Here is a 57671-nt window from a genome sequence, read left to right as displayed (position 1 = left end):
TTTAAAGGCTCTTTTGAATTTATTAAAAATTCTTCACTCTTATCTATATGCATAAGTTCTTCTGATGTTAATTTTATATACATATTTTCAATATTACTAGCCTTAACAATTAATTCGCTGTCTTCTATTAAAAATATAGTTGAATATTTAACTCCAAATATTCCAAGTATCATATCATTAATCATTGATATCAAATTATCACTGCTAAAAAAGGTATTTATGTAATTACTCACTTCTATTATATTAGATAAGGAATCTATATTTTTTTCTAACTTAATATTTTTTTGATTTAATTCTTGTATGTGTTTCTCTGAAAACATTTGATAGTTCTCATATTCTATTTTTAAAGCATTATAAATATTTTCATAATTCTGCATTTATCCCCACCATCCTCAAACAATAACCTAATTATGACTATATGATAATTTATTTACTATGACTTCATATTCAATACAATTATACTATAATTAATCAAACAATTAAATGAACTTATTTTAATGTATATATGTTTCCTATTATACTGATTTTATTAAGAGCAAAATTATAAAGTAAAATTGTATTTTATGAATTTCATTTTTGAATTTAGGATAAACTAATAGTACAAATTTAATTATACGAGGAGATAGGAAAATGAGATTTATACAATGGCTTTTAAGTATATTTATATTTTTATTTATTTGTGTATTGTTTATACAATTTAGTAATACAGCATTGAATGTCGTGCTACTAATATCTCTAATAATTTTTATTATAAAGATTTTAATTCAAAAGTACACTAAGCATTATTAATACAATAATTTACAAATCAAGAATCCTAAAAAGCACTTTTTACTTTTTTAGGATTCATCTAATTATACTTTTATAAATCTTATCTATATCATTGAAATTATCTTCTAAGCTATAATTTTCTTCTACAAATTGCCTTGCATCAACTCCCATTGTGGTTCTTAACTTTTTATCCTTAACTAAAACTTCTATCTTTTCCGCTAAATCTTCCACTGAATTTTTTTTAGCAACTAAACTAGTTACATTAGGTTTAGTCGATTCCATAAGACCACCTACATCTGTTACGACCACTGGTGTTCCACAAGCCTCTGCTTCAACTGCTGCAACTCCGAAACTTTCACTATCAAGTGTTGAAGGAAAAACTGCTAAATCAAAATATTGGAATTCCTTTATTACATCTTTTGGCTTTACAAAACCTAAAAAATTAACATCTTTATCTATTGAAAGTTTCTTAACTAGTTCCTTTAAGTAATACTCTTGACTTCCTCTTCCACCAATTCTAAGTTTAAGTTTTAAATCTTTATTTCTTTCTTTAACTTCTTTGAATGCTTCAATCAGATATTTTATTCCATATTTTTCTTCTAAAGTTTTAATTGTTCCTATAACAATCTCTTCCTTTTCAATTTTATTAGGAACAAATTTATTAATATCAACACCAAAAGGAGTTACTTGTATATTTTTATTTGTATATTTTTGAGTTTCTATTTTCATCACATTACTTGTTGATAAAATATAATCTGCTCTTCTTAAATTATATTTTATTATTAATTTATGTATAAGGGATTTAATTGGAAAATCATAAATATCACTACCCCATACAGAAATTATATATGGATGATAATTTGCTATAGCGCCTAATAATCCATAACTACTAGCATAATGTGCATGAAGTATATCAGGGTTAATCTCTTTAATTAAAGATTTAACTCTCTTTATCTTTTTTAGATATTCTAATTTGCTCTTATCAGAAGTTTTCTTAATAACATTATCTTTCACATCTAAAGAATGAACTGTAACACCTTCATATTCTCCTTCTCCAAGGGATATAACATGAATATCATATCCTTTATGCACAAAAAAATTTAACCATTTATGAGTATGAGCACTATTAATATCTGCTAAATAACATATTTTCATAAAATTTAGACCTCCATAATCTAATTGTATAACAAACTCTGCAAAATATATATTATGCTTAAATTAACTTAATCATAGCTATTTGTTATTCACAGATTTTAGGCACATGATATAAAATAACAAACCAAAGATGTGCTATATGTTTTGTCTTAAGACAAGCGACTAGTCTGTTATTTTTTGAATGTACCTTAAGTATTATAATTTTCTAAAGAATAAAGAAATAATATCTATTTTTACTTAAATACTAAACATTTTCCCAAGGCTTAGTATTTAAGTAATCTATAAATTCTCCTCTTAATTCTTCTTTCTTTAAAGCAAATTCTATAGTTGCTTGTAGAAATCCAAGTTTATCACCTACATCATATCTCTTACCTTCAAAATTATATGCATACATGGCTTCTTTGCTAATTAGAGTTTTTAATGCATCTGTTAATTGAATTTCCCCACCTTTTCCTGGCTTAGTATTTTCTAATATATTAAATATTTCTGGTGTTATAATATATCTTCCAAGTATTGCCACATTACTTGGTGCTTCTTCTACAGAAGGCTTCTCAACTAAATCCTTAACTTTATAAACTTTATCTTTTATATAAATTCCATCTACTATTCCATATTTAGAAATGTTCTCTTTCTCAATAGTTTGAACTCCTAAAATAGTAGTTTTATATTCACTATAACAATCTATTAATTGTTTTAAGCAAGGAACTTCACTATCAACTACATCATCACCTAATAAAACTGCAAATGGTTCATTTCCGACAAAAGTTTTTGCACAATGAATAGCATGACCTAAGCCTCTTGGTTCTTTTTGTCTTATATAATGTATATCAACCATATCAGAAATATCTCTTACTAATTCAAGCAACTCTGCTTTTCCTGATTTTTCTAATTCTAATTCCAATTCAATTGATTTATCAAAATGATCTTCTATAGATTTTTTATTTCTACCTGTAATAATCAAAATTTCTTCAATTCCAGAAGCAATTGCTTCTTCAACGATATATTGAATTGTTGGTTTATCAACTATTGGAAGCATTTCCTTTGGTTGAGCTTTAGTTGCTGGTAAAAATCTTGTTCCAAGACCGGCTGCTGGTATAATAGCCTTTTTTACTTTCATTTCATCTCTTCCTCTCATTTCAAAGGTTTTAATTCTCTTTATTATATTAATGGTAACATATTTTAAATGCCTAAACAATTACATTAAAAAGCAGAAACACTCGATTTGATATAAATATTCCCATATATTTCTCCCCATAATAAATATAATACTCAAAAAAAGCTAATACCATATAAATACAGTAGTTTTAAACCAAGTGAATGGTAAATAAAATCTCTCTCGAAACTAAATTTTATTCATCTTATTCTCAATATAATTTAACAGTCATATGTTTCCGTTCCTTTATATTACACAAATATAAAATAAATAGAAGGCAGGAAATTATTCAATTTCCTGCCAGAACATGAGTATCAATATCTTTCCACAACCTACTATTTTCTATGTTTCTTTCTACCTTCAAAATTTTTTTCCATATCTGTTGTTTTAAAATCATTAAATGGGAATTGTACTGGACTTCCTGTTTTTCTTGATTTATATGCTGCAAGAATTATTGACATTGCCTTCTTGCCTTCTACCCCGGATACTAATGGATCTCTATCTTCATTTATAGCATCAATTACATCTTTAAATAAAGGTGTATGCCCTTCCCCATATACATTATCAATCTTAACATTCACTTCACTCTTAGTAGCATCTTCATCCTCACCGTCAAATCTCCATGTTTCAAGTTCATTAACTGCAAGACCACCAATAGATACTGCCCCTTTTTCTCCAAATATGCTTAATGTTTCCTCTAAATTTTTAGGATAAACACAAGCTGAACCTTCAACAATTCCAATAGAACCATTTTTAAATCTTATTATTACAGCTCCAAAGTCTTCTGCTTCAATATCTCTTAAATATGTGTCACATTCAGCATATACTCTCTCGATTTCTCCACCCATCATCCATTGCAATAAATCAATATTATGTATGCATTGGTTCATGAGTGTACCACCATCTAGTGCCCAAGTTCCTCTCCATGGAGCTTGGTCATAGTAGCCCATATTTCTATTCCATAGTATTCTTGCTGTACCATTAAGCAATCTTCCAAATTTGTTTTCTTCAACAGCTTCTCTTAATTTTTGTATTGGCTTATTAAATCTATTTTGATGGCAAACGCTAAGCTTAACTTTGTTATCTTTTGCTACTTTAATCATTTCATTTGCATCATCTATAGACATAGCCATAGGCTTTTCTACAAGAGCACTTGCTCCTTTATTCATAGAATAGATAGCGATTTCTGTGTGATATCCACTTTCTGTAGCTATAGTAACAACATCTATATCTTCTTTTTCTAACATTTTCTTATAATCTGAATATGCATGAACAGATTCTGGATTTACTCCAGTTTTTTCTATGTACTCATCTCTCTTTGCTTCAGCTTTTTCTAAAATCACATCACATGTTGCAACTAATTCTGCTTCATCATTATTTTTAGCTAAAGCTTCAACATGCTTATAAGAAATTCTTCCACAACCAATAATAGCAAATTTTAATTTTTTCATTTCAATTACCCCTTTTTTTCAGTTAACAATTAACAGTTAACTGTAATGGTACAATTTCCTTTAGAAATTGAATTATTATTATTATTATTATTATATATAGAAATGCCCTGGCTAATTATTTCAAATCTCATAGGGCTTTGTTCCTTAATTATTAACTGAATTAAAGACATTTTATTATTGTCTTAAGTATTATATAAATATCAACAAATACATTATTATTATTTATATATTCTAAGTTTAATGCTAGCTTATCTGGCATAATTGTATTTATGTAAAACTCATCTGGATTTGCTGCTCCTCCAAGCAAATCATTTTCATCTCTGTATCTAATAGATGCTAAATCAGTTATTCCTGGTTTAACTTCTAATACCTTTCTTTGTTCTTCATTATAATACTTCACATATCTAGGTACCTCTGGTCTTGGTCCAACTAAACTCATATCCCCTTTAAATACATTTATTAATTGTGGTAATTCATCTAATTTATATTTCCTTAAAAATGCACCTATTTTAGTGATTCTATTATCATTTCCCACAGTAATTTGCCTTCCTAATTTTTCAGCATCTACAACCATAGTTCTAAATTTAAGAATCTCAAATTCCTTGTTTTTTTCACCAACTCTTATTTGCTTAAAAAATATTGGCCCATCAGATCCTGTTTTTATTTTAATTGCAATTGCAAGCAAAACCGGACTTAAGACTATAAGCCCTAAAGTAGAGCATATGAAATCAAATATTCTTTTAACTATTTTATTAAATTTATTCATGTATCTACTCCCAATAAAATTATTTCAAAGCGTATTATATTATATTACCTATTTTACAACATTTTAATCAGTTTAGCTTATATTAACATATTTCTTCATAAATTTTTAAGTTATTTTAAGGCATTCAAAAATTTTTCTGCCAACTTATGGTAAGTATGATTTGCTAATACATAATCATTTCCATTTTGGCCCATTTTATTTTTTTCTTCTTCACTTAAATTCTTAATCTTCATAACTGCATTAACTACAGCATCTGAATTTTCTGCTGGCACTGTAATACCACACTTTGAATCTTTTACTGGATCATTTGAAGCTTCCACTGCATATATTACAGGTCTTGCTGCCATCATATAATCAAACAATTTATTTGGACTTACTCCATAATTGAATAAGTTTTGCTTTTTTAAGCCTATATAGCAAATATCTAATAATTGTAGTGCATTATCCATATTATCCTTTAAAACTGGATCTAAAAACTCTACATTAGTTATATTATTTGTTTTTGCATATTCAATTAATTGATCTTTTACATTTCCATTTCCAACTAATATATATTTTATATTTTTATCAGTTGTTCTTTTAGCAGCATCAAGCATTGTATCTAACACATTTGCTGGCGAATGATTTCCTGTATATCCAACTAAAAAATAACCTTGTTCCTTTAGTTCTTGTAATCTCTCAATAGTTTTTTCTACTGGCGGAATTTTCTTTTTACCAACGATTATTCCATTTGAAACATGCACATAATTATCAGTTTTAAATCCTCTATCTTCCATGTGCTTATCTGCATTTGGTAAAATTGAAATAATCTTATCACAATTTTTAAAAGCAAAATCCTCTGCTCTTTGAAGTATAACTATAGCAGGGTTATTCTTTGAATATCCCCCTATTTCCATTGGAGTTAATGGCCATAAATCGTGTATTTCAAAGAAAAGCTTGGCTTTAGATCTCTTTGCAATTCTATGTGCAGGATATATATCTAAAGGATAAGTTGAAGATGCTATAACTGCATTTGGCTTATATTTATCTGCAATCCTCTTATAATTCATCCTTAATTTATACATAAATATAGATATATTTTTAATTCTTCCAACACCATTTCCATGATACTCCGGAGTTTTTACCCATACATATGTAATTCCATCTATTATTTCTTCTTGAAAATCTTCTTGCACTTTTGGATTCTTCTTTCTTAAATGAGAAAAATCAGCAGCAAGTATAGTTACATCATGCCCCATGTTAACCCATTCTCTAGCCATATAATAAGGTCTAAATTCCATCCCATGGTAATCAGACCCCGCATAGTGATTTATAAGTAAGATATTCATCTTAATTTGCTCCTTCTTTACATTATAATGCTAATTAACTTCATAAATTATAACATAAGTGAGATTCAAAATCTACGATTTTGCAATGTGAACTTACTTAGCGAATGAATGTGAATCGAGTTTCCTTGTTTAGTTTTATTAATACCTATAATATGCTAAAATGATATTATATTTATATTGAAATAACTTTTTGAAATTTAAGGAGGAATAGTACATGAAAGTACTAACTGTTATAGGTGCTAGACCGCAGTTTATAAAAGCTGCAACAGTGTCAAATAAAATCAGAAGAAATGAAAATAGTGAAATTTTAGTACATACTGGACAACATTATGATAATAATATGTCTGATATATTCTTTGAAGAGCTTGGTATTCCAAAACCTGATTATAATTTAAGTATTGGTTCGTCAAATCATGGTCACCAAACTGGTAGCATGTTAATAGCTCTTGAAGAAATATATTTAAAGGAAAAGCCAGATATGGTTTTAGTTTATGGTGATACAAATTCAACCCTTGCTGGAAGTCTTTGTGCTAGTAAATTGCTAATACCTGTGGCCCATGTAGAAGCTGGACTTAGAAGTTTTAATAAGGTTATGCCTGAAGAACAAAATAGAATACTTACAGATCATATTTCAGATTTGCTTTTTGCACCAACATTAACAGCAGTAAATAATCTAAAAAATGAAAATATAACAAAAGGTGTTCATAATACTGGTGATGTAATGTACGATGCAATAAATCTTTTTAAAAAAAGAGCTAAGGAGATTTCAACAATAACTGAAAAACTTGATTTAGCTCCAGATAGCTATATACTTTCAACAATACATCGTGCTGAAAACACAGATAACATCGAAAGATTAACTTCAATAATAAGTGCTTTAAGTAATTGCGGTAAAAAAATAATACTTCCACTTCACCCAAGAACAAAGAAGTTTATTCAAGAATATAATTTGCATGTTGGCGAAAATATTGAAATTATAGATCCTGTAGGGTATTTAGACATGATTTCCTTACAAGAAAATGCAAAAAAAATAGTAACAGATAGTGGTGGAGTTCAAAAAGAAGCCTATTTCTTAAAGAAGCCATGTATAACTATGAGAGATGAAACTGAATGGGTTGAAACTGTAGAAAATGGTTGGAACGTAATAGTTGGAAGTGATTCTAATAAAATTTTAGATGCTTTAGAAAATTTTAATCCTACTGGTACTCCTGCCTCTGTTTTTGGAAATGGAGATACTTCTTCAATAATTACAGATATTATAGAAAAATATTTAACAGAAAACGTAAGATAATTATAATTAATAAAGACAAATTGGGATGCTTGTACACTCAATTCGTCTTTATTAATTATAATAAATTCATTATAACACTATGCTTAAATCTATTTTAATTTATTGATTCATTTCATAATAAATACTATAGTTAATATTGTTTTATAAATACATACGCTATAGAATTATAAATGACTAAGACATAAAAAAATATTATATATCTTTCCACATATTACTGGAGCGTAAAATAAAAATATACATAGACACATACCATCCTTCGCACTCTTTTTATATGTGTATATTTTTAACAACCAGTGTAATCGTAATTTCATAGTCATTGTTACAATCAAACTATACCATTTTATATTCTTTTATTGAAGAAGTTTTTCTACCTCCATCATTTTCTTTCTTATACACTTGAATACATGATACTGAAAATCCAATAAGAATCCAATATGAAAATACATAAGTTATGGAACTTGGACCAAAACTTGCTGGTTCAAAAGCCATTAGCCCTGCAACTGCTGCAAAACACATAATACTTTTTTTCCTTATACCTATGATTAAATTTCCAATAATCAAATATAAATAGTAGATTCCATATAATGCTATACCTAGCAATCCAAAATCCCCTAAGATTTCAATTGGATATGCATGAGGACTATATACTGAACCTGTATTTCCATTGTTTTTTATAAGCTGCTCCACATTACCTACACCATAACCTTGAAAATGCTTATCTGTCACAACTCCATTATATACAACTTTTATAATTTCCATCCTATGCAACGTAGATCCTTCCTCTGTAACTTCACCTTCTGTAATTTCTCCTAATGACTGTAATTTACCAGATAAACTAGTCTGTAGTGGTTCTCCCTCTACCGGCTTTATTCTTAAAATTAGACTGCTATAATTATAAGCTAAAACAAAACCCAATATTAATACTAACGGAAAAATCATTTGCCTAATCCCTAATTTTCTTATACTGAATACTGAATAAATAATAAATATTGAAAATCCAAATAAGAATGCAAAAAAACCAGTTCTTGAAGTAGTCATTATCACCAATGAAAAGCCTATAATACAAATTACTGTAAACCAAATCTTTGCTACTATATTTTCAAACTTATAAATCGCAAATAGGCAAATTGGTGCCATTATTGCTAAAGTTGCTGTTAAATTATTTGTATTAAATGAAAAAGCTATTGGTCTAGCCTCTATAGTATTAATCTGCCATTGCGGTAAACTATCTCTAAAGGAATCGTAATAATGCTTTATTGGTAATTGTTGCCCTAAAAGTACTTCTACCAAACCAACAAAAATTATCATTGAAATTAGAAATAATAATATATTTATAGTCTTTTTAATTTTTTCTTTATTCACATTATAAATCATCATATCGACAATAAATGCAAACATCATTAAATAAATAGCAATATATTTAATTGCTAAAGTTCTATTCAATGCCCATGCTATACTAACGCACATATAAATAAACCAAATTAAATATATTGATAAAATCTTTCTATCTAAATTCATTAAAACGTTTCTATCTTTAAATACCTTATATAATGACATAAGTGTAAATGCAACTAAAACTATATGAAACATATATATGTTTTGTATTCCTGGAACATATAGTGCATAATCATAGAATGCAGATACTAAAAGCACAGCATAGAGTAGATTATAAACATCCTTATCTTTCATTATAAATGTCGCTACTAATAGCGTTATTATGTACATGCCCATTATTAAGTAACTTCCATTTGCTATTCCCAAAAATCCTGTAATAGCAAATATAATTGCTATTACAATATTTCTACTCATGTCTTCTCTAGTCATAACTACTCCTTATCTGCATTATCTGCAGCTACTTCATCTTTATTTTTATAATGATATGTTGGCACAATTTTTTGCATTTGACGCTTAATTTCTGCTATATCATTTAAATCTAATAAACTCTGTAATTGCTCAAGTTTTTGTTTTAAAGTATCCATATTTTCAAACATTGGTTTGCCTACATATATTTTTTTGTGAACAGTATCTTCTAAACCTTCTTCACTCATTAAAAGTTCTTCGTATAATTTTTCACCGGGCCTAAGTCCTGTAAACACAATTTTAATATCTCTATTAGGTTCAAGACCTGAAAGCTTAATTAAATCACATGCTAAATCATAAATCTTAACTGGTTTTCCCATATCTAAGACAAATATTTCTCCACCTTTAGCAAATGCTCCTGCTTGAAGTACTAATTGAGCAGCTTCTGGAATTAACATAAAGTATCTAATAATTTTTTTATGAGTTACAGTTACAGGTCCTCCATTAGCAATTTGTCTTTTAAATAATGGTATTACTGAACCATTACTTCCAAGTACATTACCAAATCTAACTGCAACAAATTCAGTTTTACATTGCTTATCCATAGCTTGTATAATCATTTCACATAATCTCTTTGTTGCTCCCATAATGTTAGTTGGATTAACAGCTTTATCTGTTGAAATCATAACAAATCTTTCTATATTAAATTCGCTTGCTTCTAAAGCTAAATTCAATGTTCCAAACACATTATTTTTTATAGCTTCTTTAGGACTATCTTCCATTAAAGGCACATGTTTATGAGCTGCAGCATGAAATACAACATCTATTTTATATTTGGCAAATACTTCATGTAATCTCTTCCTATCTCTAACTGAACCTATTAATACAGTAAGGTTCATATCCGGAAAATCTTCTTTAAGCTCATTTTGAATGTCATATACATTATTCTCATAAATATCAAATATTATAAGTCTTTTAGGATTATATATAGCTATTTGTCTACAAAGTTCTGAGCCTATAGAGCCACCTCCACCAGTAACTAATATAGTTCTTCCTTCTATGTAATCTGAAATTCCTTTATTGTCCAATTGAATAGGATCTCTTCCAAGTAAGTCTTCTAAATCAACATCTTTAATCCTACTAACTGTAGCATCTCCATTTAATATCTCATACATTCCAGGAATTATTTGTAGTTTACAATTAGTGTTCTTACAAATTTCAATTATTTCAGCTTTATTTTTGGCATCAAGAGATGGAATAGCAATTAAAATCATATCAATTTCTTGTTCTCTAGCAATATAGGGTATGTCGTGTCTATTTCCTTCTATTTTAACTCCTGATATTCTTTTCCCAAGCTTATTTTTGTCATCATCTATTAGAGCTATCGGATTATACTTTAATTCTCTTCTTGCCATCATTTCATTAATAATCATAGTTCCAGCAGAACCCGCTCCAACTATCATTACCCTTCTTTGATCTGCAGAATACTTAAATGGTATGTACAAAAGTGTTCTTCTATAAACTCTATAAAGAATTCTATAACCTAGCACAAAGAAAATACTTAAAAGTATTCCTACCACTGAAACATTTAAGGGAATAGTAGAACCAAAAATTCTAGTATATCCAATGGATAATATACCTGCTAAAATATTTCCACCAACACCCAATAAAAATTCATCTGTACCAGTTAAATGCCATAAACTTTCATACATTTTAAACAAATAAAAACATATTATATAAATTAAACTTAAAGCTATGACATCATTAGTATATATCTTTGCAATTTCTGTAAATGCTGCACTTTGTGTTATATTTATGGAAAAAAGGTATGCTAAATTAACCATAAACAAATCAATTATCATAATTATTAATGTTTTCCAGTTTTTCATTCTAACTTTCCTCCAATCTGGAAAGATTTTTGCTAATTAAAAGCAAGTCAAATCTTAAAAATTATTTTCTCCGATAGCTAACATCCGTAACACTCGCTCTTCTTCAAGTTGGAGATAACAGCTGCACGTTCCTGGACGAGGTGCCCCTTGGGGGTATAGGTTCAACTAGATTCAGCTGAAGTTGAAACTCCACCTGAAAAGTTTCACTTTATATTACTAAAAACTTTTAATAAAATATTAGGGAAATACAATATCCCCTTACATTGAATTAAATACCTAATATAATTCTTATTAAATTTTTGTATCTTATAAGTTCTTAAATATTCTTTAACCTTTTCTTTATTTAAGAATTTAAAAAGATCTTCATTAAAGTTCTTATCTCTTGATAACACAGAAAAAATATGAGCTATTGCATATGGAATTTTGTATTCTACTAAAAAGTTTTCTATTTCTCCTAAATCACCATTTCTTTTTACATAATCCAATAAATCAACATATGAATAATAGCAATCAAGATGCTTTAGAGATATTACATTAGTTACTGATGACTCCCATCTAACATAAAACATCAATGTTCTATTAACAGATATAATTTTGTCCATATTAAGTAATGCTTTAACCGTGAATACAATGTCTTCAGCATATTTTCTACTACTATCAAAAAATATACTATTTTCTTTGATTATTGAAGTTTTATATAAAGCACTTCCCATTCCAATAGTAATGTCACAGCTTAATTGCTTTAAAGCAGCTTCTCTTCCGTTTATAAAATCTTCTAAAAATCCAGTTGTACTTTCAATTAACACCTTATCTTTTGAATCAACTTGAGCATAATCACAAAAAACCAAATCACAGTTACAAATTGATGCCTTTTCGTACATAAACTTAATATAATCCTTATGAATATAATCATCAGAATCTAAAAAACAAACATATTCTCCTTTTGCTTCACAAAGCCCCTTATTTCTTGCAACACTAACTCCACTATTTTCTTGGCTTATGATTCTATAATTTACATCTGAATTTATAAGTAAATTTTCAGCTATTTCAATACTTTTATCCTTAGAGCCATCATCTATAAGTAAGAATTCAAAATTCTTACAACTCTGATTTATAACTGAATTTATAGTTTTCTCAATGCATCTTTCTACATTATAAACAGGAGTAATTATAGACACACTTACCAATATTATTCACTACCTTCACTAAATTATATTGTTTTTGATTCATTATAAAACATCTGAAAAATCACTGTTCAAATTTTTACACATATTATCATTTTATTTATTATATATATTCTCTTTGAATTATACTAACATTGTTAACTATATGCAATATTTAGTATTTTTCTTAAGTAAAATTTCATAATTATATCTTTAGTCCTTTAAGTTTTTTCATTTCTTTTGCATGCCATACCCGATCTTCCTCTTTTGGCATTGTCATATAATCACCATATAATTTCGTTAAAATAGTATCATAATTTTTTGGTGCATAAAAATACTTTCCTTCAAATTCTAATTTAATCAAATCAAAATAATCTGATTTTTTATAAACATACTCACTCCAATAAGTATCAACACCATATCCCATAAACTCTGATTTTGGATCATTCCACTTAATTAGATAGTTGAAAAATCTTAATCTCCTCTTATTACGAAATATTTTTGCAATTAATATATAAAATAAGAAAGTTATTTTGTTTTTAAAACTTAAATGCTCTGGCATATCTCTAAGTCTTTTAAAACTCTTTAGAATATTGTAGCTTAATGTACGTTGTATTTTATATGTAATCTTAAGCTTTGGCAAACTATCATATGGAAATACATCTATGAATATTCCATTATGCATATTATAATTTTCTTCTGTTCCATCTTCTAAAAACAAGGTATTATTATACCTTACTTTACATGGTGTTGGGTAAACATTGTAATACTTATCAGTTTCAAAAGTTTGCAAAAACAAATGCTTTGGAAGCTCTTTTTTTGCTATTTCTAAGAATTTATTATACTCTTCTCTTGGCATTCCTATATCAACATCATCATCCCATGGGATAAATCCTTTATGTCTCACAGCTCCAATTAAAGTTCCTGCATCTAAAAAGTATTTAATGCCATGTTTTTCACATAACTCATGAACATCCTTCAAAACATCGACCATAAGCATTTGAGCATCTCTTAAGCTTAAATCCTCATACTCATCTTTATTATATGTATAATTATTATCCATATTGATTTACACCTTATCCTTAAATATTATACTAGTAAATTAGTTTTTTAAAGTAAAAATAACCCTATATATTAATGAAAGGTTATTTGGGCATGTGCCTTATTTAAATTTATTTATTTTTATAGATTTAGCATATAATTTTAATGCAAAACCAAATTCATGTACATAAAGAAGTCTTTTGACAAAACTATTGAGCCATTTATTTACATATTCTACAACTTCCACTTTTTCTTCAGTGTATAACTCTTCTAAAAATTGTTTTTTTATTAAGTTTTTATATTCTTTTTTATTATTTATATATAAATTTTTACTTAGTTCTAAAGTTTGACTATACATTAATTGAGTTTTAGTATTAGAAAAACTTTCTCCATATATTCTATACTTAAATAAATACTCTGGAATATTATGAATTTTAGTTACTTTAGCCATTCTTGTCCATAGCTCATAATCCTCAACAGCAGAATATTCTTTACTTCCATATAAATTTTGTTTAAACAATTCAGTTCTACCCATTATACTTCCATGAGCTAACGGACAATTTAATGATAAAAATAATTTAATTAAATCATTACTTGATGGATAACTTACATTACGTTGTTCGGTGCCTTCACCATCTATAACAGTATAATAAGTTCCAACTAACCCATATTCCAAGGAATTTTCCAAAAAATTCACTTCTTTTTCTAATCTGTTGGGCATAGAAATATCATCGCAATCCATTCTTGCTATATATTTACCTCTTGCAATTGATATACCTTTATTTAGTGATGCAATTAACTTTAAATTTTTCTCATTATTAATTAATCTTATACGCGAATCATTATATGATTCAATTATTTTCACACTATTATCAGTAGATCCATCATTTATTATTAAAAATTCAAAGTCAGTAAATGTCTGATTTAGTATACTTTCCATAGCCTCTTTTAGAAATTTTTCTCCATTATATACTGACATTAAAACAGTTACCATAGGTTCATTCATTTTTTATCACCTCTTATATTTTTGCATAATTATTATATAATTTACAAGCATAAATACATCTAACACTAAATGCTCCTATTAAAATAATATATAATTATTATTTTTGAATCAAACATATTTATTTTACCACTTAAGCACTGTACAAACAACATTTAGAGTAGATACTAAAACTAATGTATAAAATTTAATTTTTATGCAAATATAATGATGAAAAACAAATAACTTCGAGCTTTATCAAACCATCTACATGGAGTAAAAAAGAAATTTTATAATAACAAGAAAGACAAAAGCTGAACAAAAAGTAGTTCAACAAAAAATGTTTGCGTATAATGAATATGAACATGATTTTTATGTAGTTAACATGGAGGTTAATGCAAATGAATGAATAGATTTCTATAAAAAAAAGCCGTAGTACATCGTACTACGACCTTTGTGGCAGGGGCACTAGGATTTGAACCCAGAACCAATGGTTTTGGAGACCACTACTCTACCGTTGAGCCATACCCCTAGGACATTTAGTATTGTATCATGCAATTATAGTTTATGTCAAGAAATATAGAAATTTAATTTATTAAGCCCTAACCTCGCATCAGAAACATCAAAAAATATAATTATGTAATAAACTGTTTAAATGTGTATATAATAAAAACAGTACTTTTTTTAAATTCTTCTTGTCTAAGTATCAATGTTATCCTATAATAAAGTAAAATGCTTTGATTATCAAAATATTTTGTCATCGAATTTTCTCGTGAAAGGATATATGTAAAATGAATTTTAATTCACTTAAAATTGGAAATTTAATTGCTCCTATTCCTATTATTCAAGGAGGAATGGGGATTGGTGTTTCATCTTCTAACTTAGCTTCTGCTGTTGCAAATGCTGGTGGTATTGGTATCATTTCTGCTGCACAACCTGGTTATAATGAAGATGACTTTGAGAAAAACCCTTTAGAGGCAAATTTAAGAGCTTTAAAAAAGCATATTACTCTTGCAAAAGCTAAAGCAGCAAATGGCATAATAGGAATTAATGCTATGGTTGCAAGTACTAACTACGAGGAGCATATAAAAGTTGCAATAGAAGCTGGAGTTGATTTAATAATATCTGGTGCTGGACTTCCTACTATGTTACCTAAAATAGTAAAAGGTTCTTCTGTAAAGATTGCACCTATTGTTTCTTCTTTAAAAGCTGCAAAAGTAATATTAAAACTTTGGGATAAACATAATAATGTAGCTCCAGACCTTGTTGTAATTGAAGGTCCAAAAGCTGGTGGTCATTTAGGATTTAAATTAGAAGAATTGGAAGATGAAAATCTAGATTTTGATAAAACCGTTATAGATATAATAGCTGAAACAAAAAAATATGCTGAAAAATACAACAAGGAAATTCCAGTAGTAGTTGCTGGAGGAGTTTTTGATGGATATGATATTGCTAAATATCTCAAACTGGGTGCTAATGGTGTTCAAATGGCAACTAGATTTGTAGTAACTGAAGAATGTGATGCTTCTCAGGCATTTAAAGATGCATATTTAAATTGTTCAATTGATGATGTTCAAATAGTAAAAAGTCCTGTAGGAATGCCTGGGCGTGCTATTAGAAATCCTTTTGTTAAAAGAACTCTTACTGAAAGAGAAAAAATAACTCATTGCTACAATTGTTTAACACCTTGTAATCCTGCTAATACTCCTTACTGTATAAGTAAAGCTTTAATAAATGCAGTAAATGGCAATGTTGATGAAGGTCTTATATTCTGTGGAGAAAATGCTAGCAGACTTACAAAAATGACTACTGTCAAAGAGCTTATGGATGAATTAGTTTCAGAAATCAAGAAAGCTTAAATTTTTTATAAAAATGGACTGTTACAAAGATAACCTTTATATAAAGCAACTCTTTGTAACAGCCCATTTTACTTTTTATGAAATTGTAATATATATGATCTTACAATTAGTCAATTATATATTTTGGCAAGCTATTACTTCAACTTCACATAAAACTGCTTTAGGAAGTTCTTTTACAGCTACGCAAGAACGTGCTGGATTACTAATGAAATATTTAGCATAAATTTCATTAAACTTAGCAAAATCACTCATATTAGCAATAAAGCAAGTTGTTTTGATTACATTATTAAAATCAATGTTATTAGCTTCTAATATAGCTGAAATATTCTTCATAACTTGTGTTGCTTGCTCTTCTATATTTGTACCTATTACTTCACCTGTTGCTGGATCTAAAGGTATTTGTCCTGATGTAAATAATAAATCTCCAAATCCTACCGCTTGAGAATATGGTCCAATAGCTGCTGGAGCTTTTTCTGTCTTTGTCACTTTTAACATTTCTCATTCCTCCAAATTAAAATAAATTTTACATTAAATTATACTCTATAGTTGCAGTTTTCACTGTGGGTATCTATCTTTTATGATCCACATTCTACTTCATCTCCAATTAAAATTTTAATACCATGCTCTAATTCTGATATAATATAATTTAAACTTTCTCTTACAGATTCTGTTATTCCCGACACTAGTCTTTCACCTATTTCAAGAGTAGCCTCTGGTGTACTATCCCTTTTTGAAAATCCTGTTCCACCTGTTGTGATAATTAAATCAACAATACTATTATTACATAAATCTTTCACTTCATCACTTAAAATTTTTTGTTCATCAGTAAGAAACGAAAATCTACGTTTTTATCTTTACTCCCATATTTTGCCCTTACTTTCTTACATACCTTTTCCAAAGCCACAATTAGGATATGTACATATATTACATGATAAACATAACCCTCCGTGACCCATAACTGCTAAATCTTCACCATTCAATTTTACATTTGCCATAATTCTTGGTAAAACTAAATCAAAAATAGTACGTTTAGAGTACATTACGCATCCTGGTAATCCAACTATAGGAATATTTGCGTTATAATATGATAATAAAAACATTGCTCCAGGCAATACTGGTGCTCCATAAGATATAATTTCTGCACCTGTATTTTTTATTGCACTCGGAGTTAAATCATCGGGGTCAACACTCATTCCTCCTGTACAAATTATCATATCTGCGCCTTTGTTTAAGAATTGATTAATTGCATTTGTTATATTCTCAAGGTTATCATCAATTATTTCTTGACCCAAAATTATAACATCATATTCTGATAGTTTTTCCAAGATAACAGAACCAAATGTATCCTTAATTCGTCCATGAAAAACTTCATTTCCTGTGGTAACAATTCCAACTTTTTTATGTTTATATGTTAAAAGATTGAGTAATGGCTTGTTTCCTCCTATTATTTTAGCAACTTCCATCTTTTCTTTTTCTATAACTAACGGAATAATTCTAGTTCCTGCTAATTTATCTCCTTTTTTAACTGGAAAATTGTTATGACGAGTAGCAATCATCATTTCCCCTAAGGAATTAATCTTATTTAATCTGTCTACATCAATTTGCAAAAGACCATCAACATCTGCTATAAGTTCAATCTTTCCTTCTTTAACTTCACTTCCGCTCATATTTTCGCCCTTACAAATGTCAAAAAGAATATCCGCCGCTTCATTTTCGTGTAACATTTTCTCTGATTTTTCCCATATATATATATTATCTTTGCCTAAAGAAAGTAATACTGGGATATCTTCCTTTTTAATAATATGTCCTTTTCTAAAAGCAGCATCTTTAGTTACTCCTTTTATTATTTGCGTAATATCATGACATAAAATGTGACCAACTGCATTTGTTGTTTTTATCATTTTCATTTATATTACCTCCTTCTCTCTTGTATTTTCATTAGGTATATGAAAGAAAATAACAAATCAAAGATACCGTTTTAAATTAATAATATAATTCCTTTGATTATTTTTTATTTAATTACTATAGGTTTATGACTTTTATCAACAACTTGACCAATAACTCTTGCATATGAAGTAAATGTTTCAATTCTTGATAGAAATTCTTTAACATTTTTTTCCGAAAGTGAAAGCAGTAATCCACCTGATGTTTGTGGATCTATTAACACGTCTTGTAGCTCCTGTTTAATATTTGAAGCTAAAGTGAACTTATCTTTTAAATAATCAAGATTATTGTACATTCCTTCAGGTATAATGCCCATTTTAGCATAGTCTAGTGCTCCATCTATAATAGGTACAGAATCACTAAAAATCTCTATTGTTTTATTACTACCACTTGCCATTTCATAGCTATGCCCAATCAAACTAAAACCCGTTATATCAGTACATGCATGTACACCAAGTCCAGATGTACATTCTTTAGCATACTTATTTAATGTAGACATTATAGATGTAACTTCATTAATTTTACTTTCAGTCAACAATTCTGCTTTTGCAGCAGTATTCATTATTCCAATACCTAATGGTTTTGTAAGGACAAGTATATCTCCAGTTTTTGCATTACTATTTGAAAGGATTTCACTTGGATGTGCAAATCCACTTACACAAAGACCATATTTAGGCGTGGGATCTGCTATAGTATGTCCACCAGCAATTACTGCACCAGCTTCTTTAACTTTGTCATATCCACCAGCAAGTATATCGTGCATAATTGCTATATCTAAGCAAGAAGGAAAGCAAAGTAAATTCATAGCTATTGCAGGATTTCCACCCATTGCATAAATATCACTGAGAGCATTAGCCGCTGCAATTTGGCCAAAAGTATAAGGATCGTCTACCACTGGTGGAAAGAAGTCTACTGTTTGAATTTCTACTGTATTATCATTAATTTTATATACACAAGCATCATCATTAGTATCAAATCCCACAAGTAATTTTGGATCTTCAAACTTAGGTAAAGTACTCAAAACATTATGAAGCACATCAGGTCCTATTTTGGCAGCACAACCTGAACTTTTAGTTAAATTAGTAAGTTTTATATCTTTTGGCATATGACATATCCTCCTTAGCAATTGACAATTGGTTACAATGTGATAACCTTTGATGCTTCTTTCATGCAGTTTGTTATATCATACATGTTACTTACTTTTCCTACCTTTAACTTTTCTTCAAGTCCATAAAAGTTAAGACATGCACCACAAACTAATGTTTCAACCCCATTTTTCTCCAGCTCCTTTAAATGTTCTATTGCTTGATCATTTAATGTAGGAACTTTTACTCCATCATTCATAAATAAAATTGATTTTGGTAAATCATGTGATTCTGAAATTGTATAAAAGTACATTTTCATTAGTGATTTTCCTAGTTCTTCACTTCCTGCACCAATAATATCCTTTCCAATAAATACTGACCATGTACCTAAATCCTTTTTATTTTCTTCTAATTTTGCCAATATTTCATTACATTCTTCAGACTCCTCAGCTCCACTCACCTTATCTGAATCCTTTGAGAAATAGATTTTAAATATTCCATTACCTTCTTCTAGAGATGATATAAAATCTTGACTATTAGCTAACTTTTGAAGATTTTGCACAGCAATGTTATTATCAACTTCAACTATAAAACTATTATTTCCACCGTCTATCTCTTTCTTTGCCATTATTACAGGTATTGGACAATTCTTACCTTTTGCATCAATTCTCTTATTCATTTAGCATCCCCCCAATTTTTTATAAGGCATATGAAATAAAATTATTATCCTTTCTAAATTATTTCAACATAGAATTTAAATATAAAATTGCCTCTAAAACGCCCCCTCCAATAGATCTAGCTTTATCTGAAATTGTAAAACAATGATTTTTCTCACATCTTGGATCAATATCTCCACTTTTCATTCCTTTAAATACGTTAACATCTTTTTGAAGCATTCCACGTACTATACCATCTATTTCTGCAAAAATTGGAATCCCATTAACGTAGGCTACAATGTCGCCTTTTTCTACATAGTCTCCTATTTTAGATACAGGTAATATCTTGCCATCATTTGTAGCTCTAATTATTCTTTCTTCAGTATATCCACCAATTTCTCCAGGTACACCTGAATTAGGTATAGCGCTTCCACTGTATATTGCCTTTCCTAAATAATGCCCTCTTTGGGTTTCAATAACACAATGACAATCAACACCAGCTGTAAATCCTGGTCCAAGTGCAACAACAATTGAGGCATCATTAATATTTGTTCCTAAATTTTCTTTTGCAATTATAGCATCAACTACTACATCTGGCTTAAGGTCTTTTAAAATTTCTGCTTTTTCATCTACTATTACTGCAACATTTCCTTGTTTGATAACCTTCTTAGCTTCCTCTGTCTCTGAAACAAGGGTCGCTTTTATGCCTTCTACTTCTGCATTATTATCATATACAGCTTGTGAAAATGCTACTGTTCTTCTAACTGTAGTAGGTTCTGAGATTTCTGTCATAACTATATTAAATCCACATTTTTTTAATCTATAAGCGACCCCTGTTGCTAAATCTCCAGCACCTTTTATTAATGCAATCATTATTACTACACCTTCTCATCTAAAGTAATTGTTGGCTTTCTATTATAATTAATTTCTACATTTTTAATTGCAATTGAACATTTATTATTTCATACTAGATTCCTTTTGGATATTGAATTGGATTTATTCTTACAAAGTCAATTCTTATTTCACTTTCTTAATAGCAGATTTTAGCTTGCGGTAATACGTATTATCTAGAGGATAACTATATCTGAATATACCATCTTTTTTATAGTACGCATTTTGACATGCTGGAGCACACATACAACACACAATTTCACCAATTCCCTTAGCACCAAATGCAATACTATCAGGATTATTTTTTTCAACTAAATGGACTTCAACAGTTGGCATTTGAGATGCCTTCAAAAGACCTAAAGTTCCTAGCTTTGCTTGAGGAATCCCATCTTTTAGTGGGAAGTCTTCCGTTAAACCATATCCAAGGCCCATAGCTACCCCACCTTCTACCTGACCTGTGGCTGAAAGAGGATTGATTGCTCTGCCAATATCATGAGCTGCAACAACTTTTACTAATTTTCCAACCCTATCGATAATAACAAGTTGTGTTGCGTATCCATAAGCAATATGACTCACTGGATTAGATTTTGAAGAGCCAATTGGATCTGTTTTAAAATCAAATTCTCCAATATACTCTTTACCGTGAAGTTCTTCCAATGTATATCCTTCATCCAAATCAACCTTTAATTTCAATGATGATTTATGTGCTGCTTCTCCAGCAAATGTAGTTTGACGAGATGCAGTTGTAGTACCTGAGTCAGGTGTATATTTTGTATCAGGCTGTTCAATAATAATTTGATTTGGAGCTAGCCCTGTTGTTTCACAAATTATTTGTAACAATACCGTTTGTATACCTTGCCCAATTGCACCAGCAGAAGATCTAGCATGAACTTTCCCATTTATTATTTTTAAATTACAACGTCCTATATCAGGAACTCCTACTCCCACACCTGCATTTTTCATTGCAGAAGCAATTCCCACATAATAGTTAGGATCTGCTTCATATTTATCAAAATCTTCTTTTACTGCTTCTAAAGTTTCTGCCATTGCAGTACCACCATCTGCAATTTGTCCATTTGGCAGTGATTGTCCAAGTCGAATTGCATTACGATAGCGTATTTCCCACCCAGAAATGCCAACATTTTCTGCTAACTGATTTATTAAACATTCTACAACTGCACAAGATTGTGTTACTCCAAAGCCGCGGAATGCACCAGCTGGTGGATTATTAGTGTAATAAGCATTTCCTTCAATATCTACATTTTGATAATTATAAGGGCCTCCAGCATGAGTGCAGGCTCTTTGGAGAACAGGGCCACCAAGAGAAGCATAAGCACCCGTATCAGAAGTAATTCTAGCTTTCATTCCTTTGAAAATACCATTTTCATCACAGCCAATTTTGCAATAAATATCCATTGCATGACGTTTCGGATGATAGTTAATGCTTTCCTGACGGCTAAAAGATACTTTTACAGGTCGTTTGGTGAGATAGGCACAAAGCGCCGCTTGATGCTGCACACTCATATCTTCCTTACCACCAAACCCTCCGCCAACAACAGCACTTTGTATTCTTACTTTTTCCAGTGGAATGCCGAGATAATTACTAAGTTCATGGTATTCATCATAAATACCTTGTGCCCCTGTAATAACCATTACTCCATCTCCATATGGTAATCCAATAGCAGTTTCAGGTTCCATAAAAGCATGTTCAGTTGGTGGAAGCTTAAATGTGCCTTCTACTACAAATTTAGAATTTGCAAGTGCAATTTCTGCATCCCCTCGTTTTACTTCCTGATGATCAAATAAATTTTTTTCTGGAATTCTAAACTTTCCAAAGTACATAAAACCTTCTCCATGAACTTGGTGAGCACCTTCAGCAGCAGCAGCTTTAGTATTACAAATTGCTTCTAATTCTTCATATTCTACTTCTACAACCTTTACAGCTGCCATTGCTTCTTCTCTTGTTTCTGCTACAACCATTGCAAGAGTATCTCCGCAACACTTTGTTTCTTCTCCTACATCAATCATTCCTGGCCAGTCTTGTGCTAAGTGACCGATATATCTCTTTCCTGGAATGTCCTTCACAGTATATATAGCAACAACTCCCGGCATTTTAAGAGCTTTGCTTATATCGATAGATAGTATTTTTGCATGTGCATACTTACTAAATACATTCTTCCCATACAGCATACCATCATAACTATAATCATCTGCATACTTTGCTATTCCTAGCGTTTTAGCACGAGCATCAACTCGGCAAGTTTTCTCTCCAACCTTCCCTGTTTGCTTTAGTTCAGGCACTTCTAAGTTTTCTCTTAGCATTTTTGCTGCTAAAAGAATACCCTCTTCAATCTTGGCATATCCAGTACAACGGCAAATATTAGTACGAATCGCTTGTTTTACGTCTTCTCTCGTAGGATTTGGATTTTGATCGATTAAGCATTTACCGGATATAACCATTCCCGGAATGCAAAATCCACATTGTACAGCTCCTGCAGTGGCAAAGGCATATACTAATACGTCTCTTTCTCTTTCTGTAAATCCTTCTATAGTCTGTATCTTTTTCCCTTCTAGTTTAGAAAGCTTTTGTATACAAGCGCGAGTTGTCTTTCCATCAATAATAACAGTGCAAGTTCCACAGGCACCCTCTTTGCATCCATTTTTTACCGATGTTATTTTAAGCTCTTCACGCAGAAAATCCATCAATGCCATATCTATTTCTGATTTATAATCTTTACCATTTACATTTACTTTAAACATATAAAATTCCTCTCTAAAAACTCATATAAGATTAACAGTTATTTAAATTTACACTTTTAAATTCATTTAATTCTATATTTTTGTATTTAGAAAATATTGAATAAGCCTTAATGCTACTGTTTTTCTATAAACAGCTGTGGATCTTTGATCATCAATAGGAACTATTTCATTAGAATAAATCTTTTTTACTTCTTCTATTTGATTCTCTACATCATTTAAATTACTTCCTATTAAAATATTTTCTGCATCTTTTATCCTAACTATTTTAGGAGCTACAGATCCTATTGCAATTCTTATATCCTTTATTGTTTCATCTTTTACTTCTGCAAGCCCTACAAATGATAACTTTGATATAGCTGAAGCTTTTCTAGCTCTAATTTTTTCATAATAAACTTTATTAAACTGTACTTTGGGTATAATTATGCTCTCCAAAATTTCATATTTTTCAATAAGGGTTTTTCTTGGTCCTAATATAAACTCTTTTATATAAACTTCTCTAAAAGATTTTTCACTAGTTAACTTAAGCCTTGCATCTAGCGCATATAATATCGGTAAAGTATCTCCAGCAGGAGATGCATTGCATATATTTCCTCCAATAGTCCCTATATTTCTTATGGCTGGTGATGCTATTTGTCTTATGGCCTCTTTTAATACTTCTGGAATCTCTTTTGCTCTTAAAAGCGCTGATAAAGTGCTAGCTGCTCCTATTTCTAAATTATCAGCTGACTCTTTAATTTCTTTTAATTCTTTTAAATTTCCTATATATAATAAGTCATTATTAAACTTTGGAAGAAGTGATGCAGCATTTTTATTTCTAACCATTAGATCAGTTCCTCCTGCATAAATAATTACATCTTTTTCATTTAACATTTTTAATGCATCACCAAAGTCCTTTGGTAAGTATCCATCTACCACAATCCATCACCTCTTTTAGATGCCATAAGTATTGCATTTATTATCATATTATATCCGGTACATCTACATAAATTTCCTGAAATGCCATCCCTAACGTCATTTTCTGTTGGCTTTGGAATTTTAGATAAAAGTGCATGTGCTGCCATTATCATCCCTGGTGTACAAAATCCACATTGTACAGCTCCCGCTTCTGCGAAGCATTTTTCTAAGACATCAAATTGTTTTGTTCCTTTTAGCCCTTCAACTGTTATAATTTCTTTTCCCTCCACAGAACCAATTGTCACTAAGCATGAGTTTACTAATTCCTTATCTATAATTACGGTACAGGTACCACATTCTCCTTCACCACAGCCTTCCTTTGGACCTGTTATATCCAAATCTTCTCGTAGGAAGTCTAAAAGTCTCTTCGTAGAATTCTCTTCTGTATTTATAGTTTTATTGTTTATCTTTAATGTGATTATATTACTCATTTACTATCGCCTCCATTATCCATTCTGGAGTTACAGGTAATTTATTCACTTTTACTCCCAATGCATTTTCTATTGCATTTGCATAAGCTGGTGCAGTTCCTATTAGAGTCAGCTCTCCAGCCCCCTTAGCTCCAAATGGGCCAAGATCACATGGATTATCTACTAATTCATTTTTAATATTTACAACATCTTTAGCCGTTGGGATAATATAATCAGTTATACTATGTTGCCTAACTTTTCCATACTTATCACATTCCATACTTTCTGAGGAACCATATCCAAGGCCTTGTATAACTCCTCCTTGTATTTGCCCTTCCATTATTGTTTCATCAATTGGAATCCCAATATCAAAGATTGTATATATTCCAGTCACTTCAGTAACTGCTGTTATGGTATTAACCTCTACTTCTACAACATTTATTCCCCACGAATAACTTGGATAAGCATCACCATTAAATTTTGTTATATTCCACGGTATTAAATCTGGGTGTTTATAATTTTCTTCTATTATTTGTTCTTTTCCATCAATCCAATTTTCTTTGAGTCTTAAAGCAGCCCTTTCAAGTAATTTACCGACTACCATAATTGATCTTGAAGCTACCGTTGGTCCTGAGTCTGGAACTCTGTCTGTATCTGGATTTTCATAGACTATGTCCTGATAATCTTTGTCTAGAACCTTTGCTACAATTTTCTTAAATGTAGTTTGAAGGCCTTGTCCCATATCTGTGTTAGATACTAAAATTTCAATAATTCCATTTTCATGTTTTAAAAGCTTGACCTTTGCTTTTATAAAATCTCTTTCTCCACTTCCTGTAAATCCACAGCCATGTAAGAATATAGACATGCCTATTCCTTTTCTTATAATTCCTTGTTCACTAGAATACTTCTTATATTTGTTGCTGAAGTCACTTATTTTTTCAGCTTTTTTCAGCATTTCTTCAAGCTTTACATCATAAGTAAACCTTCCACCAGTACAAGTTTCATCTCCAGTTTTTACAAAATACTTATTTTTTAATTCCAGAGGAGTGCATCCTATTTCTTTGGCTATATGGGACATATGGGTTTCAATTCCAAATATACTTTGTGGCCCTCCAAAACCTCTAAATGCTCCAGTTGGAACAGTATTAGTTTTAACTACGCGTCCTTTCACTTTGATATTAGGTATGTTGTAAACTCCTATTGCACATAATAAAGCTCTTTGAAGGACAACACCAGATACAGTCGCATATGCTCCGCCATTTAATATAATCTCTACATCCATTCCAATTATTTTATTGCTTTCATCAAGAATAGTTTTATATTTTAATAAAGCTGGATGTCTTTTTGTGGTAAATGACATATCTTCAAGTCTATCTAAAACTAATTTTACTGTCTTTTTAGTTTTATAAGCTGCCACTGCAACCTGCGCTCCTAATAAAGAAGGGTAATCCTCTTTACCACCAAAACCTCCTCCAGTAGTAGTTTGTACAATTCTTACTTTATCTTCATTAAATCCCAAGGCTTGAACAACTGCACCTTTAACGTAATATGGGCATTGCATAGTTCCATATACTGATATCTTACCATCTTCATAAGTTCCGACTAATCCTTGAGTTTCTAAATAAGCTTGTTCTTGATATCCTGTATAAAATTCCTCTTCCAAAATCTTTGACGACTTTTTAATCGCATCTTCTAAATTTCCTTTTTCATATTCATATTTATCAAAGATCTCCGTAGAATTTCTCATATTAAAAACAGAAATACCCTCTTCATATTCAACCTTGATATCATTTAAAATATTTATAACTTCTTCAAGCTCAGGACCTAACACTAAAAGGATAGGTTCCCCTATATAATTAACTTCTTTATCTGAAAAAAACGGCATGTCATTTTGAATTATTTTTACCTTATTTAAACCTGGAACATCTTTTCCTTCAACCACATAATAGCCATCTTTTAATTCTGGAATAATAATATTTTTTATAATAGCCTTAGCCTTTTCTGAACGTAGAGTCTTAGCATATAAACTATTTTTAAATTTAAGATCTGAAATATATTTAGCGCTTCCGTCTACCTTAATTTTATGATCAGCTTTTATAACTGATTTTCTTATACTCTCCATAGTCTTTCCTCCACTTCATAAGGAGTTTAAAATCAAAGTTCTATATTGTAATTACACAAAATTTAAAAATACATTTTTTATTGCTTTCTTTGGACATTTAGATTCGCATAATCCACATCCAAAACATTTACTTTTATCCATTTCTACTTTTTCATCCTCACTACTAATTGCAAAATATGGACATATATTCTCACATAACTTACAGTTAACACACTTATCATAATCAATAGATGGATAAATAGGATTATATTTCACATTACCAGTTTCTAATTCAGTGTTTAATACTTCCTCTACAGAACTAAATCCATACTTCTTCAAAGCACTTGGAAGATCATCAACTATCTTTTTATATGAATTTTTTCCTTTAAGCATCGCAGCAGATAACATTTGAACCGCATTGGCACCAGCCAGTAAAAATTCTATTACATCCTCTGCTGTTGCTATTCCTCCTACGCCTATAATTTCACATTGTGGCACTGCTTTTTTTATTTTATTAATAAGAGCTAGTGCTATTGGTTTTATTGCAGGACCCGAAGTCCATACTTCTCCTTCTTTATTTCCTATTAAAACTTTTCTAGATGCTACATCTATTTTCATGGTTGGCCCCAGAGAATTAATTGCTACAACTCCGCTACCACCATTTTCTATAACCATTTTTGCGAATCCAACTGGATCAGGTATATGTGGACTCATTTTCATATAAACTGGCTTTTTTGTATGTTTTCTTATAGTCATTAAAGTTTCCTTTATTGTTGTTAAATCTTTACCTACATAATGAGTAGATATTTCAAAAGCATCTGCATATTTATCTAATTTTGGAATTAAGTTTTCCATATCATCTTTTGAATATCCTACGCTTACAAATAGTGGTTTATTTAGTTCTGCTTTTATTTCAGGTAAAAATTTATCTAACCATACTTCTGGATCATATTCTGACCACAATTCCGCATTCATAACAAAGTCTTGTCCACCATATATACAAGGTCTAACTACTTTTGCACCTTTGCTAGATATTGTTTTTGTAACAATTCCTCCAACTCCAAAATCAGATATTATTTTCATTTTTTCACTATCTCCAACTAAAGGGCCTGATGCTGGCATTAGTGGATTTTCTAAATTTATCCCACTTAAACTTGTATTTAATTTCATATCATTTCTCCTTACACTTTTCCCAAATTTCTTGTGCTATTTTTCTTGCTTCTTCGTATATTTTTTCTTCATCTTGCAGTATTTTATAATCTTTTAATTTAATTTTTCCGTTGCACCAAACATTTTTGGGTTTAAAATTATCCAACATTCCGTAGAAAAAATGGCCTAATAAATTATCTTCTGTTATAAGCGTAGGTGCATTATATTCTAAGGTTATAAAATCTGCTTCATATCCTGCTTCAATTTTTCCAAGTTTGCAATTTAAAATTTTACTTGCATACTCATAATTATTTTCTATAACTTTTTTAATATCATTTACAGAATATGCTATAGGATTTTTATATTTTAAATGCATTCCAAACAACAAATTAATCATATCTCTGGTCAGATTAAATCCTAATCCATCATTCCCCAAAAGACATTTTATATTTCTTTTTTCAAGCTCTAATACATCTGCAAGCCCTACTGCATTATTAAAATTAGAAGTAGGATTTAATGCCACATAAACTTTATATTTCTTTAAAATATCCATATCACTTTCACTTAAATAAATACAATGAGATAAAATTGAATTTTCCCTAAGTAAACCGTATTCTTCTAATCTTTCTATAGGGGTTTTATTATATTTTTTAATGCTTTCTATATTATCCTCATCACTTTCTCCCACATGAATGTGTATTGGCATTCCTTGACTTTTATCAGCTATTTTCTTTAAGGAATCATCACTTAATGTTAAACAAGCATGCATTCCAAATAATCCTTTTGCCATAATTGAATCGATTTTACTAAACTCTATATTTTCTTCAATACATTCATCAATTGGGAATCTCTCACTACTTTCAAAACAAAATACGCCTCTTATTCCTAAGTAGTCACATAAAGCTCTTTTTAATAAATTTAAACTACCTTTAATTTTTCTTCCGCTAGCATGATGATCTACTACAGTAGTTACTCCATTCTTTATAAATTCAATACCGCTTACAAGGCCGCTATAATAAATATCTTTTTCTTCAAGAACTCTATCTAACTTCCACCACATTTGTTCTAATAATTCCACAAAATTTTTAGGATTAAATTCAGTAATCCATCCTCTAGCAAAAGTTGAGTATATATGACTATGGCAATTTACAAATCCAGGCATTAATATTTGATTATTGCAATCATAAACTTCATCTGCTCCTTTAAAGTTTTCTATTGAACCTACTTCTATTATTTGTTTATCAAATAACACATAAGATTTTTCTTTTAATGAATCAAAATCGAATATATTAACATTGGTTAATGCCTTAATCATATTTGTAGCCTCCTTGGTAAATATTCACCTTGTCCACCTAAAAATTTCCCTTCATTAACTATAAATTTTCCTTTGGAAATAGTTGCACTTATTTTACCTTTTAAAATTTCATTATTATAAACTGAAGTATCATCCATTACTTTAGTTGTCTTATTTGAATCGAAGATTACTATATCTCCATCACTTCCTGGCATTAGTATTCCTTTTTTAGGATATAATCCATGTATCTTTGAAGGTTCTATTGTAAATTTAGAAATTATACTTTCTCCAAAAAGAGCGAACATATTTAAAAATGAATATTTTACTCCATCTATCCCCATTGGGATCTCACTTGTATACTTCTTATTTTTTAACTTTCTAGAAAACGGACAATGATCTGTGCCTATTACATCAAGTGCGTCTATATTCCTAGTCATCTTTAATCTCTCTTCTTCACTCCGCAAAGGTGGTATCATAATATATAAATATCCATCTTCTTTTTGATATAGTGAGGAGTTAAATTTAAAATAATGAGGTGCGCTTTCTAATATTATCGTTGAATGTAATTCTTTAGGATAAATCTCCTTTAATCTTTCAAGAGTGGTTCCACAATTGGTATGAACAATATATAAAAGACCATCTCTATATCTTGCCATTTCAGCTAGCTTTAAAACTTCTGTAATTTCCGAAAGTGCTGGCCTTGCCTTTTCGTGATCTTTTACTAAAACATTTTTTTCTTTTATCATGTCATTATTTTCTGCATGAATTAATATTCTTGTTTTAGTTTGTCTCGAATATTTCAATAATTCATCTATGTAATAATCCTTTGTTTGTCTATTAGTTGATGCATATGTTGTAAAAAGCTTTATCGTTGGCATCCCAAGTAGAGAACTTTTCATTAGAAGCTCTTTAACATCCCCTTCTGGACTTCCAAGTGTTACATGAAAGCCATAATCTATGACACTTTTTTTTGCAAGTTCATATCTATCATTGAAAGCTTCATCTAATTGACTAACGTCTTTAATTGGATCCAAAAAATCTATAAATGTTGTTATTCCTCCAATAGCAGCTTTCTTAGAACCATTAAAAAAATCATCTTCTGAAACATTCTCACCAAAACCTAAATTGAAGTGCACATGTGCATCTATAAAACCTGGTAAAACCATTTTCCCTTTTGCATCGTAAATTTCCTTGCATTCTAAATTTGATTTAGTTATGGTATCTATAACTCCATCTTTTATATATAAGTTACTTTCTACAAAATTTCCTTCTAAATATAATTTCCCATTTAATATTCCTAAGTCAAAGATATTACTCAACCCCATTTTATATTTCTCTTAATAAAAAATATTTCATTTATAACTTATATTCATTTATTAGAGAAATATTTCTGTATATAAAAAATTTTTTCTATACTCTGTCTTCATCTAACTAAACAAAATTTTCTAAAAATGTTTTAAAATAATATAAAAAATTGCAAAAAAGAGATCTTATTTCTATTTTTGAAATAAGACCCTCTTTGTCTATTTTAAACTCTATTAAATTTATTTACTCTTATTAAGTATTATATCTTTTTCCTTATAAAAACCAATATTTTTGTAATGATATTTTACATATATATTTGCAGATATTTCATTATTCTACCTGATCATGCTCTTTATATAGTTATAATCTTTAATAGTATCTACATCCAATAATATTCCTTCATCATTTATATTTAAATATGAGCATTGTTTTTTGCTTAAATATATCTTTAAATTAGAATCTTCTGGTTCTCTTAATATTTCGTTTATAAAATTACTACTTAATAAAATTGGATGTCCTCCTTTTTTATTAAAACTTGGTATAACTATTTCATTTTCCTCTTTTAATATTTTTTTTACCACAACCTTACTTATTAGAGGATAGTCACCGGGAGTAAGTAAAAATCTTCCTGCTGTAACATTTTGTATTCCCTTTTTTATCGAACTAAACATTCCTTTATGAAATTCTTCATTATATATTATTTGTACCTTAGAGTAACTTTGCACTAACTTTTCTATTTTTTCATGTTTATATCCACTGACTACAATTATTTTATTACATTCATCATACAATGATTCTATGCATCTTTGTATGATTGCTTTTTTATCAATCTCAAGCTCCATTTTAAAAGTGTTAGCTCTACTTGAATATCCGGCTGCTAATATAACTCCATCTACGTTCATTAAAATTCTTCTTTCTTAGGTATATAAAAAAATACATCACATCTTTGACTTGTTATTTTTTTCATATCCCTATCCCTTATTTTATAAGTATTCCGTAATTTCCAGGTATATACTCATTATTTTTTAGAATAATGCTTCCATTTACTATTACATATGATATTCCTTCTGGATATTGTTCTGGCTCTACGAATGTTCCCTTATCAATTATCTCTTCTTTATTAAAGACTACTATATCAGCTTTAAATCCAACATCAATAAGCCCTCTATATTTTATTCCCATTGTACACGCAGACTTATATGTCATTTTATATATAGCTTCTTCTAATGATAAGGCTTTAAGTTCTCTGACATATCTACCTAAACCTCTTGGAAAAGCTCCATATACTCTTGGATGTGGCTTTCCTCCAAGTAATCCATCTGTGCAAAAATTTTGTTCTTCCCTTTGCATAAATTTAATTATTAACTCTTCCGAGCCATAATAATCAATCATCCCAACAGCATTTTCTTCTTCAATTAATAAATCCAAGGCTGCCTCTATAGGATTTTTACCTCTCATCTCCCCTAATTCTTTTAAGTTCTTTCCTATTACATTTTTATTCTTATCAGTTTTTACAGAAGTGATATATATACCATCAATGCCAGCAAACTCAATAAAATTGTCCCAGTCACAATTTACCTCGTATATTTCATTTATTATCTTCTCTCTTAAATCATTGGATTTTATTCTTTCAAGCATTTTGTTAGTTCCACCACTATGAGCCCAAGGTGGAATTATTACACTAAGCATAGTACTTCCCGCTTCATAAGGGTACTGGTCAAAAGATATTTTTACGCCTTCCTTTCTTGCTTCTTCTATAAGAGCAATCATCTTATCTGCCTTATCCCAATTATTTTTTCCACATACTTTAAAATGAGAAAAATGTATTTTTACTTTGCTTTCCTTGCCTATTCTGATTATTTCTTTCATAGACTCAATAATCTCATTTGCTTCACTTCTTTGATGAACTACAAAAATGTCATCATATTCTGCAACTACCTTACATAATTCTATTAATTCCTCTGTATCGCCATAAGCACACGGAATATATATTAGTCCTGAGGATAAACCAATTGCACCGGATTCCAATTCTCTTCGTAAAATTTTTTTCATATTTTCTATGTCCTCTTTGCCAGCTTTATCAGATGAAAGTCCCATTGCTTCCATTCTAATATTTCCGTGAGGTACAAGGTAACATACATTAGATACTAAGCCCTTATTTTCAATTGCATTAAAATAATCTTTTACCGTTCTATAATCCCATGAGATTTCATTGCTGTCTCCTTCAAGTCCGCTTAAATTTTTTCTCCAATCTTTAATGAACTTACTTGGTAGTGGAGCCATAGATATACCGTCCTGTCCTAAAACTTCGGTAGTTATTCCTTGATATATTTTAGGTTTAATGTCTTGATCACTTAATATGGTCAAATCAGAATGGCTATGAGTGTCAATAAAACCAGGAGCAACAATTAAATCTGTCGCATCCAATACATAATCCATTGCTTCTTTTTTATCATTTAGATCACCAATTTCAATAATTGTATCATTATTTATAATAATGTCTCCCACATAAGCTTGTCTTTTAGTCCCATCAATTATGGTGCCATTGCTTATCATCCACTTCATTTCTTATTCCTCTAATCCTAATAATATTTCTATTATTTTATAATATCCTTCACACGCGCCTATAAGCTGTTCTATTTCAATATATTCATCTATAGTATGAGCTATGTTCTCTTTTGATGGACCAAATCCAATAGTTTTTATATTAGCTTCTCCAGCATAATGGCTTCCATTCGTGCAAAAAGAATAATTCGTTATCTTTGGATTTAAACCTATGCTGCGCAAACCTTCAAAAGTTTTTTGTACAAAAGTAGAATCTTCTTTATAGCACCAAGCCGGAAAGAATCTTTCACCTTGGATAATTTCTCCTGTATGACATTTTTCAGTTCCTTTAGCATAAGAAACTTTGTAACTTACATTAGGTGCTTCACTTTTTAACTCTTCAATTAATTTTACTATAGGTTCTAAAACACCTTCTTTAGTTTCTCCAACCAATAATCTTCTATCATAAGTTGCTCTACAGTAACTTGGAACAACTGATGCTCCTGGATATGGTGACGATTTTATATCTGTAAGCTCTAAAATTCCTTTTCCTAAAAATTCATCCTCTTCATATTTAATTTCTTGAAGTTTATTTATTATCTTTGACATACTGTAAACAGCATTGATTCCTTTTTCAGGATTAGCAGAATGAGCTGGAACTCCAAAAGTTTCAACTACAATTTCAGCACGACCACGTTGTCCTATTTTTAAGTTTAATTCCGATGCTTCTCCTATTACCACATAATCTGGCTTTATAAGCTCACTTATATTTCTTGCAGCAACTCCTTCAAAACATTCTTCATGAACAACACCTGCAATATATATTTCCCCTGAGAAACTTCTATTAGTATCTTTTGTGAAACATTCTGCTGCAATTATCATAGCTGCTAAGGAGCCTTTCATATCAGAGGTTCCTCTTCCATAAATCCTCCCCTCACATATTTCAGCTCCAAATGGATCATGGTTCCAATCTTCTAAATTCTCTACTAGTACTGTGTCTATATGTGCATCAAAAAGAACTTTATTACCAGGTTTATTTCCTTTTATCTTTCCAATTATGCTTCCATACTTGTCTACAGTAACTTCATCAAAACCTATGTCTTTCATATTTTTTTCAAGGCATTTAACTATGTTTCCTTCATTACCAGAATAACTTTGTATCTTAATAATATCTTGACAAAGTTTTATTAACTTTTCTTTTCTATTCTTATCCATAAATAATTAGCTCCTTCCTTATATCTCTCTTCCACATACATATCTTTGAATTATGTTTTTCTTATGTCCTAAATAAACTAATCTTTCCATTCTTTCTTCCATAGTTCCTTTAGCAGACTTCCAAAGACAATCATCATCTATTACTAAGGCATCAAATTCATAACCTTTTTCAAAACTTCCAACCTTACCAAAAAACTCTCCTCCACCTTTTGTTGCTAAATAAAAAACTTCTTGAAGTGTTAAAGGTCTTTCATCATCTTTAAAACATACTTTTCTTAGTTTTGACATTTGTATTGCAGATGCCATTACAGAAAACATGCTTAATTTTTCTCCACCAGCTATATCTGATCCAAGTCCTATTTTAACTTTTTTTCTAAGCAGCCTATTAATTGGTGCTATTCCACTAGATAAATTTACATTAGATGTTGGGCAATGTGCTATAATCACTTTATTTTTCTCAATTGTATTTATTTCATCCTCTGTTAAATGAACACAATGAGCCATTACTGTCTTGGTTTGTCCAAAAAGATTAAGGTTATCATATACATCTGCATAATTTTTGCTTTCTGGATGTAATTCCTTCACCAACTGGATTTCTGACAAATTTTCAGATAAATGTGATTGGACTGGTATAGAACTGTTTACTGCAATATTCCCTAATTCTTTCATTAAATAGCTTGTACAGCTTAGCACAAATCTTGGTGTAATTATAGGTTTTACTAATTTGTACTTTTTATCACAAGCCTCTATCCAATTTATGGTAGATTCGATTGATTCATTGCTGTCTTCTTTTAATGTATCCGGGCAGTTTCTATCCATATTCACTTTCCCAACATATGCTGCAATTTTCTTTTCTTCAAGAAGCTTCATTAAAATTTCTGTAGCTTCAAGATGAATTGTTGCAAAAATAACCGCCCTTGTAGTTCCTTCTTCATATAATTCATTAACAAATTCTTTATATACCTTTTCAGCATAAACCGTATCCTTAAATTTTGTCTCTTCCGAGAATGTGTATGTTTCAAGCCAAGGCAACAGCTCCTTATCATACCCAATTCCCCTTATAGCAAATTGAGAAGCATGAGTATGCAAATCTACAAATCCAGGAATTATAAGCTTGTTTCCATAATCCTCAACCTTAATGTTAGTAAATTTCTCAGGTAGTTTTTTATATGTGCCTTCTACAATACCTCCATTAACTACAATAAATCCATCTTCAACTATATTAAATGAAGTACTATCTTCAGTATATACAATGTTTCCTTTTAAAATCTTAATATTATTTCCACAACATTCCACATATCACCCCTCCTTATTTTATAGATAAACAAACTAATTATGAACTAGATTTATGCGTTGAAATAGGTACTAATCCTTTCGGTGAACTACCGCATAATTCAAGCTTGTAGGTTGTTTATCTATAGATTGGATATTTTCCATTCCAAACTATATCTCTATAGCTTTCTTTATCTGTATTTCCTTCAGTGCTGAAACAAAGGATTCTTGAATTTTCATCAAGTTTTAATTCCTCCTTCAACCATTGTAAATCTTTATTTTCCATGATTTCAGCTACAAGCCCAAGAGTAACTGCTCCGCTTTCTCCTGAGATTATTTTTTTGTCATTTCCAACTGGATTTCCCATTGTTCTCATACCTTTTGCAGTCACATAATCTGGACATGATACAAAATTATCACTATAATCTCTAAGTACTTTATATCCTATACTGCAAGGCTCACCACAAGCAAGTCCTGCCATTATTGTATCCATATCACCTGTTACAAAGTGAAGCTTTCCATCATTTTTTTCTGCTGTTCTATAAATACAATCAGCCTTGTTAGGTTCTACTATTGTTGTTATTGATCTGTTTTCTCCGTAGACACTTGCAAAGAAACCTTGAACAGCTCCAGCCAAAGCTCCAACCCCTGCTTGTAGAAAGATATGTGTTGGCATTTCTGCTTTCATTTTTTGTAGCTGTATATATGCTTCATATGCCATTGTCGTATATCCTTGCATAATCCAAGTTGGAATTTTCTCATACCCTTCCCATGCTGTATCTTGAACCATTATCCATCCATTTTTCTCAGCTAAATCATTAGAAAATCTTACAGCTTCATCATAATTCATATCCGTTATTGAAGCATCTGCGCCTTCTGCTTTTATATTATTTAATCTTTCTAATGAACTGCCCTTTGGCATATAAACTACAGATTTTTGTCTTAAACGATTAGCTGTCCATGCAACTCCACGTCCATGATTCCCATCTGTTGCAGTAATAAATGTTATATCTCCAAGTTTATTTTTGACTTCATCAGAAATCATTTTATCGAAGGGAAGATCATCTATGTTTTGTCCTAGCTTTTCTGCAATAAAATTTCCTATTGCATAACTTCCACCTAATACTTTAAAGGCATTTAATCCAAATCTGTAAGACTCATCTTTTACATATATATTATTTACTCCTATGGTATTAGCTAAGTTTTTCAGTTCTGTTAGCGGTGTAAGACTATAGTTATTAAAACTACTATGAAATTTTTGTGCTTTTTTAGCAACATCCATATTTAGAAAATCTACAGATGTTTTAATTTCTTTTTTTCTCTTATAATTAATAATCTTAAAACCTTCAACCATTATAATTTTCTCCTCTAACTTTTCTAATTAATACATTAAATTAATCATTGTTTATTTTACTTATACTTAATTTTATAGCACACTTTATACGTTTAATGTTTTAAATAGCTTATTTCTAAATATATTAGTAACAAAATACTCTTTTGTATCAATCACTTAATCTATATTTATTTTAATATGTTTATATTACTATCTTACATATATTAATTGAAGAACAAAGTGGCTGCACCGCGCTCTCTCTTAATCACATTTTTACAAGCTAACATTTGCTTAGCCATTGATATAACTGACTTTCAAAATCTAAAAATTCTATACTTCGCTAGAAATAAAAAGAACAAAAAAGTCTTACTCCATAAATTATGGAATAAGACTTCGTTGTCTAACTTAAATCACATTAATTTTTTTACTCACACCAAACTATACTCACATTATATATTCTTTGTTTTTTCTTATCAACATTTTTAAAATTAACATTAGATTGATTTCTACTGCATATAAATCAATTATAAAAAAGATTTGCAGGAGTTGATTTTTAATGGAGAGGGTATTTGAAAAAATATTTCAGGATTTAAATGGAGCTGTTAAAAAGAATGTTAATACAAAAAGTTTAGTTGCTATGTCAAAAGACAATGTTACTAAAATTAAAGATTCCATGGACTTCGATTTTGTTTTTGATAAGAACGGAGAGTACAGATATACAGCAAGTCAATATGGCTTTGGGAAAAGTGTGAATATTCGTGGAAAAATTACAGTTCCAGAAGATGGGATTTATTCTGTCAATATTAGATCTTCAGATGGTGGTGGAGGTCAATGGGATGGTGTTAAAACAAACCAAGAAGTCTCATGTGTTATAAATACAAGTTTTTGGCATGAAACAACTATTACAGTTTATATACATTCAAACAAGCCCGATTGTAATGGACATGTGGTTATAGACTACTCTGTATAAGATGTATTTCACATGACTTACTTACATCTTTAGTTTACTAAGACATATGAAAAAAATAGACTAGTATACTGACTTATTCTTTTCTGGAATATGCCTAAATACTATGGATTATAAAACTAAATTTAAAAGGCTTGTTTCAAAAACCACCTGTTTTCTACCACTTTTGAGATTTATACCCTCAAAGGGCACAATATCCACGAATTGGATTTATTATATTTCTAGACATAAAAAAAAGCCATAGTACAACGTACTACAACCTCTGTGGCAGGGGCACTAGGATTCGAACCTAGAACCAATGGTTTTGGAGACCACTACTCTACCGTTGAGCCATACCCCTAAGACAATAATGATTATATAATACATTTATAAATAAATCAACAAGTTTTTTATTTTACAAAATAAAATTAAACTTTAAAATTATAGATACCAAAAGTTACTTGTATGCTTCTGGTATCTATATTTAAGTTATGAAATATTACTTAAAGTCGTAGATTCATTTGTTTTAGCCCATTTTGATAATTCTTTTACATTGTATAAAATTAAATCATCAAAAGGCATATCGCCATAATATTTCCATAATTTTATTGTATTATATGTTGACACGTCTATTTTTGTACCTTGTTCTCCGTCCACTATTATAATAACCTTTTTAGGATCTAAATTATTTACTTTTATGAATTCAGCTATTTCATGATTATCAAGTTGAATTGTATTTAAATTTAAAGATTTAGTTAAATAATCAAAATCATTATTCAATGTTATAAATTTATAATCATTAAGTAACTTTATTTTATCCTCATATTTTTTTATATTATCATCAAATTCTTTAATTGCGTTATTATAATTTTCTTCATAGTAATCCCTATTTTGAGGATCTCTATCTTGAATAGCTGCCTTTACATTATATAATGCTATTTTATACTCTTCTATACCTTCAAAATAATAAGGGTTTTCTTTAGTATCGCCATTATGAGCATAATTTAAAAGTCTTACGCCTCTAGCCAAATTTATTATTCCTAGATTGCCTTTCTTTAATTTATGAATAAAAGAATTACTCCAAGGTTCAAATGAAGCACCTGAATATATAAATAAATCCATATTTGATATATTATTTAAAACATCTTCACTATATTTAAATTCACTAATGTCTTTTTCATTAGTAAACATATATTCCACATTATTTTTATCCTTTATGATTTTCTTAACCATATCATACTGCGGTTTATTAACTGTGATTATGTTTAAATATTTCTCTCTACTTTCAGCTCTATTATTTTCAGTATTGGCTAATAAAGGGCTTGAAAATAAACTCATACCAAAAGACAATGCGATAGTTATTATTACCATAGCAAAGGTAATCTTCTTCAAAATAAGTCACCTCCGAAATTTAACCATATATAAATCTACATTACTTTTCTTATTCGTCTGTTAATTTAAGTTTAGTTTACACTTGATTTTATTATACCAACTAATTCAAAATAAATATATACAAATTTATTACATTTTTTATGAATATTAAACTTACATTGTATAAAAGCAAATTGTCACTAAATATTTCTTATTAAATATTAGTAATAATTTGCTTTTATAAAATTTTGAGATAAAATAAAAGAATGAGAATTTATATACTTAAATTTTTATTATGTCTTTTTACCCATTAGAATTAAATTAGCGATTAAAAATTCTAAATGTAAGATTTGAATTCTCACTTATAAGGAGGAATTTCATGGAATTTGAAGTTTATAGTGTAGATGAAACTACTCAATTAGGACTAAGATTAGGTAAATTATTAAAATCCGGTGATATAATTTGTTTAACTGGCGATTTAGGTACTGGTAAAACACATATTACAAAGGGAATTGCAAAAGGTTTAGACATAAATGATAATATTACAAGTCCAACTTTTACAATTGTTAATGAATATGAAGGTGGAAGATTAAAGCTTAATCATTTTGATGTTTATAGAGTAAGTGATCCTGATGAAATTTATGCAATTGGATTTGATGATTATATATTTTCAGATGCAGTGTCTATTATAGAATGGGCAAATTATATAGAAGAAATTTTACCAAAGGATTTACTTCATATAAAAATAGAAAAAGATTTTGCAAGTGGCCAAGATTATAGAAAAATAACTTTAACTCCCTATGGAGAAAGATATGATTATGTAAAGGAGTTGAAAATATGATTGTACTTGCTGTAGATTCATCTTCAAAGGTAGCAACCGTTGCCTTAATGAAGGATGAAAAATTACTTGGAGAAATTACTTTAAATGATAAGAAAGAACACTCTGTAATATTAATGAATATTATTCAAGATTTATTGAGAGATAATAATTTAAGTGTTGATGATATTGATGGCTATGTTGTTTCTAAAGGACCTGGTTCTTTTACCGGACTTAGAATAGGTATGGCAACAATAAAAGGTCTAAGTTTCGGAAGTAGTAAGCCATATGTTAGTGTATCTAGCTTAGATGCCTTAGCACTTAGTGCATCTAATTTCGATGGAATTATATGCCCTATAATGGATGCTTTAAGAAATAGTGTGTATACATCATTATACAAAGGACATTCAACTTTTAGTAGTCGTGGTAATGAATCAGAAAGTGCTGATGTTAAACATGAATTGCCAATTACATTAGAAAAACTTTTAGACTATTCTGCATTAGATATTGATGAACTTATAGAAATAATCACAGCTAAAAAAGAAAAAGTTATATTTATAGGTGATGGAGTAGATAAGTATAAAGATTATTTAATTGAAAATTGTCCAAATTGTTATTTCCCTCCTAACCATCTTAATTTAGTTCATGCTTCTTCTTTAGGTGAAATAGGTAGTATATTGTTAAGAAATGGTGATTTTGATGATCCGAACTCTACTCCATTTTATTTAAAGAAACCACAAGCTGAAAGAGAATACGAGCAAAGGATGAAGTAAAAATGAATATAAGTATTGATTTCATGAAAGAAGAAGATATTGATCAAATTTTAGATATTAGTTCATTAAGTTTTTCTATTTGTTGGAGCAAGAACTCTTACATCCAAGAACTAACTAATCCTGTAGCTAAATATCTAGTTGCAAAAATTGATAATACAGTTGTAGGTTTTGTAGGAACATGGATTGTATTAGATGAATCCCATATAACGAACATAGCGATACATCCAAACTATAGAAAACAAGGTATTGCATCTAAGCTTGTTGAAGAATTACTTAATTATTGCAAAAGTCAAGGATGTATTGCTTATACTCTTGAAGTAAGAAGTACCAACAAAGCAGCCAAATCACTTTATGAAAAATATAATTTTAAGCAAGATGGAGTTAGAAAAGGATATTATGAAGATAATAAAGAAGATGCTATAATAATGTGGCTAAAAGAACGATAACTATAGATACCCAACATGAAACTATAATTATGCATCCCTCCTTATTTCGATGGCGTATATGCACAAGTATGGATTTTATCTTGGGTATCTAAGAATATATATGTAATCTTTTTATATTAACTCAATTTCATTATTTACAATTCAGTATATCGTATTATTAATTTACTAGATGTTATAAATACATTTTTAATACTATAACTTACATAAGAATAAAGAAAAAGCTGTTTCAAAATAATTTCTAATCATTTTGAAACAGCCTTCTATTTAATTACTATATTGCTTCTGTTTTATTTTCTGGACTACCAAAATTAGGTTCTGCCTTAAATACTGAAACTGATATTCTCTTATATAATACATATGTCAAAACTGATACCATAAGAGCCTTTATTCCATTGAAAGGCAACAATCCAACTGTAATATATTTTATTGATTCTGCTGGTGACATTTGCATTCCATAGGCTGGTAATAAGAAATAAATATTTGCTACAATACCTACTACTTCCATGCAAACTGCACCTAAAACCATTCCTACAATTGCATTTTTCTTATTTTTCTTTTTATGATATACAAGTGCCGCTGGTAATATTAGTGAAACTCCAACTAAAAAGTTTGCTGTTTCTCCAACAAAACCTGTTTGCGTTCCTTTTATTAATACTATAACTATATTTTTTATTAATTCTATAAGCACTCCTGCTAAAGGTCCAAATCCAAATGCACCTATCAATGCTGGAACATCACTTAAGTCAATCTTAAGCCATGGAAAAAGTGGTATTACTGGAAAATCAATATACATAAGTATAAGTGCTAATGCTGATAATAAAGAAATTTTAATCATTTTATTAGTATTTGTATTCATCTCTTTGCCTCCCAAAAGTTATCTACTGGTGTAGCTTATTAGTGAGTTAATCTTTTAATATATTCTTATCTTATTTTATGCATTAACATAAATAAAAAAGCCCTGATGCTAAACACATCAGGGCACATATTTCAATAAATAAGAATAAAGAAAATCTTAATTACTAATAGGTTACCTTCTTTCATCCAGACTATACTGTCGGCTTCGGAGTTACACCGAATCAGCTTTAATAAGCTCGCGGGCTATACCGCCGGTAGGGATTCACGCCCTGCCCTGAAGATATATTATATTTTATTAATTCCTATTATATATGTTTAGGATAAACTTTGCAATATATTTCCTTTAGTTTTATAACTAATAATATATAAGGAATTAAATGCGTTGTAACTGACAATATATAGATTTGCTTTATGCTCCTATAAGCTTATCATTCCTTAATATATGTTCAGTTAACCAATCATTTAAAAAGTTTAATATTTTCACTAAACTTTCATCTTGCTTTTCATCAATACTTATTAAATCTATTGCTTCAATTCTTTTGATAAATTCCCCATGTTCTATTTTTTGAGTGAAACGTCTTTTATAATTTATACTTTCCATATACTCTTCTTCTGATTTAAAATGAAAAATAGTATACTCCTTTAATTCTTCTATTATGTGTACTATTTTATCATACTTATCAATGGAAAAGTCATCTTTTAATAGCATATATGCTTTATCAGCTAACTCAAAAAGTTTCTTGTGTTGTTCATCAATATGCTCTACTCCAATTTTATATTCTTCTTTCATTTCATACATAAATAACACCTTCTTTCTAACTATAATTCAAAAATTATTCCAGTTACTTTTCATTAATATATCATATTTTTTCCATAAAGTCATCCTTTATATAATGCTTTCTTAGCTCTAAAACAAGATATTGAAAATAACTCTGATAATCAAGTAAATAATATACTTACAAATGCAAAAATACATAAATTTATATTTAAATTTGCTGGAAATTCTGATTAGAAATCTATGGCTAAGAAAAATAATCCACATAAATAATAGTTTTTTCTATATTTCTTGTGGATTATTTTATTTAAATGTATATATTTATTACTCTTAGTAAAAATTTTTGCTATAAATCTCTAACTGTATCAATGTAGCTTAGAATTCTTTCATCCATAATTAATAGAGCAAAATGTTCTATAAACCAATCATTTAAAAAGATATACTCTTCTTCTGATCTTATCCGTTGATTTAAGGTTAAATTAAGTTTTGTTTAATTGTAAAAAAACAAATAAGTTGTATACTTAAAGTAAATTATTACAAATTATATTAAGAAATGGAGATGACTTTTTAAATGGGAAAAATAAAAAAAAAAGGGGTTATCGCGGGGGCATTATTATGTTCTCTATTAATGGTGCAAGGAACATACGCTAAAGCAGCAGAGGTAGCAAATACAAATGTTACAACCGTAGCAGATTCTTTAAGGCTACAAGATGATTTTTACAATGTCATAAACAAACAATGGTTAAATACTGCAAAGATAGATACTGGAAAGACTTCAAATTCAACATTTATGGAAGCTGATAAAACATTGACAGAACAAAAGAAACAAATAATTAAAGACTTATTAGCAAATGAAAAAAGTTATTCTGAAAATAGTGATGAAAAGAAGATAATTAATTTATATAAAAATACTTTAAATATGGAAGCTAGAAATAAGCAAGGAATCGAACCAATAAAGAAAATGATTGAGGAAATAAATAATATTAAATCTACAAAAGATATTGCAAATTTAAACACTGAATCAAAAATAGGAAATCCTTTATTACAAATTGTATGTCAAGTTGACTTAAAGGATGCAAACAAGCATGCACTTTACATTGCGCCACCAACTCTAAGTTTAGGTAATTCAGATGAATATGTAAAGCCTACAGAAAATAGTAAAAAAGTAAAAGGTCTAGTAGAAACTTATTATATTAATCTTTTAACTTTAAGTGGATATACTAATGATCAAGCAAAAGCAAAAGTGGATAATCTATTTAAATTTGAAAACATGATAGCACCATCAATAACAGGTAAAGAAGAACTATCAAAAAATGATAATGCCATAGATGAGCAATATAATGTTTATACTTTAGATCAAATTGATTCTTTAGCACCAAATTTAAATATAAAAACTATTATTAAAAATGATGAAATAAATAATGTTAATAAGGTGATATTAACAGAACCAAAATGGTTGAAATCTTTAAATGACATATATACAGAGGAAAACTTACCAATAATTAAAGACTACCTCGAAATTATAAATATAGGTAGTGCTGCACTATATTTAGGAGAAGATTTTGAAAAAGCAGCAACTGCATTCAAGAATGCATATTTAGGATCACAAGGTGATATTCCTCAAGATGAAAAAGCTATTGATATGGTTAATTCTGCTTTAGGTGAACCCTTTGGTAAAATATACATTCAAAAATATTTTTCTGATAAAGTTAAAAATGATGTTACGGATATAACTAATCAAGTTATATCAACTTATAAGAATAGAATTAATAACTTAGATTGGATGAGTGCTACAACTAAAAAAAGTGCAATTGAAAAATTAGATAAACTTAATATTCAAATTGCATATCCGGATAAATGGGAAGATTATTCTAAATTACAAATTAGATCTTACGAAGAAGGCGGGTCACTTTGGGAAAACATTGATAATTTAACTAAATTCGCTCATGAAAAATCAATATGTAAGTTAAATGAACCCGTGGACAAGACAAAATTTGCATGCCCACCACAAACAATTAATGCTTTTTACAATGCAACATCAAATACCATAACAGTTCCAGCGGGAATTCTCCAAGGAGCATTTTATGATGCAAATGCTAGTAAAGAAAAGAATTTGGGAGCTATTGGAGCTATTATAGGTCATGAAGTTAGCCATGCATTTGATAATATAGGCGCTAAGTTTGATGCAGATGGAAATTTAAATAATTGGTGGACACAAGATGATTATAATAAATTCGAAGAAAAAACAAAGAAAGTAAGAGCATTTTATAATCAAGTAAAATTAGATAATGGTAAAAATGTTAATGGAGATCTTACTGTAGGCGAAAATATAGCTGATATTGGAGGCTTAGCTTGTACATTGGATATTTTAAGTAAAATGTCAAATCCAGATTATAAAGCATTCTTTGAAAGTAATGCAACTGTATGGCGTGAAATTAATACAAATGAATATGCAGATTATAGACTTCAATATGATGCACATTCACCTAATAAAGTAAGAAATAATATAGTTTTAGCACAATTTAATAAATTTGATGAAACTTATGGACTTAAACAAGGAGATAAAATGTATATTAAGCCAGAAGATCGAGTACAAATCTGGTAGGAATTTAGCTAAAAACTATCAACTAAAATCAACTGAGGGTGTTGTAAAATGGTTTTTAAATCATTTTACAACACCCTCTTTTATATTTCTGAATCTGCTAATATTAAGCAATTATAAGTTGAATTCAGAGATGTATATTTATTTTATTCACCTATAAGCTTGTCATTCCCTAATATATGTTCTGTTAACCAATCATTTAAAAAGATTTAAATGTATATATTTATTGCGCTTAATTTTAGGTAATGATAATATTTAGCTATATAGCTAAATTCAAAGATTAGGATTAAAGAAGGAACTACGATGTTTAAAAAGTGGGATATAATTATAATAGTTGTATTAATTTGTTTATCTTTCATTCCTGAACTTATTTTCGGGGTAATGATGGGTAAAAATTATAATGGAATTTACGCAGAAGTAACTTTAGACGGTAAACCCTATAAAAAAATACTCTTATCCGAGCATAGAGGTGAAGATCAGATAGATGTTAAAACAGATTATGGATATAATATAATTGAAATTAAGGATACGTCTATTGGAATCATAGATGCTGATTGCAGAGATAAAATTTGCATTAAATCTGAATTTATATCAAAACCAGGTCAAATTTCAGTTTGTCTTCCACATAAATTAATGGTTGAAATTAAGAGCAATGATAATGAAAAAAATATTGATGTTATTCCAACACACTGAGGTGACTCAAATGAATAAAACATTCCGAATAGTTTTTATAGGCCTTTTAGTCTCACAAGCTTTAGCCCTTTATACAATTGAAAGTATGATTCCAGTACCATTTATTGCGCCTGGTGCAAAGCTTGGACTAGCAAATTTAATTACTGTTATAGCTTTATACACATTAAATAGTAAAAAAGACGTCTTTTTAATAATAATACTAAGACTTCTACTATCAACTATGTTTGGTGGAAACCTCTCCACCTTTATGTATGGTGCTGCTGGAGCAATCCTTAGTTATTTTGTAATGATATGTATTAAAACACTTGGAAAGGATAAGGTCAGCATAATAGGCGTAAGTGCTTCCGGGGCCTTATTTCATAATTTAGGCCAATTAATTGTAACTTCAGCTATAGTTCATAATATAGCTATAATGCTTTATTTACCAATACTATCTATAGCAGGTATTGGTACAGGAATTTTTATTGGAATAGCTGCAAATTTTATAGTTGCTCATATGTCTAAACTGCCTTACTTTAAGGATTTAAATATAAGTGAATAAATTCAGGTAGAGTTTTATATCCAACCTGAATTTATTCTTATCTATCCGATATCTCTATGAGGTGATACATCTCTAATTTGCAAATTTAAACTGTTTATTTAAATCTATAATCCTATCTTTAAATCCCTCTGATGTATAAACCTTATAATCTGATGTGGTAATCTCACAAGATACTCCTTGCAAACTATCTATTAATTTCAAACCTTTTTCTGGTCCTAATGTAAAAACTGTTGTAGTTAAAATGTCAGATAACATGGCATTATAAGTAGTGTTACCATCTATTACTATTGTATCGCTCATAACACCATTATCTACTGGATATCCAGTTTTGGGATCTATAATATGATGATATCTTTTGTTATTTTTTATAAAACATCTCTCATAATCACCAGATGTAGATAATGATTCATTAGATAACTTGATTATTCCCATATATTCGTTAGGTTTTTCACTTCTAGGATGTTTAATACCAACAGACCACTGCTTATTATCTTTATTTTTACCAAAGGCATAAATAGAACTTGAACCTAAATTAATAAGTCCATTTTCAATATTATACTTTTTATAAATTTTCAACACCTCGTCAGCAGCAAAGCCTTTAGCAATACCCCCTAAATCTATAGCCATTCCCTCTTTTTGAAGCATAATGCTATTATCCTTTTCATTAATACTGATTTTGTCATATCCCACCAATGGTAATTTAGATTTAATTTCTTCATCAGAAGGTAATCTTTCATTATCTGTACCTATGCCCCACAAATTTATTATTGGACCTAAGGTAATATCCCATGCTCCATCACTTAATTTTGAATATTTCATGGAAGTTTCTATCATTTTAAAAATTTCAGGGTGAACTTTTACATAATTCTTTCCTGAATCATTATTGATTTTATAAACATCACTAGTACTTATGTTAGTGCTTGCCATTTCATTAATTTCATCTAACTTTTTAAAACTCTCTTCAACTGCTTCTTTTGAATTTGTACCGTAAGCACTTAATGTCACTGCTGTATCCATTACTATATTATTTTTCTCATAATATTGATTCTTGTTATTAGCACATGAACTACAAATTAAAACAATTGAAATACAAGTTATTAATGCACATATAATCTTCTTCATATGTTCACTCCAATCTCTTATTAATTACAAATAGTATCCTTTAATGTTTCATTTTAACGTATTTGTAATTGACCAGAAACTGTAATTGCTCCTGTTAGGCATTTTGCTAAACATGTTTTGTCACTGCATTTTTCAATACATATTTTTGAGTTTACTACTGCAAGATTATTTTGAATCTCAATCGCACCATAAGTACAATTTTTTGCACAAATACCACAACCTATACAAGCAGTACTACAAACCTTTCTAGCAACTGCCCCTTTATCTTTAGAATTACAATCCACTTTTACACGCGCATTTGTTGATATCATTTGTATAACCTTCTTCGGACATGATGCTTCACATGCTCCACAACCAGTACACTTTTTCATATCAACAACTGGTAATCCATCTTCCCCCATTGACATAGCACCAAAAGGACAACTATTTACACAATTTCCAAATCCAACACATCCATTTTTGCACCCTTTAGGTCCACCTTGAAGTAAAGTTGCCGCAGCACAATCATGTATTCCCTTATAATTATAACTCAAAGCTGCATTACTAATTGATCCTCTACATCTAACATGAGCTACTCTTGGTTCTACTTGTTCTGCTATTTTTTCTGTAATTTCTGCCACTGCTTTTGCAACAGCCTCTTTACCAGGTACACATAAATTGGGAGGAACTTCTGGATTTAAAACTACTGCTTCTGCATAAGCCATGCAGCCTGCATAACCACAAGCACCACACTGACCTTTAGGAAGAACATCTTCTACAATATGAATAAGTGGATTTATTTCTATTGAAAATTTTTTATTTGCATAAGCAAGAATAAAACCAAAAATTGTTCCTATTCCGCCCATTACCACAAAAACCATTATCGCAGTATACATAATTTTTATTCATCTCCTTATTAAACTTAGTCATCCGAGAAAAAATACCACATCTTATATCATTCCAGAAAATCCAAGAAACGCCAGAGACAACATACCTGCCACTATAAATGCTACCCCAGTTCCTTCTAAAGCCTCCGGTACATCTGCATATGCCAATTTTTCTCTTAAACTTGCCATAAGTACCAAGGCAAGTGCAAATCCCATACCTGATCCTATTGCAAAGACTATACTCTTAACAAATGAATAATTAGACTCTACACTTAGTAGTGGAACAGATAGTACTATACAGTTTGTTGCTATTAAAACAAGATAAATACCCCACATATTATATAGAGCAGGTACTTGTTTTTTTATGATTAACTCTAACAATTGTACAAAACTTGCTATAAGTACTACAAAAACTATTGTTGTTAAAAATGTCAAATGAAATGGCAAAAGTACAAAATGATATACTACCCATGCCAGTATTGAACTAAGTGTTATAACAGATGTAACTGCCATTCCCATCCCTAGAGATGCATTTAGACTTTTAGAAACTCCAAAGAATATACAGAGACCTAAAAATCTTGTTAAAACAAAGTTATTTACAATTACTGAACCTATAAATAAAGTAAAATATTCATTCATTATGATTCACCCCTTTCTAATTTTTTGTGCTCTTTACGTTCATTATGAAGTTTAATGGCTCCTATCATATAGCCAATTAACATAAATGCACCTGGTGGCAAAATCATAATTAAGGCTGGGTTATACCAACTACCTAGTACTGCATATCCCCAAATTGTTCCATTACCAAGAATTTCTCTTATAAGACCTATAGAAACCATTGCTATAGTAAATCCACATCCCATACCAAGCCCATCAAAGAAAGATGGAATAACCTTGTTCTTTGAAGCAAATACCTCAGCTCTTGCGAGTATTATTGCAAACACTACTATTAATGCTAAATATATTCCAAGCTCTTTATATAATGATGGGAAATATGCTTGTAATACAAGCTGTACAACTGTTACTATAGTTGCAATTGATGTTATATAAACAGGCACTCTGACCTTAGAGTTTACTAGCTTACGTGTTAATGATACTACTACATTATTAGCTGTAATAACAAATAATACTGATAAACCCATGGTTAATGAAGTTTTAACCGAAGTTGTGACAGCTAAAGCTGGACAAAGACTTAAAGATAATATAAATATTGGGTTTTCATCAAATAAACCTTTATGAAAAATTTTCCACAATTCTTTCATATTATTTACCCCCTTTAAACTCTGTTACTGCTTCTACTGCTTCTTTAACAGCCTTTGTTACAGCTTTAGATGAAATAGTTGCCCCTGTCATTGTCTGAATATCTTCTTTATTAGAAGGATCCTTTACTACTGTCAAATGTTCTGCTTGCTTTTCTTTAAATTCACCTTTAAAAGGTTCTTTCGCAGCATTATCTCCAAGACCAGGAGTCTCATTACTTGACAATATGTTATAATCAATGACCTTTCCATCTGTAGTAACAGCTACAAGCATTTTAATTGGTCCACCATATCCCCTACTTTCACTAGGCACTACATAAGCAATTACTTTACCATTTTTTTCAGCAGCAAACCATTGATCTTTTTCTGGTATTTCTTTAAAAGTTTCTGCATCTTTGACCAATTCCTTCATTGTTTGTTGTTTTAACATTTTACCTTTTTTTACTGCAATAGGTGCTGTAATAAAATATACTACTCCTATTATTAATCCGGAAACTAAGCAAGCTACTATTAAATTTATTGCCACCTTAAAAATAGATTCCTGTTTATTAATATGTGTCTCTGACATTTCATTACCCCCTTGCCCCAAATATCTTTGGTTTTACTAGACGATCTATTAATGGCGTTACAGCATTCATAAGCAAAATTGAGTAGCAGATGCCTTCTGGATATCCACCTATTAGCCTAATCAAAACAGTTATTATACCAGCGCCTACAGCAAAAATAATTTGCCCTTTTATAGTAATAGGAATAGTCACCATATCTGTTGCCATAAAGAATGCTCCGAGTATTAACCCACCAGCCATCATATGAAACAATGGGTCTCCAGTAAATAAACCTTCTGGTCCAAAAATCCAAGTGAGTAGTCCTACTGTTCCAATCATAAAAACAGGAACTTGCCAATTAATATATCCTTTGTATAAAAGATATGCTCCGCCAATGAGAAGTAATATAGTAGAAGTTTCTCCCATACTACCATTTCTTGTACCAATAAACATAGCCTTATACATTTCCATGTTACTTCCAAAAGTCTCAACTAATTTTGCATAACCTTGTTGTTTTAATATATTTAATGGAGTTGCACTACTAACAACATCTACAGATGTTGTTAATTTTGTCCAAGTAGTCATAGCAACTGGCCAAGATACCATTAAAGCTGCTCTTCCAATATGAGCAGGATTAAAAATATTAAATCCTAAACCACCCATAGAATGTTTAGCTATTGCTATTGCCATAAATGAACCAATTATCATCATATAAGGTGGTAAGCTTGGTGAAACAGACATAGCTAGTAAAAGACCAGTTAAAAATGCACTTCCATCAAATGCTGTAATCTTTTTTTTACGAAACTTTTGTACCAAATATTCAATTGCAACTGCTGAAGTTGCACCTACTATCATATTAGTTAAAGCTGGTGCGCCAAAATAGTATATAGCAAAAATAGCTGCTGGTGCCAAAGCTAAATTTACATTCCACATTATCTTTGAAATTGATTCCTCAGAGCAGATATGTGGTGAGGCTGAAACAGTAAATGTGCTTTCTTGCATTTCAATTTCCTTTACTTTAATTCCCTGTACTTTATTTTCAGAACTCATTTTATCCCTTCTCTCCCTATTTGTTTGCTGATTGCCCTAAATTCTGTGCTTTTGAATGTTTTATATATTGTACAATATTGCGTTTTGCTGGACATATATAAACACAACTTCCACATTCTATACAATTAAATAAACCATACTCATCTTTAGCTTCTTTATATCTTTGGCGTTCACCTAATATACTTAACATGCTTGGTACTAAGCCCATAGGACATGCTTTAACACATCTTCCACATCTAATGCAAGGACCTTCTTCCCCAGAATTTACAACATCTGTACTTAAAGCTAATATACCAGATACTCCTTTAATTATGGGTACATCTAATGTAAATTGAGCAAATCCCATCATTGGTCCTCCCATAATTATTTTTTCAGGAGTTTTATTGAATCCTCCACAATAATCTATTGCCTCTTTAAAGCTCGTCCCTATTCTTAATAATAAATTTTTAGGCTCCTTAATTGCATCTCCCGAAACTGTAGTAACCCTTTCTATTAATGGGATACCACTAACTACAGCATCACAAATCGCTACCGTAGTACCAACATTTTGTACTACAACACCAACATCCATAGGTAATCCTCCAGATGGAACTTCACGATTAGTAAGTACTTTTATCAGCATTTTTTCTGCACCTTGAGGATATTTTGTAGGTAAAGATATTACCTCAACAGAGGTTCCTTTAAAAGCTTCTTTCATAACTTTTACAGCTTCTGGTTTATTATCTTCTATTCCTACAATACCTTTACTAACCCCAAGCAACTTCATAACTATTTTAACACCAGTAACTATACGCTCAGTATATTCAAGCATCATTCTATAATCTGCTGTCAAATAAGGTTCACATTCTGCTGCATTTACAATAAACGTATCTATGTTCTTATCTTTATTTGGAGAAAGCTTAATATGTGTAGGAAAAGTTGCTCCTCCGAGTCCAACTATTCCTGCTCTTTTAATAATATCACGAATTTCTTCATTTCCTAATTCATCCCATTCGCGATGCAATGGAATACCCTCAATCCATTCATCTAAGCCATCATTTTTAATAACAATTGATAAACATTTAACTAACGACGTATGTGGCATTTCTGCAATATTAATAACTTGTCCAGAAATTGATGCATGTATTGGACTATGCATAAAAGCTTCACTTTTAGCTATAACTTGTCCTTTCTTAACTATATCACCAATCTTCACTATAGGCTCACAATGAGCTCCTATATGTTGGCTCACTGGAATAATTACATTAGATGGTAAGGTTGGAAATTCAATAGATTTATCAAAAGTATATCCCTTGCTGTCTTTAGGATGAATTCCTCCTAGAAAACGTTTTAACATTAACAATCACCTCTCTAGTTCATAAAAATAAATAAGTTAACCATAATAGCCGTTCTAAAACGTTTATTCACCTAAATTTGATTTAGATTTTTATTAATTATAAATAATTCCTCTTCAAATAATGAATTTTATTAATTAGAACTTCTACATAAAAAATATACTGTAATCATAATGAAATACGACGTAATTATTATAAAATACGAATAATTTCTGGCTTTGATTTTTCACTTGTAGTAGCTGATTTATCAAATAATTTCACAAATATTATAGATAATAAAAAAGTAATTATTCCACCTGTTATTTGAAAAATATGTATATCAGCTCCAATATAGTTTCCTATTCCCCCTCCCAACAATACACCAATAAATATGGCTATTAATGGAAAAATAAACACAACAAAGGCACCTCTTAAAACGGTTACCTCCTTAACATCAAAAACTACACGTTGTCCTACTGTAGCGCCAATTTTATTATTTGCACTTATAATGACACTATCAGTACCTGAACAACCGCCACAGTTACTACAATCATTATGTCTGCCTACTTTGATTTTAGCTATATTATCAACCGTCTCAATTACTAGACCTTGTTCTGTTTTCATTTTTATCAAACTCCTTAAAATTATTCTTAGATGATTCCACTTATGTAGAATATTCGATGTATTATATATTAAGGTCTAATTTAACACTTTAATATTATTATAAACTTCTGTCTTACTATTTGAAAGGATAACTATATCTTTAACAACCTTAGGCCCCATTATCACTACAACTTTTTATATGTTTTCGTTTTTTATTGTTAGCATTGAATACTCGTTAAAGTAAATTCACATCATATTTTTTAAGTAAAGTCATGATAGTATCACTTGGCGAAGCTTCTGCAATAATACTATGGAAATCTGTTATATTAGAAAAATTGAAAGTTCCATCTATATTAAATCTTTCATTCAATACTATTAGATATAGCTCTTTAGATATACTCATAATAGCTTTTTTAGTATTTGAATCTTCTGATACAGAAACACTAATATTTCCATCTCTAAGATCTACTCCGCTACATCTAAAATAGAAATGCTATGCAACGATGAAAAAAACGTAGACTATTGTTTATCTTTAGGAAATGATAATTATGATTGTATTCATAATGTAGAAGAAAAATCTTTTGAGTTATATTCAAAAACAAATACAAAAGCTACAGGAATCTTAAAAGCATTAGAGTATTTAGATATTCCAATAGAAAATAGTTATGCTTTTGGTGATGGAATAACTATAGCGGAAGCAATTAAATATGTGGCAACTAAAATTAATTCTTGTAAAGACTTTTTAATAATACTATTTCTTTTGCATAACCTTCAAGTTCATTTGGAGTTTCAAGGAAAAATGGTAAATTACATAGTTTAGGATGATTAATTATATTTGCAATCGCTTCTAAACCAAGAGAACCTTCTCCAATTTTTGCATGCCTATCTTTGTGGCTTTCAAATACATTCATACTATCATTTAAATGTATTGCACATAATTTATCTAATCCAATTATTTTATCAAACTGTTCTAATACACCATCTAAATCATTAACAATGTCATATCCTGCATCATATACATGGCAAGTGTCAAGGCATACTCCCATCTTATTAGATAATTTTACACGACTTAAGATTTCTTGTAACTCCTCAAATGTGCGTCCAATTTCAGTTCCTTTGCCTGCCATTGTTTCAAGTAATACAGTTGTTGTTTGCTCTGGCTTTAACACTTCATTTAATAAGTCAGAAATATATTTAATTCCAACTTCTACCCCTTGTTTAACATGACTGCCTGGATGAAAATTATACAAGCTATTTGGTGTATATTCCATTCGAGCTAAATCATCTTCCATTACTTCTTTTGCAAAAGCTCTTATATTTTCATCTGCTGAACAAGCATTTAATGTATAAGGTGCATGGGCTAATATTGTAGTAAAATTATTTTCTTTTGCTAATTCTAAGAATTCTGCTACATCCTTTTTATCAATAGATTTTGCCTTACTTCCTCTTGGATTTCGAGTGAAAAATTGAAATGTATTTGCTTTTAATTCAAGAGCTTCTTTTCCCATATTTTTAAATCCTTTTGAAGTTGATAAGTGACATCCTATTTTTAACATTGTCTTTCCTCCCTATATCTTTCGTAATCATTTGATCATCTTTAAATATTATATGTACTTTACTCAAAAGATATTTTCCACAAATAAATAGATGCTACAGAGCCATATGGATAGTAATTATTTTTATATATGCTAAATTGCTCCTTTGTAATATCTGATATATTTCTAATGCAGATTGCTTTTTTTGTTGTTATGCTACAAGCTTGAATATCATCAACATTTTGTCTTAATTATTTGCATAATTCTTCTCCAAATTAAGAAGTTTTTCCTTTAAATCAAGTCCACCTGCATAACCAACTAATTTACCATTAGCTCCAATTACTCTATGGCAAGGAACTATAATAGCAATTGGATTTTTATTATTAGCCATTCCAACAGCCCTTGATGCTTTTTCATTTCCAATTATCTTTGCAATTTCACCATAATTTCTTGTTTCACCAAAAGGAATTTCTTTTAAGACATTCCAGACTTTCTTTTGAAATTCAGTTCCTTGAGGCTCTAGCGGTAAATCAAATGAACTGCGTTTTCCATCTAAATACTCATTAAGCTCTTTTATAGCTTCTTTTAATAATGCTGTTTCATTTTTTTCTGTTATTTCTTCTTGCATATCTTTATCTATAAAATCCAATCTTGTAATAGCCATACCGTTTTCTTCTATTCCAATTCTTCCAATCTTCGTATTATAATAAAATATATTTTTCATTAATTAGTCTCCTTCTTAATTATTGATCTGTTAATACCATAATATCACCTTATAATTCTATATCCAAAGATTTCTTCAAATTATGGTGTGATAATTTTACTGAAGCCTTTCCAGTTTTCATTGCACCAGCTGCGTTTAAGCAATAAGTTTTACCATTAACTTTAATCACGCCTGTTTGCTTTTTATTCTCACAAAAATTAAGCTATTGCAAAATAGAAATTATATTTCCATTTTGCAATAGTCTCATTTAAATATTAATTATAATGAATATTTTTTAAGCCAAGTTAAAACTATATCAAACCAAACTTTAACTTCTGCATTAATATGGGAATCTTCATTTGCTGTAACTTCATTACAAAGAGATAATCCATGTACACCACTTTCAAATATGTGAAGCTCATATGAAATTCCATTTTTAGATAATTCAGTTGCAAAGTTTATTGAATTTCTTACACTTACTAATCCATCACTAGCTGTGTGCCACATAAATATAGGTGGTGTTTTACTAGTCACATAATTTACAGGACTTAACTCTTTAATATATTCATCCGATGGATTTGGTTCTCCAAAAAGAGCATTGTTAGATACTTCCCAATACCTTTCTAAGAATTTATCACCTTTTTCTAACATTAGTTCTTTCATTAAAGTATAGTCTAATACAGGATATCCCAATATAAGTCCATTTGGTTTAAATAATTCATTATCTACATTAAATTTTTCTTTTAGCAATTCATCTTGCCAATGTACACCTAAACTAGCACTTAAGTGTCCACCTGCTGAAAATCCACAAACAAAAATCCTCCACCAGGACAAATAATTATTGATGGACGTTTGTTAATTCTTATTTCTTCTGAATTATCTAAAATATATGATGTTAAGGTAACCGTTACCAAAATTCTATAAAACTTTACAAAAAGAATATAAAAGTCTATAATTTTGTTTCTTCCCTACTTCATAGTGTCCAGTTTTGCCAAGGCTACTCCTGTTTGCTATAACACTCAATAGGCTTTGCTACTTAAAAAGTATTGGGATATAACGACTTCCCAATTTAGAATATCTTTAAAGTGATAATTCTAAACCATAGTTTGCAAGGTTATATGAAGCATTTTTATCTCTATCACAAGTAAAGCCACATCTACATTTATAAACTCTATCTGAAAGTTTTAAATCTTTCTTGATAGCTCCGCAATGACTGCAAGTTTTACTTGAAGGATAAAATGTGGGTACTTGAATAAATTCTATACCATATTTTTCACATTTATATTTCATTTGATTA

53 protein-coding genes, 2 tRNA genes, 2 pseudogenes and 1 riboswitch (1 of these 58 running past the window's edge) are annotated in these 57671 nt (G+C 29.7%); of the genes and pseudogenes, 10 read left to right on the top strand and 47 right to left on the bottom strand.

The genetic code is table 11. The features are described 5' to 3' along the window. The 6 genes from LLF98_RS01280 to LLF98_RS01255 all read right to left on the bottom strand — a co-directional run. On the bottom strand, window positions 1-377 hold the 5' portion of the coding sequence (locus LLF98_RS01280; RefSeq protein ID WP_291700052.1) for a sensor domain-containing diguanylate cyclase. It extends 706 nt beyond the left edge of the window; 377 of the gene's 1083 nt are visible here — the first part of the coding sequence; the start codon lies at window positions 375-377; its stop codon lies off the left edge, out of view. Between the two features lie 466 nt (window positions 378-843). After that, window positions 844-1923: a glycosyltransferase family 4 protein gene (locus LLF98_RS01275; RefSeq protein ID WP_291700050.1), complete on the bottom strand. Its 1080-nt coding sequence runs from the start codon at window positions 1921-1923 to the stop codon at window positions 844-846. Window positions 1924-2167: 244 nt separating this feature from the next. Continuing rightward, window positions 2168-3040 (bottom strand): UTP--glucose-1-phosphate uridylyltransferase GalU, encoded by an 873-nt coding sequence (gene galU, locus LLF98_RS01270; protein ID WP_291700048.1) that lies wholly within the window; start codon window positions 3038-3040, stop codon window positions 2168-2170. 371 nt (window positions 3041-3411) lie between these two features. Further along, a complete protein-coding gene (locus LLF98_RS01265) occupies window positions 3412-4527 on the bottom strand; it encodes a Gfo/Idh/MocA family oxidoreductase (protein WP_291700046.1) in 1116 nt (371 codons plus the stop codon). Window positions 4528-4687: 160 nt separating this feature from the next. Beyond that, window positions 4688-5293: a sugar transferase gene (locus LLF98_RS01260; RefSeq protein WP_291700043.1), complete on the bottom strand. Its 606-nt coding sequence runs from the start codon at window positions 5291-5293 to the stop codon at window positions 4688-4690. Window positions 5294-5403: 110 nt separating this feature from the next. Continuing rightward, a complete protein-coding gene (locus LLF98_RS01255; RefSeq protein ID WP_291700041.1) occupies window positions 5404-6621 on the bottom strand; it encodes a glycosyltransferase family 4 protein in 1218 nt (405 codons plus the stop codon). Window positions 6622-6835: 214 nt separating this feature from the next. Here LLF98_RS01255 and wecB point away from each other — a divergent pair, with 214 nt between their 5' ends. Beyond that, window positions 6836-7912 carry a UDP-N-acetylglucosamine 2-epimerase (non-hydrolyzing) gene (gene wecB / locus LLF98_RS01250; protein ID WP_291700040.1) on the top strand — a complete coding sequence of 359 codons (1077 nt, stop codon included), beginning with the start codon at window positions 6836-6838 and terminating at the stop codon, window positions 7910-7912. Window positions 7913-8242: 330 nt separating this feature from the next. Here wecB and LLF98_RS01245 read toward each other — a convergent pair whose 3' ends face one another. The 6 genes from LLF98_RS01245 to LLF98_RS01220 form a co-directional block, all read right to left on the bottom strand. Then, window positions 8243-9736 carry an O-antigen ligase family protein gene (locus tag LLF98_RS01245; RefSeq protein ID WP_291700038.1) on the bottom strand — a complete coding sequence of 498 codons (1494 nt, stop codon included), beginning with the start codon at window positions 9734-9736 and terminating at the stop codon, window positions 8243-8245. 2 nt (window positions 9737-9738) lie between these two features. Then, window positions 9739-11601, bottom strand: a complete 1863-nt coding sequence (locus LLF98_RS01240; RefSeq protein ID WP_291700036.1) for a nucleoside-diphosphate sugar epimerase/dehydratase — start codon at window positions 11599-11601, stop codon at window positions 9739-9741. 203 nt (window positions 11602-11804) lie between these two features. After that, a complete protein-coding gene (locus LLF98_RS01235; RefSeq protein WP_291700034.1) occupies window positions 11805-12788 on the bottom strand; it encodes a glycosyltransferase in 984 nt (327 codons plus the stop codon). A 181-nt stretch (window positions 12789-12969) separates the two neighbouring features. After that, window positions 12970-13827 (bottom strand): LicD family protein, encoded by an 858-nt coding sequence (locus LLF98_RS01230; protein WP_291700032.1) that lies wholly within the window; start codon window positions 13825-13827, stop codon window positions 12970-12972. A 99-nt stretch (window positions 13828-13926) separates the two neighbouring features. Next, window positions 13927-14811, bottom strand: a complete 885-nt coding sequence (locus tag LLF98_RS01225; RefSeq protein ID WP_291700030.1) for a glycosyltransferase — start codon at window positions 14809-14811, stop codon at window positions 13927-13929. Window positions 14812-15244: 433 nt separating this feature from the next. Then, window positions 15245-15319: transfer RNA gene (locus LLF98_RS01220), tRNA-Trp, on the bottom strand. Window positions 15320-15578: 259 nt separating this feature from the next. On the opposite strand from LLF98_RS01220, the gene LLF98_RS01215 reads away from it, so the two are divergent. Continuing rightward, window positions 15579-16646: a nitronate monooxygenase family protein gene (locus LLF98_RS01215; RefSeq protein ID WP_291700029.1), complete on the top strand. Its 1068-nt coding sequence runs from the start codon at window positions 15579-15581 to the stop codon at window positions 16644-16646. Window positions 16647-16760: 114 nt separating this feature from the next. On the opposite strand, the gene LLF98_RS01210 is transcribed toward LLF98_RS01215, so the two are convergent. The 18 genes and pseudogenes from LLF98_RS01210 to dpaL form a co-directional block, all read right to left on the bottom strand. Further along, window positions 16761-17141, bottom strand: coding sequence for a RidA family protein (locus LLF98_RS01210; RefSeq protein ID WP_291700027.1), 381 nt, complete (start codon window positions 17139-17141; stop codon window positions 16761-16763). A gap of 80 nt (window positions 17142-17221) precedes the next feature. After that, window positions 17222-17467, bottom strand: a pseudogene (locus LLF98_RS01205) (molybdopterin-binding protein); the annotation flags it as partial. 60 nt (window positions 17468-17527) lie between these two features. Further along, on the bottom strand, window positions 17528-18553 hold the full coding sequence (locus LLF98_RS01200) for a molybdopterin-binding protein (protein WP_291700025.1): 1026 nt from the start codon (window positions 18551-18553) through the stop codon (window positions 17528-17530). A gap of 104 nt (window positions 18554-18657) precedes the next feature. Beyond that, window positions 18658-19695: a selenide, water dikinase SelD gene (gene selD, locus LLF98_RS01195; protein WP_291700023.1), complete on the bottom strand. Its 1038-nt coding sequence runs from the start codon at window positions 19693-19695 to the stop codon at window positions 18658-18660. 32 nt (window positions 19696-19727) lie between these two features. Continuing rightward, window positions 19728-20354 carry a sulfurtransferase-like selenium metabolism protein YedF gene (yedF, locus tag LLF98_RS01190; RefSeq protein ID WP_291700021.1) on the bottom strand — a complete coding sequence of 209 codons (627 nt, stop codon included), beginning with the start codon at window positions 20352-20354 and terminating at the stop codon, window positions 19728-19730. Window positions 20355-20412: 58 nt separating this feature from the next. Further along, window positions 20413-21204: a selenium-dependent molybdenum cofactor biosynthesis protein YqeB gene (gene yqeB / locus LLF98_RS01185; protein ID WP_291700019.1), complete on the bottom strand. Its 792-nt coding sequence runs from the start codon at window positions 21202-21204 to the stop codon at window positions 20413-20415. Window positions 21205-21348: 144 nt separating this feature from the next. Beyond that, the gene (xdh, locus tag LLF98_RS01180) at window positions 21349-23982 is read right to left on the bottom strand and encodes a selenium-dependent xanthine dehydrogenase (protein WP_291700017.1); all 2634 of its coding nucleotides are present in this window, start codon (window positions 23980-23982) and stop codon (window positions 21349-21351) included. Window positions 23983-24054: 72 nt separating this feature from the next. After that, window positions 24055-24897 (bottom strand): FAD binding domain-containing protein, encoded by an 843-nt coding sequence (locus tag LLF98_RS01175; protein ID WP_291700015.1) that lies wholly within the window; start codon window positions 24895-24897, stop codon window positions 24055-24057. Then, window positions 24891-25367 carry a (2Fe-2S)-binding protein gene (locus LLF98_RS01170; protein WP_291700013.1) on the bottom strand — a complete coding sequence of 159 codons (477 nt, stop codon included), beginning with the start codon at window positions 25365-25367 and terminating at the stop codon, window positions 24891-24893. The genes LLF98_RS01175 and LLF98_RS01170 overlap by 7 nt, the downstream gene beginning before the upstream one ends. Next, a complete protein-coding gene (locus tag LLF98_RS01165; protein ID WP_291700011.1) occupies window positions 25360-27468 on the bottom strand; it encodes a xanthine dehydrogenase family protein molybdopterin-binding subunit in 2109 nt (702 codons plus the stop codon). The genes LLF98_RS01170 and LLF98_RS01165 overlap by 8 nt, the downstream gene beginning before the upstream one ends. 51 nt (window positions 27469-27519) lie before the next feature. Further along, window positions 27520-28617, bottom strand: a complete 1098-nt coding sequence (locus LLF98_RS01160; protein WP_291700009.1) for a 4Fe-4S binding protein — start codon at window positions 28615-28617, stop codon at window positions 27520-27522. Window position 28618: 1 nt separating this feature from the next. After that, window positions 28619-29911, bottom strand: a complete 1293-nt coding sequence (locus tag LLF98_RS01155; protein WP_291700007.1) for an amidohydrolase family protein — start codon at window positions 29909-29911, stop codon at window positions 28619-28621. Beyond that, window positions 29908-31215: an amidohydrolase family protein gene (locus LLF98_RS01150; protein ID WP_291700005.1), complete on the bottom strand. Its 1308-nt coding sequence runs from the start codon at window positions 31213-31215 to the stop codon at window positions 29908-29910. Before LLF98_RS01150 ends, LLF98_RS01155 begins: the two co-directional genes overlap by 4 nt. A 315-nt stretch (window positions 31216-31530) precedes the next feature. Then, window positions 31531-32097: a nucleotidyltransferase family protein gene (locus LLF98_RS01145; RefSeq protein ID WP_291700003.1), complete on the bottom strand. Its 567-nt coding sequence runs from the start codon at window positions 32095-32097 to the stop codon at window positions 31531-31533. 76 nt (window positions 32098-32173) lie between these two features. Then, window positions 32174-33760: a D-aminoacylase gene (locus LLF98_RS01140; protein WP_291700001.1), complete on the bottom strand. Its 1587-nt coding sequence runs from the start codon at window positions 33758-33760 to the stop codon at window positions 32174-32176. A 3-nt stretch (window positions 33761-33763) separates the two neighbouring features. Beyond that, window positions 33764-34954, bottom strand: coding sequence for a YgeY family selenium metabolism-linked hydrolase (locus LLF98_RS01135; RefSeq protein ID WP_291699999.1), 1191 nt, complete (start codon window positions 34952-34954; stop codon window positions 33764-33766). 18 nt (window positions 34955-34972) lie between these two features. Next, entirely contained in the window at window positions 34973-36250 is a 1278-nt protein-coding gene (guaD, locus tag LLF98_RS01130) for a guanine deaminase (protein WP_291699997.1), read from the bottom strand. A 115-nt stretch (window positions 36251-36365) separates the two neighbouring features. After that, entirely contained in the window at window positions 36366-37580 is a 1215-nt protein-coding gene (dpaL, locus tag LLF98_RS01125) for a diaminopropionate ammonia-lyase (protein ID WP_291699995.1), read from the bottom strand. A 535-nt stretch (window positions 37581-38115) separates the two neighbouring features. On the opposite strand from dpaL, the gene LLF98_RS01120 reads away from it, so the two are divergent. Next, entirely contained in the window at window positions 38116-38529 is a 414-nt protein-coding gene (locus LLF98_RS01120) for a hypothetical protein (protein WP_291699993.1), read from the top strand. 262 nt (window positions 38530-38791) lie between these two features. Here the strand turns inward: LLF98_RS01120 and LLF98_RS01115 are convergent. After that, window positions 38792-38866 (bottom strand) — tRNA-Trp (locus LLF98_RS01115). Window positions 38867-38994: 128 nt separating this feature from the next. After that, window positions 38995-39897: a zinc ABC transporter substrate-binding protein gene (locus LLF98_RS01110; protein ID WP_291699991.1), complete on the bottom strand. Its 903-nt coding sequence runs from the start codon at window positions 39895-39897 to the stop codon at window positions 38995-38997. Between the two features lie 358 nt (window positions 39898-40255). Between LLF98_RS01110 and tsaE the strand changes: the two genes are divergently transcribed. Genes tsaE through rimI form a run of 3 tightly spaced genes read left to right on the top strand, consistent with a single transcriptional unit; the run spans window position 40256 to window position 41912 of the window. Then, the gene (tsaE, locus tag LLF98_RS01105; RefSeq protein ID WP_291699989.1) at window positions 40256-40717 is read left to right on the top strand and encodes a tRNA (adenosine(37)-N6)-threonylcarbamoyltransferase complex ATPase subunit type 1 TsaE; all 462 of its coding nucleotides are present in this window, start codon (window positions 40256-40258) and stop codon (window positions 40715-40717) included. Next, complete coding sequence (gene tsaB, locus LLF98_RS01100; RefSeq protein WP_291699986.1) at window positions 40714-41466, top strand: tRNA (adenosine(37)-N6)-threonylcarbamoyltransferase complex dimerization subunit type 1 TsaB; 753 nt, start codon at window positions 40714-40716, stop codon at window positions 41464-41466. Before tsaE ends, tsaB begins: the two co-directional genes overlap by 4 nt. Window positions 41467-41468: 2 nt before the next feature. Continuing rightward, window positions 41469-41912 (top strand): ribosomal protein S18-alanine N-acetyltransferase, encoded by a 444-nt coding sequence (gene rimI / locus LLF98_RS01095; RefSeq protein ID WP_291699984.1) that lies wholly within the window; start codon window positions 41469-41471, stop codon window positions 41910-41912. A 271-nt stretch (window positions 41913-42183) separates the two neighbouring features. On the opposite strand, the gene LLF98_RS01090 is transcribed toward rimI, so the two are convergent. After that, window positions 42184-42768 (bottom strand): ECF transporter S component, encoded by a 585-nt coding sequence (locus tag LLF98_RS01090; protein WP_291699982.1) that lies wholly within the window; start codon window positions 42766-42768, stop codon window positions 42184-42186. A 169-nt stretch (window positions 42769-42937) separates the two neighbouring features. Continuing rightward, window positions 42938-43053: riboswitch (FMN riboswitch) on the bottom strand. A 123-nt stretch (window positions 43054-43176) separates the two neighbouring features. Next, window positions 43177-43566, bottom strand: coding sequence for a hemerythrin family protein (locus tag LLF98_RS01085; RefSeq protein WP_291699980.1), 390 nt, complete (start codon window positions 43564-43566; stop codon window positions 43177-43179). A gap of 547 nt (window positions 43567-44113) precedes the next feature. Here LLF98_RS01085 and LLF98_RS01080 point away from each other — a divergent pair. The 3 genes from LLF98_RS01080 (at window position 44114) to LLF98_RS01070 (ending at window position 47378) form a co-directional block, all read left to right on the top strand. After that, the gene (locus LLF98_RS01080; protein ID WP_291699978.1) at window positions 44114-46147 is read left to right on the top strand and encodes a M13 family metallopeptidase; all 2034 of its coding nucleotides are present in this window, start codon (window positions 44114-44116) and stop codon (window positions 46145-46147) included. Window positions 46148-46447: 300 nt separating this feature from the next. After that, the gene (locus LLF98_RS01075; RefSeq protein WP_291699976.1) at window positions 46448-46837 is read left to right on the top strand and encodes a NusG domain II-containing protein; all 390 of its coding nucleotides are present in this window, start codon (window positions 46448-46450) and stop codon (window positions 46835-46837) included. A gap of 10 nt (window positions 46838-46847) precedes the next feature. Beyond that, entirely contained in the window at window positions 46848-47378 is a 531-nt protein-coding gene (locus LLF98_RS01070; protein WP_291699974.1) for a Gx transporter family protein, read from the top strand. Between the two features lie 72 nt (window positions 47379-47450). On the opposite strand, the gene LLF98_RS01065 is transcribed toward LLF98_RS01070, so the two are convergent. The 9 genes from LLF98_RS01065 to LLF98_RS01025 form a co-directional block, all read right to left on the bottom strand. Continuing rightward, window positions 47451-48500 (bottom strand): FAD:protein FMN transferase, encoded by a 1050-nt coding sequence (locus LLF98_RS01065; RefSeq protein ID WP_291699972.1) that lies wholly within the window; start codon window positions 48498-48500, stop codon window positions 47451-47453. A 53-nt stretch (window positions 48501-48553) separates the two neighbouring features. Continuing rightward, a complete protein-coding gene (gene rnfB / locus LLF98_RS01060; protein ID WP_291699970.1) occupies window positions 48554-49375 on the bottom strand; it encodes an RnfABCDGE type electron transport complex subunit B in 822 nt (273 codons plus the stop codon). A 54-nt stretch (window positions 49376-49429) separates the two neighbouring features. Then, complete coding sequence (locus LLF98_RS01055) at window positions 49430-50005, bottom strand: RnfABCDGE type electron transport complex subunit A (protein WP_291699968.1); 576 nt, start codon at window positions 50003-50005, stop codon at window positions 49430-49432. Beyond that, window positions 50005-50628: an electron transport complex subunit E gene (locus tag LLF98_RS01050; RefSeq protein ID WP_291699966.1), complete on the bottom strand. Its 624-nt coding sequence runs from the start codon at window positions 50626-50628 to the stop codon at window positions 50005-50007. The genes LLF98_RS01055 and LLF98_RS01050 overlap by 1 nt, the downstream gene beginning before the upstream one ends. A 1-nt stretch (window position 50629) precedes the next feature. Further along, window positions 50630-51193 carry an RnfABCDGE type electron transport complex subunit G gene (locus LLF98_RS01045; protein ID WP_291699964.1) on the bottom strand — a complete coding sequence of 188 codons (564 nt, stop codon included), beginning with the start codon at window positions 51191-51193 and terminating at the stop codon, window positions 50630-50632. Between the two features lie 4 nt (window positions 51194-51197). After that, window positions 51198-52220 (bottom strand): RnfABCDGE type electron transport complex subunit D, encoded by a 1023-nt coding sequence (locus LLF98_RS01040; protein WP_291699962.1) that lies wholly within the window; start codon window positions 52218-52220, stop codon window positions 51198-51200. A gap of 16 nt (window positions 52221-52236) precedes the next feature. Next, window positions 52237-53556: an electron transport complex subunit RsxC gene (rsxC, locus tag LLF98_RS01035; RefSeq protein ID WP_291699960.1), complete on the bottom strand. Its 1320-nt coding sequence runs from the start codon at window positions 53554-53556 to the stop codon at window positions 52237-52239. Between the two features lie 190 nt (window positions 53557-53746). Beyond that, window positions 53747-54157 carry a SoxR reducing system RseC family protein gene (locus tag LLF98_RS01030; protein WP_291699958.1) on the bottom strand — a complete coding sequence of 137 codons (411 nt, stop codon included), beginning with the start codon at window positions 54155-54157 and terminating at the stop codon, window positions 53747-53749. 214 nt (window positions 54158-54371) lie between these two features. After that, entirely contained in the window at window positions 54372-54539 is a 168-nt protein-coding gene (locus LLF98_RS01025; protein WP_291699956.1) for a hypothetical protein, read from the bottom strand. 78 nt (window positions 54540-54617) lie between these two features. Here LLF98_RS01025 and LLF98_RS01020 point away from each other — a divergent pair. Then, window positions 54618-54818: pseudogene (locus LLF98_RS01020) on the top strand (HAD hydrolase family protein); the annotation flags it as partial. 40 nt (window positions 54819-54858) lie between these two features. On the opposite strand, the gene LLF98_RS01015 reads toward LLF98_RS01020, so the two are convergent. From LLF98_RS01015 to LLF98_RS01000, 4 genes are all read right to left on the bottom strand, one after another. After that, window positions 54859-55692 carry a deoxyribonuclease IV gene (locus tag LLF98_RS01015; RefSeq protein WP_291699954.1) on the bottom strand — a complete coding sequence of 278 codons (834 nt, stop codon included), beginning with the start codon at window positions 55690-55692 and terminating at the stop codon, window positions 54859-54861. A 226-nt stretch (window positions 55693-55918) separates the two neighbouring features. Then, window positions 55919-56395, bottom strand: coding sequence for a methylated-DNA--[protein]-cysteine S-methyltransferase (locus LLF98_RS01010; protein WP_291699952.1), 477 nt, complete (start codon window positions 56393-56395; stop codon window positions 55919-55921). A 258-nt stretch (window positions 56396-56653) separates the two neighbouring features. Further along, a complete protein-coding gene (locus LLF98_RS01005; protein ID WP_291699950.1) occupies window positions 56654-57208 on the bottom strand; it encodes an alpha/beta hydrolase in 555 nt (184 codons plus the stop codon). A 246-nt stretch (window positions 57209-57454) separates the two neighbouring features. Further along, window positions 57455-57671, bottom strand: a 217-nt coding sequence (locus LLF98_RS01000; RefSeq protein WP_291699948.1) for a transposase, incomplete at its 5' end; no start/stop codon positions are given.

It is taken from the genome of Clostridium sp., assembly GCF_021372645.1.
Lineage (GTDB): Bacteria > Bacillota > Clostridia > Clostridiales > Clostridiaceae > Clostridium.
Note: the sequence above shows the minus strand (reverse complement) of the source record. Positions and strands in the feature narration are given on the sequence as shown.

What these genes read in the sequence shown, in the direction of transcription:
- LLF98_RS01275 (WP_291700050.1), bottom strand. Translation starts at nt 1,923, where the DNA reads ATGAAAATATGTTATTTAGCAGATATTAATAGTGCTCATACTCATAAA.
- galU (WP_291700048.1), bottom strand. Translation starts at nt 3,040, where the DNA reads ATGAAAGTAAAAAAGGCTATTATACCAGCAGCCGGTCTTGGAACAAGA.
- LLF98_RS01265 (WP_291700046.1), bottom strand. Translation starts at nt 4,527, where the DNA reads ATGAAAAAATTAAAATTTGCTATTATTGGTTGTGGAAGAATTTCTTAT.
- LLF98_RS01260 (WP_291700043.1), bottom strand. Translation starts at nt 5,293, where the DNA reads ATGAATAAATTTAATAAAATAGTTAAAAGAATATTTGATTTCATATGC.
- LLF98_RS01255 (WP_291700041.1), bottom strand. Translation starts at nt 6,621, where the DNA reads ATGAATATCTTACTTATAAATCACTATGCGGGGTCTGATTACCATGGG.
- wecB (WP_291700040.1), top strand. Translation starts at nt 6,836, where the DNA reads ATGAAAGTACTAACTGTTATAGGTGCTAGACCGCAGTTTATAAAAGCT.
- LLF98_RS01245 (WP_291700038.1), bottom strand. Translation starts at nt 9,736, where the DNA reads ATGACTAGAGAAGACATGAGTAGAAATATTGTAATAGCAATTATATTT.
- LLF98_RS01240 (WP_291700036.1), bottom strand. Translation starts at nt 11,601, where the DNA reads ATGAAAAACTGGAAAACATTAATAATTATGATAATTGATTTGTTTATG.
- LLF98_RS01230 (WP_291700032.1), bottom strand. Translation starts at nt 13,827, where the DNA reads ATGGATAATAATTATACATATAATAAAGATGAGTATGAGGATTTAAGC.
- LLF98_RS01225 (WP_291700030.1), bottom strand. Translation starts at nt 14,811, where the DNA reads ATGAATGAACCTATGGTAACTGTTTTAATGTCAGTATATAATGGAGAA.
- LLF98_RS01215 (WP_291700029.1), top strand. Translation starts at nt 15,579, where the DNA reads ATGAATTTTAATTCACTTAAAATTGGAAATTTAATTGCTCCTATTCCT.
- LLF98_RS01210 (WP_291700027.1), bottom strand. Translation starts at nt 17,141, where the DNA reads ATGTTAAAAGTGACAAAGACAGAAAAAGCTCCAGCAGCTATTGGACCA.
- LLF98_RS01200 (WP_291700025.1), bottom strand. Translation starts at nt 18,553, where the DNA reads ATGAAAATGATAAAAACAACAAATGCAGTTGGTCACATTTTATGTCAT.
- selD (WP_291700023.1), bottom strand. Translation starts at nt 19,695, where the DNA reads ATGCCAAAAGATATAAAACTTACTAATTTAACTAAAAGTTCAGGTTGT.
- yedF (WP_291700021.1), bottom strand. Translation starts at nt 20,354, where the DNA reads ATGAATAAGAGAATTGATGCAAAAGGTAAGAATTGTCCAATACCTGTA.
- yqeB (WP_291700019.1), bottom strand. Translation starts at nt 21,204, where the DNA reads ATGATTGCATTAATAAAAGGTGCTGGAGATTTAGCAACAGGGGTCGCT.
- xdh (WP_291700017.1), bottom strand. Translation starts at nt 23,982, where the DNA reads ATGTTTAAAGTAAATGTAAATGGTAAAGATTATAAATCAGAAATAGAT.
- LLF98_RS01170 (WP_291700013.1), bottom strand. Translation starts at nt 25,367, where the DNA reads ATGAGTAATATAATCACATTAAAGATAAACAATAAAACTATAAATACA.
- LLF98_RS01165 (WP_291700011.1), bottom strand. Translation starts at nt 27,468, where the DNA reads ATGGAGAGTATAAGAAAATCAGTTATAAAAGCTGATCATAAAATTAAG.
- LLF98_RS01160 (WP_291700009.1), bottom strand. Translation starts at nt 28,617, where the DNA reads ATGAAATTAAATACAAGTTTAAGTGGGATAAATTTAGAAAATCCACTA.
- LLF98_RS01155 (WP_291700007.1), bottom strand. Translation starts at nt 29,911, where the DNA reads ATGATTAAGGCATTAACCAATGTTAATATATTCGATTTTGATTCATTA.
- LLF98_RS01150 (WP_291700005.1), bottom strand. Translation starts at nt 31,215, where the DNA reads ATGGGGTTGAGTAATATCTTTGACTTAGGAATATTAAATGGGAAATTA.
- LLF98_RS01145 (WP_291700003.1), bottom strand. Translation starts at nt 32,097, where the DNA reads ATGAACGTAGATGGAGTTATATTAGCAGCCGGATATTCAAGTAGAGCT.
- LLF98_RS01140 (WP_291700001.1), bottom strand. Translation starts at nt 33,760, where the DNA reads ATGAAGTGGATGATAAGCAATGGCACCATAATTGATGGGACTAAAAGA.
- LLF98_RS01135 (WP_291699999.1), bottom strand. Translation starts at nt 34,954, where the DNA reads ATGGATAAGAATAGAAAAGAAAAGTTAATAAAACTTTGTCAAGATATT.
- dpaL (WP_291699995.1), bottom strand. Translation starts at nt 37,580, where the DNA reads ATGGTTGAAGGTTTTAAGATTATTAATTATAAGAGAAAAAAAGAAATT.
- LLF98_RS01120 (WP_291699993.1), top strand. Translation starts at nt 38,116, where the DNA reads ATGGAGAGGGTATTTGAAAAAATATTTCAGGATTTAAATGGAGCTGTT.
- tsaE (WP_291699989.1), top strand. Translation starts at nt 40,256, where the DNA reads ATGGAATTTGAAGTTTATAGTGTAGATGAAACTACTCAATTAGGACTA.
- tsaB (WP_291699986.1), top strand. Translation starts at nt 40,714, where the DNA reads ATGATTGTACTTGCTGTAGATTCATCTTCAAAGGTAGCAACCGTTGCC.
- rimI (WP_291699984.1), top strand. Translation starts at nt 41,469, where the DNA reads ATGAATATAAGTATTGATTTCATGAAAGAAGAAGATATTGATCAAATT.
- LLF98_RS01090 (WP_291699982.1), bottom strand. Translation starts at nt 42,768, where the DNA reads ATGAATACAAATACTAATAAAATGATTAAAATTTCTTTATTATCAGCA.
- LLF98_RS01085 (WP_291699980.1), bottom strand. Translation starts at nt 43,566, where the DNA reads ATGTATGAAATGAAAGAAGAATATAAAATTGGAGTAGAGCATATTGAT.
- LLF98_RS01080 (WP_291699978.1), top strand. Translation starts at nt 44,114, where the DNA reads ATGGGAAAAATAAAAAAAAAAGGGGTTATCGCGGGGGCATTATTATGT.
- LLF98_RS01075 (WP_291699976.1), top strand. Translation starts at nt 46,448, where the DNA reads ATGTTTAAAAAGTGGGATATAATTATAATAGTTGTATTAATTTGTTTA.
- LLF98_RS01070 (WP_291699974.1), top strand. Translation starts at nt 46,848, where the DNA reads ATGAATAAAACATTCCGAATAGTTTTTATAGGCCTTTTAGTCTCACAA.
- LLF98_RS01065 (WP_291699972.1), bottom strand. Translation starts at nt 48,500, where the DNA reads ATGAAGAAGATTATATGTGCATTAATAACTTGTATTTCAATTGTTTTA.
- rnfB (WP_291699970.1), bottom strand. Translation starts at nt 49,375, where the DNA reads ATGTATACTGCGATAATGGTTTTTGTGGTAATGGGCGGAATAGGAACA.
- LLF98_RS01055 (WP_291699968.1), bottom strand. Translation starts at nt 50,005, where the DNA reads ATGAATGAATATTTTACTTTATTTATAGGTTCAGTAATTGTAAATAAC.
- LLF98_RS01050 (WP_291699966.1), bottom strand. Translation starts at nt 50,628, where the DNA reads ATGAAAGAATTGTGGAAAATTTTTCATAAAGGTTTATTTGATGAAAAC.
- LLF98_RS01045 (WP_291699964.1), bottom strand. Translation starts at nt 51,193, where the DNA reads ATGTCAGAGACACATATTAATAAACAGGAATCTATTTTTAAGGTGGCA.
- LLF98_RS01040 (WP_291699962.1), bottom strand. Translation starts at nt 52,220, where the DNA reads ATGAGTTCTGAAAATAAAGTACAGGGAATTAAAGTAAAGGAAATTGAA.
- rsxC (WP_291699960.1), bottom strand. Translation starts at nt 53,556, where the DNA reads ATGTTAAAACGTTTTCTAGGAGGAATTCATCCTAAAGACAGCAAGGGA.
- LLF98_RS01030 (WP_291699958.1), bottom strand. Translation starts at nt 54,157, where the DNA reads ATGAAAACAGAACAAGGTCTAGTAATTGAGACGGTTGATAATATAGCT.
- LLF98_RS01025 (WP_291699956.1), bottom strand. Translation starts at nt 54,539, where the DNA reads ATGAGTATATCTAAAGAGCTATATCTAATAGTATTGAATGAAAGATTT.
- LLF98_RS01015 (WP_291699954.1), bottom strand. Translation starts at nt 55,692, where the DNA reads ATGTTAAAAATAGGATGTCACTTATCAACTTCAAAAGGATTTAAAAAT.
- LLF98_RS01010 (WP_291699952.1), bottom strand. Translation starts at nt 56,395, where the DNA reads ATGAAAAATATATTTTATTATAATACGAAGATTGGAAGAATTGGAATA.